The sequence below is a fragment of the Stenotrophomonas sp. AR029 genome (assembly GCF_047520695.2).
GTDB lineage: Bacteria > Pseudomonadota > Gammaproteobacteria > Xanthomonadales > Xanthomonadaceae > Stenotrophomonas > Stenotrophomonas sepilia.
This window is the reverse complement of sequence record NZ_JAXBQQ020000002.1, coordinates 693,627-748,924: the sequence shown is the minus strand read 5'-3', so window position 1 is coordinate 748,924 and position 55,298 is coordinate 693,627. Positions and strand designations below refer to the sequence as shown.

Genomic DNA, 55,298 nt, shown 5'->3' with positions numbered 1-55,298 from the left:
CGCCTTCAAGGCCGCATGGCGTTCCTGCAATGCGGCCAGTGCAGCATCCGGGTCAGTGCTGCCCGCATCGGGGTGCAGCGCGTCGCGTGCGGCCAGCGCGAATGCTTCAAGGGCATCGGGCACCAGCACCTGCGCCTGGTCGATCAGGTACCGGTGCTTGCCACCGGTCACACGCCAGACCAGCGCGCGATCGCGTGAGTCGAACTCTTCCACGCCGCGAACGGTTTCGATCACCTCCGGTCCGGACAGCGACATCCGGCCTTCCTCGGACATGATGACCGTGTTGCAGCAGCGGGCAACGATGCCCATGCCACCGAAGGCGCCGTTGCCGCTGCCGATCAGCGCGATCACCGGCACGCCCGCTGCACGCGCGTCCAGGGTGGCGCGCATGATCTCGGAGATCGCAATCAGGCCCGCATTGGCTTCGTGCAGCCGCACGCCGCCGGTATCGAGCAGCAGCAGCACGCCGTCAGGGCGGGTGTACGCCGCACGGCGCAGCAGCCCGGTCAGCTTGGCGCCATGCACTTCGCCCACGCCGCCGCCCATGAATTCACCCTGTTGTGCGGCCAGCAGCACGTGTTTGCCCTGCATCCTGGCCTCGCCGACGACGATGCCATCGTCGAACGCGGCCGGCTGGTCGAGCTGGGCCAGGTGCGGACTCATCATCCGTCGCGCCGGGCCGAGGAACTCGTGGAACGAGCCGGCGTCGACCAGCCCGGCGATGCGCTCGCGCGCATCGGCTTCGTAATAGCTGTGGCGCTGTACGTGGTTCATGGCGCGCCTCCGGCCAGCAGGGTTTCCACGGCCTGGTCCAGGCGCAGGCTGACCACGGCCGGGGTCGCACCGGCGTCGTTGATCGAGACGCGCACATCGCGCAGCGGATGACGCTGTGCGAAGTCGTTGATCACCGCCTGCCAGATGCTGCCGAAGCCCTGCGCGGCGGTGATGACGCGCACCGTCATCGCGCCCTGCTGCGCCGCCGGTTCCAGCAGGATTTCCAGGTTGCCTGACGCCAGCACGCCCACCAGCACCGCATCGCGCGCGAACGGCACGTCGGTGCGGCCTTCGAATCGATAGTCGAGGGTTTCCATGCTCAGCCCCTTACCAGTTGCGGAAGCGCTTGGGCGGGTCGTACAGACCGCCGGACCAGCGCACCAGGTCCTTCACCGAACGCGCCGCCAGCAAGTCACGGCTGGCATCGCGCACGGAGATGCCGAGGTCACCGGGACGGCGGATCACGCCGCGGTCGCGCAGGTTCTCCACCATCGCGCGGTCGCGCCCGATGCCCACGGCGGTATAGCCGGCCACGCCACGGATCGCCTGTTCGCGCTCCTCGGGGGTGCGGCACAGCAGCAGGTTGGCGATGCCTTCCTCGGTCAGCACATGGCTGACGTCGTCGCCGTAGATCATCACCGGCGGCAGCGGCATGTTCGCGCGTTCGGCCAGTTCCCAGGCGTCGAGGCGGTCAACGAATGCCGGGGCCATGTGCTCGCGGAAGGTTTCCACCATCTGCACCACCAGTTTGCGCCCGCGTGGCATCTCGCCCGGGCGTGCGGCCTGCTGGCCGGCCTTGATCCAGGCCTCGCTGGCATGGCGGCGGCCGCGCGCGTCCGAGCCCATGTTCGGTGCGCCGCCAAAGCCGGCGATGCGGTCGCGGGTGGCAGTGGAGCTGTTGCCCTGCAGGTCGATCTGCAGGGTGGAACCGATGAACATGTCGCAGGCATACAGGCCTGCGGTCTGCGAGAACGCGCGGTTGGAACGCATCGAGCCGTCGGCGCCGGTGAAAAACACGTCGCCCCGCGCGGCAATGTATTTCTCCATGCCCAGTTCCGAACCGAACGAATGCACCGATCTGACGAAGCCCGATTCGATCGCCGGAATCAGTGCCGGGTGTGGGTTCAACGCCCAGTGCTGGCAGATCTTTCCCTTCAGCCCGAGCGATTCTGCGTAGGTGGGGAGCAGCAGTTCGATGGCGGCGGTATCGAAGCCGATGCCGTGATTCAAACGATTCACGCCGTAATCGGCGTAGATGCCCTTGATGGCCATCATTGCCATCAGCACCTGGATCTCGGAGATCTGCGCAGGGTCGCGGGTGAACAGCGGCTCGATATGGTTCGGCTTCGGCGCCTGCACCACGAAGTTGACCCAGTCCGCAGGAATATCGACGCGGGGGAGGCTGTCGACGATCTCGTTGACCTGGGCGATGACGATGCCGCCACCGAAGGCGGTGGCTTCGACGATCACCGGCGTGTCTTCGGTATTCGGCCCGGTATAGAGGTTGCCGTGGCGGTCGGCGGCCTGCGCGGCGACCAGCGCTACGCGCGGCGTAAGGTCGATGAAGTAGCGGCCGAACAGTTCCAGGTAGGTGTGGATGGCACCGATCTGGATGCGCCCTTCGGCCACCAGGTTGGCCAGTCGCACCGATTGCGGGCCGGAGAACGAGAAATCCAGTTTCGAGGCGATGCCACGCTCGAATACGTCCAGGTGCGAGGGCAGTGAGAGGACCGACTGCACCATGTGCAGATCATGCACGCGGGCGGGGTCGAGGTCGGCCAGCGCCTGGGCGAGGAAATCTGCCTGCTTCTGGTTGTTGCCCTCCAGGCAGACCTTGTCGCCTGGCTCCAGCACTGCGTGCAGCAACTCGCCGACGTCGCTGCTGGCGACCTCGCGTCCCCGGGCCCACGGCGCGGCACGTTCCAGGCGGGCCTGGCGACTGCGTTCCAACGTATCCCAGCTCGGGTTCATTGACCGGCTTCCGACGGGTGTTGGGATAATTACGGCATAATTACGAAGTGGGTACAACCTGCATTGCAGCAAAAAGAAGGGCCCGCGCGGAGGCGGGCCCATTCAGGGTGTGGGGTGTGGGGTGTGCCGACCAACGGTCGGCACCCACCGGTTCGCAGGTGGCTCAGAACTTCCAGCGCAGGCTGGCCGACACGAAGCGCGGCTCGCCGTAGTTGTTGTAGTCCAGGTTGGCCCAGTAAGTCTTGTCCAGCGCGTTGCGCACGCTCAGCGTTGCAGTCCAGCTGTCGCTGATGCGGTAGTTGGCATTGAATTGCACCAGCATGTACGCCGGCTGGTTCACGGTCACCGTGCCGCCCAGCGGGTAGGCGATGTTGTAGCCCTGCACCTTGCTCTGCCACTGCAGGCCACCGCCGATGCTCAGGCGTTCCAGCGCACCGCGCAGCTGCAGTTGCGTGTTGAGCTGCAGCAGGTCCTTGGGCGGGTTGGCGTACAGCAGGTCGGTGGCGGCGCGGGTGACCTTGACGTGGGTGTAGCCGGCATTGACCGTCCAGCCCGGCAGGATCTCGCCGTTGATGTCCATCTCCCAGCCACGCGCCTTGGTACCGTCGACGCCGATGTAGGCCGAGCTGCCGTCGCTGAGCGAACCCTCCGGCACACCCATGTCACGCACAGCATAGTTGTCCTGCTTGGCCTCGAACACAGCGGCATTTGCGGTCAGGCGGCCATCGAACCACTGCGTCTTGATGCCCGCTTCCAGGTTCGAGCCCTGCACCGGTGCCAGCAGGTTCTCGTTGCGGTCCTTGTAGTTCTGCGGATTGAAGATCTCGGTGTAGCTGGCATAGGCCGACACGTTCGGGGTGATCTCGTAGACCAGGCCCACGTACGGAGTGACTTCATCGCTCACCTTGTACGCACCGCTGGTGCCGGTATAGGCGCCGGCGGCGTTGTAGGAGCGGGTGAGGGTTTCCCAGCGGCTCAGGCGTGCACCGGCGATCAGCGACAGCGGATCGGCCAGGTGCAGGCGGGTGGCCAGATAGACGCCACTCTGCGTGGTCTTGGCCACGCGGCGCGCGCCGGTGCGGCGGTAGGTCACCTCGGAGATATCGCCGTTCCAGCTGTATACGTTGGGGATGTAGTAGCAGCGCTCGCGTGCACCCGTGGCGCTGACACACGTTGCCCAGTCGCTCGGGAAGTTCAGCGCCACGGTGTTCGTGGTCCCTTCCAGATCCGACCACTGGGCACCGACCGTGAGGTCGTGGTCGCGGCCGAACAGCGGGAAGTTGCCGGTCAGGTAAGCATCGACATTGCGGCGGGTGTCTTTCGAATCACCGGCGGCCGCACGCAGGAAGATGCCCGAGCCGGTCACCGGGTCCGGGTTGCCGGTGCCGTACAGGCGCACGTTCTGCACGTTGCCGCGGGTGTAGGCGGTGTTGATCTTCAGCAGCCAGTTGTCGCCGAAGCGCTGTTCCAGGTTGGCGAAGGCGGTGTTGCTCTCGCGCTTCCAGTAGCTCCACTTCGGCGACAGGTTGGTCGAACGCGGCAGATGGGCGAAATTGCCCTGGCTGTCGAAGAACGGCACGGTGCCCCAGGTCGAACCGGTCGGGTTGTTGTCCTGGGTCTGGTAGCCGAGGGTGAGCGTGGTGCTGTCGGTGACATCGCCTTCCAGCACCGCCATGCCGGCCATCTTGTTCTCGTCGTAACGGTCGTAGTACAGCCCGCGATCGGTGTAAGCGGCGACCACGCGGCTGCGGAAACGGCCGTCATCGGTCAGCGGCGCGGTGACGTCGGCTTCCATGCGGCGGTAGTCCCAGCTACCGGCGCTGACCGCGAACGACGCGTCGAATTCCTTGCCGGGGCGCTTGCGCAGCAGGTTGACCGTGGCCGACGGCACGCCGGCGCCGCTGAGCAGGCCGTTGGCACCGCGGATCACTTCGATGCGGTCGTAGAAGGCGGTGTCGTATTCCTGGTTGGTGGAGCCGCTGTAGGTGGGGATGCCGTCGACCTGGAAGTCGGTGATGGCGAAGCCGCGCGCGTAGTACAGCGGGCGCTGCGTGTCATAGAAGGACACGCTGACGCCGGTCACGTTGCGCATCACATCGTTGATGCTGAACAGTGATTCGTCCTGCAGGCGCTGCAGGCTGATCGCGGTGGCCGACTGCGGGGTTTCCTGCAGGGTGATCGGCAGGCGCGTGGTGCTGGCCGGCGGAGCGGACTGCTCGGCCCGGACGCTGACCCGGTCCAGGGTCTTGGCATCGCCGGCGGCATCGGTGGCGGCGAACGCGGCGGGTGTGGCCAGCAGGGTCAGCGACGAAAGCAGGGCAGCGGGCAGCAGTGCGCGGCGGGGCAGGCGGTTACGGACAGGCAGGGGCATGGTGGGCTCGAGGCTTGGAAACGGGGGAAGGGCGGCAACAGTCGTCCAGCACCCGGGGCGGCGGCTTCGGGCACGGTCAGGTCCATCTGGAGCGGCGCGATCACTGCGCATGGTGCAAATGTAAATAATTCTTAACAACATTACAATTCGCGTCATTGTGCAGGGGCTTCCCGGCGCGGAGCAGTGGCGGGCCGGGGTCGGATCCCGTTGCTGCAGACAATGGGCTCTGACCCCATCATCGACGCCCAATCGCAGGTCAGAGCCCTCCCGTGCGGGAGGGATCCGACCCACCTCGCACAAAAACAAACGGCCACCCGAAGGTGGCCGTCCGTCTGCATCGAAGGAACGCGCGGGCTTACAGCGCCTGCAGTTCCTCATTGGCATTGCGCTTTTCCTTCGCCGGTGCCGGAGCCGCAGCGGCCGGAGCCGGCACCGCCGCGTTCGCATCCACCGGCACCTCCAGGTACGGCAGGTGCAGGGTCTGGCTGGTGAGCGTACGGATCTCGTTGACCAGTGCGGCGCTGTCGTTGAGCTTGCGCCCGTACGACGGCACGATCTCGCGCAGGCGGGTTTCCCAACCGGCCTTCATCTGGTCCGGGAAGGCCTTGGCCATCAGGTCCAGCATGATCGGCGGCGAGGTCGACGCGCCCGGCGATGCGCCGAGCAGCGCGGCGATGGTGTGGTCCTTGTCGGTCACGATCTCGGTACCGAACTGCAGCACCGGGCCCTTCAGCGGATCGCGCTTGATGATCTGCACGCGCTGGCCGGCGGTGACCAGCTTCCAGTCACCCGGCTTGGCATTTGGGAAGTACTTGACCAGTTCGGCCTGGCGGTCGGCATCGTTCAGGCGCGCCTGGCCCATCAGGTACTGCACCAGGTCCAGGTTGTCCTTGCCCACTTCCAGCATCGGGCCAACGTTGTTGTGGGTCACCGAGGAATACAGGTCCCACCACGAGCCGTGCTTGAGGAACTTGGTGCTGTACAGCGCGAAGGGCCCGAACAGGACCACCGGCTTGCCGTCCAGCTTGCGTGCATCCAGGTGCGGCACCGACATCGGCGGCGAACCGGTTTCGGCCATGCCGTAGGCCTTTACGCCATGGCGCGAGGTCACGTCCTGGCCCTGGAAGGCGAGGAACTGGCCACCGACCGGGAAGCCTGCGTAGTCCTTCGATTCCGGAATGCCCGACATCTGCAGCAGCTTCAGCGCGGCGCCGCCGGCACCGATGAACACGAAGCGGGTGTGAGTGGTGGTTTCGGTGCCGGCCTTGAGATCCTTCACCGTCACGTTCCAGCTCTTGTCGGCGTTCTGCCGCAGGGCGGTCACTTCATGGTTCAGGTGCAGGCTGAAGTTCGGGCTGCGCTGCAGGCCGGCGGTCAGCTGGCGGGTGATCACACCGAAGTTGACGTCGGTACCGAGCGGCATCCAGGTCGCGGCAACCTTCTGCTTCGGGTCACGGCCTTCCATCAGCAGCGGGGCCCACTGCTTGATCTGCGCCGGATCCTCGGAGTACTGCATGCCGTAGAACAGCGGGTTCTTCACCAGGGCCTGCTGGCGCTTGTGCAGGTAGGCGATGTTGTCATCGCCCCAGACGAAGCTCATGTGCGGGGTCGGGTTGATGAAGTCGCTGGGCTGGCTCAGCCGGCCTTCCTTCACCTGGTGCGACCAGAACTGGCGCGAGACCTCGAACGATTCGGCGATGCCGACCGCGCGCTTGGTCTCGATGCTGCCGTCGGGCAGTTCCGGGGTGTAGTTCAGTTCGGCGAACGCCGAGTGGCCGGTGCCGGCGTTGTTCCAGCCATCGGAGCTTTCACCGGCGACGCCGTCGAGGCGTTCGTAGACCTGGATGTTCCAGTCCGGCTGCAGTTCCTGCAGGTAGGTGGCCAGGGTGATGCTCATGATGCCGGCGCCGACCAGCACAACATCGACGGGCTTGTCGTTGCTGGCGGCGGGCACGGAGCGCTGGGTCAGTGGCCAGTACAGGAACAGCGCGGCGGCCAGCAACAGCAGCACGAGCAGGGCGAGCAGGGCCTTGCCAAATTTCTTCATGGGGGCGGGATCGTTGGCGGAGGGGAAGGGGTCAGGATGCGCGTGGGGCAGGGAAAGGGCGTGAAGAAACAACGCCTTGCAGCATCCATCCGCGATTCTAACCGGATCCGGTCGTTTTTTGATGCAACGCAGCATCCGACGTTTCGCGACGCTGTCACGTGGGCGGCAGGCGGCGCCCGGCGACGGTGGGGACCAGCTCAAGGATCTCGTCGCCGGCCTCATCGAGCTCGCCGGTCGGGCGCCAGCCCAGGCGGCGGTAGAAGCCATGCGAGCGCGAACGCGGGTCGGCCGAGCAGGCCAGGAACAGCCGCTGGTGGCCGGCATCGCGGGTCAGGCTGACCACGTCCTGCAGCAGCTGGCGGCCGATGCCGCGGCCCTCGTAGTCCGGCAGCAGGGCAAGCACCAGCACCTCGCCGCTGTCACGATCGGCGAAGCAGTAACCGGCCATGCGCTCGCCGTCCCAGGCGACGCGGCCGATCGAATCGCCCTGGGCGATGCCGGCTGCCCAGCTGTCCTCGGTGATGCCCAGTTCTGCCAGCTGGGCCGCACTGAAGGCGTTCTCGCGGGTGCGCCCGCGCAGGTCGATGCAGGCGGCGGCATCTTCGGGGCGGGCGTCGCGGACGAATACAGGCATGCAGGGCATCCTTGCAGTGATCGGCCGACCAGTATCCGCATCACGCATGGACCTGGTGTGGAGCTTACGTGGAGATCCGATGGAGCAAAAAAGGGGACGGAGGGGATTAAGTCGTTTAAGACCCAAACGACATCCGGGGCAAAGACGACTTAATCCCCTCCGTCCCCTTTTTCCCGCTGGGCGTCAGCGCTTGCGCCGGATCAGCGCGGAGGACGCATCCAGTACCGCGCGGGTCAGCAGGGCCATGGTCTGCACGTCGCCCTTCCAGTGCTGCCAGTACAGCGGCACGTCTTCCCACGCGCGCTGGCGCACGTAGACCAGTCGCCCGGCGTCCAGGTGGCGCTTGACCAGCGGCAGGGGGTTCATGGTCCAGCCCATGCCGCCGAGGTTGGCCTGCACGAAGGCCCGGGTGGAGGGAATCCACCAGGTCGGTGCGGTGCTGGGCAGGTCGTCGCCGGCCATGCGCCGGGCGAAGCGCGACTGCATTTCGTCCTTGCGGTTGAACACCAGCACCGGTGCCTGCGCCAGCGCCTGCGCGGTCACGCCCTTGGCAAAGTGGCGTTCGCGGAACTCCGGCGTGCAGGTCGCTGCATAGCGGATGCTGCCCAGCGCATGGATCTGGCAGCCCTGCACCGGCTCGTCCAGCGTGGTCACTGCGCCCAGCACCGTACCCTGGCGCAGCAGCTCCACGGTGTGGTCCTGGTCTTCCACACGCAGGTCCAGGGTGGTGCCGGTGGTCTGCGCGAACTGGTAGGCGGCCTGCGGAAACCAGGTTTCCAGGCTGTCGTGGTTCACCGCCACCGGGATGCTGGCCTGGGGCAGGTCCTCATCGGCCAGGCCCATCCGGTGCAGCGCATCGTGTTCGAGCAGGGCGGTCTGCTCGGCCAGCTGCACCAGCAGCTGCCCCTCGGCGGTGGCGGTGGCCGGGGTGCCGCGCTTGACCAGCAGGCGGCCGATCCGGTCCTCCAGTGCCTTGACCCGCTGCGAGATGGCCGAGGGCGTGACATTCAACGACTGTGCGGCGCGGTCGAAGCTGCCTTCGCGGATCACCGCGGCCAGGGCGCGCAGCTGGGCATGATCGATGCGCATCGAATTAAGCTCCGCTAATGTTGGTTTAGGAAGTTTAGCTCGTCTTTTCCATGTTGCGGCGCGACAATGGCGTCCGTTCCGGTGCTGTCCGCCTTCGCGAGGCACCGTCCCCCCAAGCAATACAAGGCAGTGAATCCCATGTTCTCGGTCATCTCCGCCAGCACCGGCCTCGGTGCCTGGTTCTCTGGTGCAGCCACCGGCATCGGCCTGTTCGCGGTGGTCGGCGCCCAGAGCGCCTTCATTCTGCGCCAGGGCATCCTGCGCAAGCACATCGTGCCGGTGGTCGCCACCTGCGCGGCCATCGATGCCATCTTCATCTTCGCCAGCGTGGCCGGCCTGCGCACGCTCACCTCGGCGCTGCCGTGGCTGACGACCGCCGTGCTGTGGACCGGTGTCGCGTTCCTGGCCTGGTATGCGATGAAGTCGGCACGCCGTGCGATCGCCGGGGGTGGTGGCATGGGCGAGGCCGACAGCGATGACGGCAGCCGCCGCGCGGTGCTGATGGCCGCGGTCGGCTTCTCGCTGATCAACCCGCACTTCTGGCTGGACATGATGGTGATCGGCTCCATCGCCGAGAACTTCGGCAACGCCCGCATGGCCTTCGCTGCCGGCGTGGTCACCGCCAGCTGCCTGTGGCTGACCGCGCAGGGCCTCGGCGCCCGCCTGCTGGCGCCGCTGTTCACCAAGCCCAGCACCTGGCGCGTGCTCGACGGCACCATCGCCGTGATCCTCAGCATCCTGGCCCTCATGTTGGCGGTGCGCGGGGTCCACTGACCCGGCGCACGTCCCCCGAACCCACGTCCTGACTCTCTCTCCAAGGTAGTGGCAACGACGGCACCGGCAACGGTGCCGTCGTCTTTTCCGGCTCTGGCGTCAAACGCTCGGCGCTGCCTAGAATCGGCCACCAGGACAAGGTGTCCACAGGAGCAGGGGAAGGATGCACAAGACCATTCTGGCGGCCGCACTGGCCGTCATCGGGGGCGTTGCCGCAGGCAGCGCGGGGGCGGTGGACCTGACGCAGTACCTGCGCCGGGAGACCTTCACCGATATCAAGATCTCGCCGGGGGGCGAGTACGTAGCGGCAACGGTTCCGAGGGAGGACAGTACCGCGATCGCGATCCTGCGGTTGAAGGACAAGGAGGTGGTCGGCAGTTTCTGGCCGCCCAGCCGCAATCATGCGCAGGAATTCGACTGGGTCAGCAACGAGCGCCTGTTGATCGGCCTGGCCCAGAAGTGGGGCTCGCTCGACCAGCCCAATCCCACCGGCGAACTCTATGCCATCGACGCCAATGGCAACCGTGGCGAGCTGCTGGTCGGCTATCGCGTCGAAAGCAAGGGCCCGGGGACCCGCATCCAGCCGAAGAAAGTCGAAGCCGTGGCCGCCTTCCTGGCCGACGACCTGCCGGGTGACGAGCGCAACGTGCTGGTGACCGTATGGCCGCTGGCCGAGGATCCGTTCACCCGCGTCGATCGCATGGATGTGACCACCGGTCGTCGCTCGCGGGTGGCGTCTTCGCCGGTACGGCGCGGTGAGTTCACCACCGACGGCGCCGGCGAGGTCCGCTTCGTGCACGGCTCGGGCAGCGACAACATCAACAAGCTGTATTTCCGCGAACGCAGTGGCGACAGCTGGAAGCTGATCAATGATGAGGCGGTCAGCAAGCGCATCGAAACCGCCCTCGGCTTCTCGGCCGATGACAGCCTGGCCTACCTCAACGTCGAGCAGGCCCAAGGCCCGGATGCGATCGTCAGCTGGAACCCGCAGACCGGCGAACGCGCGACGCTTCTACGCGACGAGGTAGTCAATCCGTACCGCATCATCCACCGGCCCGGCACTCATGTGCCGGTAGGCGCGCTGTACCTGGGTGACAAACCGCGCACGCGCTTCTTCGATGAAGGCTCGGCCGATGCGCGCCTGTACCGCAGCCTGGAGGCCGCCTTCGGAGGGCCCGTCTACATCACCTCCAGCACCCGCGATGGCCGTGTCGTGCTGGTGGAAACCTGGTCGGGCTCGAATCCAGGCGATTTCTATGTGTACGACACGGTGGCGCGCAAGGCCGATCACCTGATCAGCCGCAGCGACTGGATCGACGTGGACCGTAGCGCCAGCGTGAAGCCGATTGCACTGAAGGCGCGCGACGGGCTGCCGCTGCATGGCTTCCTGACCCTGCCGGCCGGCAGCGACGGGCGCAACCTGCCGATGGTGGTGATGCCGCATGGCGGCCCGTTCGACATCTTCGATTCCGGCCAGTACGACCGCGAAACGCAGATGCTGGCCGCGGCCGGTTATGCCGTGCTGCAGGTCAACTTCCGTGGTTCGGGCAACTACGGCCGGGCCCACACCCAGGCCGGGGCGCAGCAGTGGGGCGCGGCGATGCAGGACGATGTCACCGATGCCACCCGCTGGGCAATCAGCGAAGGCATCGCCGACGGCCGTCGCATCTGTATCTACGGCGCCAGCTACGGGGCCTACTCGGCGATGATGGGTGCCGCCCGCGAACCCGGGTTGTATCAGTGCGCGGCGGGCTATGTCGGGGTCTACGACCTGCCGATGATGTACACCCGCGGCGACATCCAGGACCGGGGTTCAGGCGTGACCTATCTGCGCGAATGGCTGGGGGATCCGGCCAAGCTGGGTGCGGTGTCGCCGGTGAACATGGCCGAACGGATCAAGGTGCCGGTGTTCCTGGCCGCCGGTGGCGAAGACAAGCGCGCGCCGATCCAGCACACCGAGCGCATGGAAGCCGCGCTCAAGCGCGCCGGCACGCCGGTGGAAAGCCTGTACTACAAGACCGAAGGCCACGGCTTCTACACCGAGGCCCATCGCAGCGAGTACTACGACAAGCTGCTGGCCTTCCTGGCGCGCAGCCTGGGCGGCAAGACTGCGACGACCGCGCCCGCGACCGGCAAGGACAAGGCGCCCTGAGCTGACAGGGCGGTGGATGATCATTCCGCCGCCCTGGTTTTCCGCAAGCGCGGGGTTTACTTCACCCCGTGCATCATCTTCTTCAGCAGCGGTGCGGCGATGAAGGCCGCCAGTGCGCAACCCAGGCCGATCCACATCAGCAGCCAGAACAGGTGCGCATAGGCGCCGGCTGCGGCCACCATGTCCAGCGATTCGCCTTCCGGCACCTCGATCGCGGCCAGCTTGCCGAACAGCGCGGCCAGCGTTTCCGAGAACGCGGTGGCCAGGAACCAGGTGCCCATCATCAGGCTCATCACCCGCGGCACGGCCAGCTGGGTCACTGCCGACAGGCCGACCGGCGACAGGCACATCTCGCCGCTGGCCAGCAGGAAGTAGGCCAGCACCAGCCACCACACGCTGGCCATCTCGCCAGTGGCGCCCACCTGCTGCGCCGCCAGTGCCAGCGGTACGAACGACAGTGCGCCAATCACCAGGCCCCAGGCCGACTTCACCGGCTTGCCCGGCTCCCAGCCGCGGCGGTCCATCCACGTCCACAGCGCGGCGAAGGCCGGCGCCAGCAGCACCAGGAACAGGCCGCCGAGGTAGGTGAGCGAACCTGCGGTCTGCGGGATCACCAGGCAGTCGCGCACCAGCAGCACCAGCATCAGCACGACAATGGCGGCGAAGAACGCGCGCGGTGCGGCCGAACCCGGGCGCCGTTCCGACAGGCGCGCGCTGACCACGAAGCCCAGCGGTGCCAGCAGCAGCGAGAGGATGGACCACGGCAGCGGCGTGCCGCCGGTGATCACCAGCGAGGGCACGATGTCCTTGGTCAGCAGGCGGTCGGTGAAGGTCACCCACGAGCCGTAGGACTGCTCGTACATCGTGAAGAACACCAGTGCCATGAAGATCAGCACCATCAGCGCGATCATCTGCTGGCGCTGCACCGGCGTGCATTTCGTGCCGGTGAACCAGGCGAACCAGACCAGCACGCCGCCCAGCACCACCAGCATCAGCATCAGCGCCAGGCTGATTTCTCCGCCCAGCGCGAACGCGCCGTTGCCGGCGGCCCACATCAGCCACGCCACCGGCAGCACACCAAGCACCGCGCACAGGTAGATGAGCCATTCGCGCGGCAGGCCCATCACCTTCTGCTTCAGCGCCGCCGGCTGCGGCGGTTCGGCGTGGCCCTGCAGGTACTTCTGGCCCCACAGGAACATCGCCAGGCCGGCCAGCATGCCGATGCCGGCTGCACCGAAACCGTACTTCCAGCCATAGGCCTCGCCGAGGAAGCCGCACACCAGCGAGGAGAACAGCGCGCCGAGGTTGATGCCGGCGTAGAACAGCGAGAAGCCCGAATCGCGGCGCGGGTCGTCCTTGGCGTACAGCTTGCCGACGATGGTGGAGATGTTCGGCTTCAGGAAGCCGACACCCATGATGATCAGCGCCAGCGACAGGTAGGTCACTGCGAGTGCGGAGGTGTCGCGCACCACTTCGCCATTCACCCGGTACGCGGCGTGGCCCTCGAAGGCCATGCCGAGGTGGCCCAGCACCAGCAGGATGCCGCCGAACAGCACCGCCCGGCGCATGCCCAGCCAGCGGTCGGCCAGCATGCCGCCGAACACCGGGATGCAGTACACCAGGCCGCCGTAGGCGCCGAGCAGGTCCAGGCCGGCCTTGTCGCCGAACAGGTGGTACTTGGTCAGGTACAGCAGCAGCAGCGCCTTCATGCCGTAGAAGGAGAAGCGCTCCCACATTTCGGTGAAGAAGCAGACGTAGACGCCCTTGGGATGGCCCAGGAAGTCGTCGGAAGCGATAGCGGTGGAATTCATCGCGGAATTATAGGCCTGTGACCTGATCCGCTTTCAGTAGATCCACGCCATGCGTGGATTGCCGGACTGGCCTGGGCGATCACAGGTATCGCAACCACGGCAGATCGCGCCTTCGCGCTTTGAACCGCGCGAAGGCCCGCGTCGGCGGGTACAGCACCACCGCCAGCGCACAGGCCACCAGCAGCAGGCCGCTGACCGAATCCAGGGCATACAGCTCGCCATGGGTCGGCCCCCAGGCCGCCAACGCGGCCAGGTACAGCCCCTTCAGTAAGTACAGGTGCAGCAGGTAGAAGAACATCGGCGCAGCGCCGATATCGGCCAGCGGCTGCAGTGCCCGCGCCAGCGGCGGCCATTCGTACAGCCGCAGCAGCAACACTCCCACGCCCAGGGTCAGCAGCAGGAACTGCAAGGACGGCGGGTACTTGGTGACGTTGAAGATGCTCAGCCAGGTACGCAGCGTGGTGGCCTGGTACTGCCACGGTGCATCCCCGTACTGGTTGGCCAACCGCAGCAATGCGAACAGGGCCAGCGCGCTGACGCCTGCCCACAGCAGCCAGCGCTGGCGCTGCTCCGGCGCGCGCGCGCGGCCAAACCAGGGCCCCATCAGATAACCCAGCGCAATCACCCCGATCCACGGCAGTACCGGATAGGAGGTGCGCAGGCGCAGCGTGCCAGCCTCGATCCAGTCGCGCTGGTGCAGTACTTTCCACAGCACCGCCAGCAGGCCATTGCCTTGCACCCGAAGGCCGTCGAACAGGTTGTGCCCGGCCACCACCGCGATTGCCAGCATCAGCAGGGCCGGGCGTGGCAGCCACAGCAGGCCGGCCAGCGCGATCATGCTCAGCCCGATGGCCCAGATCACCTGCAGGTACAGCGTGTGCGGCGGCAGCTGGAAGGTCCAGGCGAAGTTCACCAGGGTCAGTTCCAGCACCACCAGGAACAACCCGCGCTTGAGCAGGAAGGCGGCTGTGGCCCGGCGCGGATCCGGCTGGCGCTGGCCGTACAGCCAGGCCGACAGGCCGGTCAACAGGACGAACACGGGTGCGCACAGGTGGGCCAGCAGACGGCAGGCGAACAGCGCAGGGGAGACCGTGGCTGCGTCCATCGGGTCGCTCACCTGGTGCTGCAGGAAGAAGGTCTCGCGCACGTGGTCCAGCAGCATCAGCAGCATCACGGTGCCGCGCAGCTGGTCGATGGAGGCCAGGCGAGAGGAGGGGGAAGGGGGCATGCGATGCGAAAGCTACAGGGTAGTATTAAGATATAACATATCAATTCAGGTGATCCCAGCCGGACTTTGCCGTGTCTGCCGGTTCCGGCTTCACGCACAGCCTCATTGCGCTGTGGCGGCTGCCCCATCCTTTGGCACGCTGGACTTGATCTGTCCTGAACGCTAGCGTGGCAGGGATTTTTTGCCAGCAGGGGCTTCCATGAACCACGACGCTGCGCCCAAGCAGCTCACCTTCCGCGCAGTGGCCCTGGCCATCGTGCTGGCGGTGGTGCTGTCGGCCGCAAACGCCTACCTCGGCCTGTTCGCAGGCCTGACCATCGCCACCGCCATTCCCGCCGCGGTGATTTCCATGGGCGTGCTGCGCCTGCTGGGCGGTGGTTCCATCCTCGAGAACAACATCGTGCAGACCGGCGCCTCGGCCGGCTCGTCGATCGCCGCCGGTGTGATCTTCACCATCCCCGCGCTGGTGATCATGGGCTACTGGCCGGACTTCAAGTACTGGTGGGTGCTGGGCATCGCCGGCCTGGGCGGCCTGCTGGGCGTGCTGTTCTCGGTGCCGCTGCGCCGTTCGATGATCGTTGAAGACCCGCTGCCGTTCCCGGAAGGCAAGGCGGCGGCGGAAGTGCTCAAGGCCGGTGAGAACCCGGGTCCGGGCCTGAAGATCCTCGGCCTGTCGGCGGTGATCGGCGCCTTCGTCAAGCTGGCTGCGGAAAGCGGCATGCGCCTGATCCCGGACGCCTGGGCCACCTCGGCCTATGTCGGCAGCTCCAAGGTCACCGCCTTCATCGGCACCAACCTGTCGCCTGCACTGCTGGGCGTGGGCTACATCGTCGGCCTCAACGTCGGCATCGTGGTGGTATCCGGCTCGATCCTGACCTGGCACATCGCCATTCCGATCTACCAGGCGTTCTTCATGAACACCGATCCGGCATTGGCCGCGTCGGTTGCTGCGGCTTCCTCCACCGAGGCCGCGTTCGCCATCTGGGGCGCGAAGATGCGCTACCTGGGCGTTGGTGCGATGCTGATCGGTGGCATCTGGACCCTGATCTCGCTGCGCAAGTCGCTGCTCAACGGCGTCAAGAGCGGTTTCGCCGCGGCCCGCAAGAGTGGTGGCCCGGTGCTGGCGCATACCGAGCGCGACCTGCCGATGAAGTGGATGCTGGTCGCCCTGGTGGCGTTCGTGCTGCCGCTGCTGGCCCTGTATCAGGCCATCGTCGGCCAGTGGCACGTGTCGATCCCGATGACCCTCATCATGATCGTCGCCGGCTTCCTGTTCGTCTCGGTCTCGGCCTACCTGGCCGGCCTGATCGGTTCGTCCAACAATCCGGTCTCGGGCATCACCATCTCCACCATCCTGTTCGCCTCGGCCGTGCTGGTCGTGCTGCTGGGCGCTGACGGCCTCAAGCCGGTCGGTGCCGGCGGGGCGCCGCTGGGCGCGGTGGCCGCGATCATGATTGGTGCGGTGGTGTGCTGTGCCGCTGCGGTCGGTGGTGACAACCTGCAGGACCTCAAGGCCGGTTACATCGTCGGTGCCACCCCGTGGAAGCAGCAGCTGATGCTGGGCATCGGTGCGTTCTCGTGCGCACTGATCATGGCCCCGGTACTGAACCTGCTGGCCACTGCCTACGGCATCGGCGTGAAGTCCGAGCTGCACCCGAACGCGCTGGCGGCGCCGCAGGCCAACCTGATGGCCTCGGTGGCCAAGGGCCTGTTCGGTGGTGAACTGCCGTGGACCTTCATCGGCATCGGTGCTGTGGTCGGCGCTGCCATCATCGCCTTCGACAGCTGGCTGAAGTCCCGCAACGCGCGCTTCCGCGTGCCGGTGCTGGCCGCCGCCATCGGCATCTACCTGCCGCTGGAACTGATGGTGCCGATCTTCCTCGGCGGTCTGATCGCCCATCTGGTCGAGCGCTTCCACAAGGTGCGCGCCGATGACGAAGAAGGCCGCGACCGCGTGCACAAGCCGGGCGTGCTGTTTGCCGCCGGCCTGATCACCGGTGAGGCACTGATGGGCATCGCCATCGCGATTCCGATCGTGGTCAGCAGCCGCGCCGACGTGCTGGCGGTGCCGTTCCACCTGCCGGGCGCACAGTGGATCGGCCTGGCCGTGCTGTTCCTGGTCGGCTGGCTGATCTACCGCACCGGCAAGTACGCCAAGGCGTAAGCAATGGGGTCGGACGCCTTCCCGCAGGGAAGGGCTCCGACCCCGCGCTGACGGCGTCTGGGGTCAGAGCCGATTCCGCCGGAATCGGATCCGACCCCGGCGTCCCCACAAACCCCGCTTCGGCGGGGTTTGCTGTTTCTGGCGATTGCCCGCCTGCAGCCATGACCGATGGCCTTGGCAGCCCCGGCCATGCGGGCCTACCATCGGTTTTTTGCCGTCCTGCGGAGACCCCGATGAAACTGCGTCATGCCCTGCTGCCACTGAGCCTGCTGGCCGCCCTGCCCAGCGTCGCCGCTGCCCGTGGCCTGGAAGTCCGCGACATGGTGGCCATGGACCGCGTCTCCGCGCCGGTATTGACCGCTGACGGCGGCACCGTGGTGTTCGCCAAGCGCAGCGTGGATGCCAATCTCAAGGCCTCCACCGCGCTGTACGCGCGCAACCTGCGCACCCGCGACGCAGCGCCGCCGAAGCAGATCACCCCGGCCGGCTGGAACGTCAATTCCGCTTCGCTGTCGGCCGATGGCCAGACCGTGTATTTCCTCAGTGCCAGGAACGGCAGCCAGCAGCTGTACGCGCAGCCGATCAGCGGCGGCACGCCGCGCCAGCTGACCGACTTCCCGGTCGACGTGGACAGCTACCGTGTGTCGCCGCAGGACGACCGTGTGTTGTTCAGCGCCGGCGTGTTCCAGGCGTGCGCCTCGGACCTGGCCTGCACCGAGAAGAAGCTGAAGGAAAAGAAGGACGCCAAAGCCAGCGGCCAGGTGTGGGATTCGCTGTTCGTGCGCCATTGGGACACCTGGAACGACGGTCGCCGCAACACCCTGTTCGTCGCTCCGCTACCGGCAGCCAAGGCCGGTGCAGTCAAGGGCGCTTCGGCGCTGAGCGCGACCATCGATGGTGATGCGCCGTCCAAGCCGTTCGGCGGCAATGACGACTTCGTTTGGTCGCCGGACGGCGCCAGCGTGGTGGCCAGCATCCGCGTGGCCGGCAAGCAGGAGCCGTGGTCGACCAACTTCGACCTGTACCGCTTCGACGCCGCCGGCAAGCAGGCGCCGGTCAACCTGACGGCCTCCAACCCGGCCTGGGATGCCGGCCCGGTGTTCAGTGCCGACGGCAAGACGCTGTTCTACCGCGCGATGAAGCGCCCGGGCTTCGAGGCCGACCGCTTCGGCCTGATGGCGATGGACGTTGCCAGCGGCAAGACCCGCGAGATTGCCCCGCAGTGGGATCGTTCGGCCGGTGGCATCACCCTGTCCGCCGACGGCGCCAGCATCTACACCACCGCCGACGACCTCGGCGAACACCCGCTGTTCCAGATCGACGTGGCCAGCGGCAAGGCCACCAAGCTGATCGGCGACGGCAGCGTGACCGCGGTCGACGTGGCCGGCAACAGCGTGGCGATCACCCGCAACAGCCTGAAGAGCAACGACCAGGTGCTGGTCGGCCTGCTGCCGGCCGCGGGCGAAGCCATCGGCGAACTGCGCGCGCTGACCCCGGCCGCAGGCGAGGTGCTGAAGGACGTGTCCTTCGGCGACTACGAGCAGTTCGAGTTCAAGGGCTGGAACAACGACACCGTGCACGGCTACGTGGTCAAGCCGCACAACTACCAGGAAGGCAAGTCCTACCCGGTGGCGTTCCTGATCCACGGCGGCCCGCAGGGCAGCTTCGGCAATGGCTGGAGCTACCGCTGGAACCCGCAGACCTACGCGGGCCAGGGCTACGCGGTGGTGATGATCGACTTCCACGGCTCCACCGGCTATGGCCAGGCATTCACCGATGCGATCAGCCAGCACTGGGGCGACCGCCCGCTGGAAGACCTGCAGAAGGGCTGGGATGCGGCACTGAAGAAGTATTCCTTCCTCAACGGTGACAAGGCCTGCGCGCTGGGCGCCAGCTACGGCGGCTTCATGGTCAACTGGATCGCCGGCAACTGGAACGGCCCGTTCAAGTGCCTGGTCAACCACGACGGCGTGTTCGACCAGCGCATGATGGGCTACGCCACCGAAGAACTGTGGTTCACCGAGTGGGAGCAGGGCGGCACGCCGTACCAGAAGGCCGCCAACTACGAGAAGTTCAACCCGGTCAACCACGTGGCGGACTGGAAGAAGCCGATCCTGGTCATCCACGGCCAGCAGGACTTCCGCATTCCGGTCGAGCAGGGCCTGGCCGCGTTCACCGCCGCCCAGCGCCAGGGCATCGAATCGAAGTTCCTGTACTTCCCGGATGAAAACCACTGGGTGCTGAAGCCGAACAACAGCATCCTGTGGCATGACACCGTCAATGCCTGGCTGAAGCAGCACATCGGCAATTGATGATTGCAGCGCCGCCCTTCGGGGCGGCGCTTTTGTTTCACCCTCTGCTTTACCGGTGGGTGCCGACCGTTGGTCGGTGCACCTTCCGGATCTGCCGCCAACAGCAGCCGGCCAGCGGCCGGCTCTACCAGAGCGCCTGCATGCCTTCGACTGCCCTGATCCAGAACGACATCGTCGTCTTCGGTTTGATCGCCGCCACCCTTGGCGCCGTGTTCTGGACCGCCTCGCGAGAGCAGGGCCTGTGGAAGCGCGTCTACACCTTCGTGCCGGCCCTGCTGCTGTGTTACCTGATTCCCGGCATCTACAACACCGTGGGCCTGATCGACGGGCAGAACACCCGGCTCTACAACCCGATCGCGCGCGACATCCTGCTGCCGGCGGCGCTGATCCTGCTGACCCTTGCGGTCGACATCAAGGGCATCCTGCGGCTTGGCCCGAAGCTGGTGCTGATGTACCTGGGTGCCTCGGCCAGCATCATGCTCGGTGCGGTGGTGGCGTTCCTGCTGATGCGTGCCGTGCATCCGGAAACCGTGGCCGGAGACACCTGGGCGGGCATGGCCGCGCTGGCGGGCAGCTGGATCGGCGGCGGCGCCAACATGCTGGCGATGCGTGAAGTGTTCGACGTCAATGCGACCACCTTCGGACAGTTCGCGGTGGTCGACGTCGGGGTCGGCTACGTATGGATGGCCGCGCTGATCTTCCTGGCCGGGCGCGCGGCGAAGATCGACGCGCGCAGTGGCGCCGATACCTCGGCCATCGATGAGCTGAAGGAGCGCATCGCGCGCTTCCAGGCCGAACACGAACGCATTCCCAGCCTGACCGACCTGATGCTGATCGTGGCGGTGGCCTTCGGCGGTGTCGGCCTGGCTCACGCCATTGGCGCACCGCTGGCGGCGTGGTTCAAGGCGAATGTCAGCTGGGCTGCGCAGTTCAGCCTGGACGCGCCGTTCGTGTGGGTGGTGGTGCTGTCGACCACGCTCGGCCTCAGCCTGAGTTTCACCCGTGCGCGCAACCTGGAAGGCGCGGGCGCATCGCGCCTGGGCTCGCTGCTGCTGTACTTCCTGATCGCCTGCATCGGCATGCAGATGGATCTGCTGGCGCTGCTGGACCGCCCGTGGCTGTTCCTGCTGGGCATCATCTGGATCAGCGTGCACATCGTGCTGCTGTGGTGCCTGGGCAAGCTGCTGAAGGTACCGTTCTTCTATTTCGCCATCGGTTCGCAGTCGAACATCGGTGGCCCAGCCTCGGCGCCGGTGGTGGCCGCGGCGTTCCATCCGGCCCTGGCGCCGGTCGGCGTGCTGCTGGGGACGATGGGCTATGCCACCGGCACGTACCTGGCCTACATCGTCGGCATCACCCTGCGCGCGCTGGCCGGGCAGGGCTGATACGGTGATGGGGTCAGATCCCTTTTGCGACGCAAAAAGGATCTGACCCCGGTTCCCGGTGAATCACGCCACCGGCAAGCCGCGTTCGATCAACCACGCCTTCGCGTCTTCGGCGTCCTGTTCAAACCACGCCTGGGTAGATCCCAGCCGATACGTATATCCCCACGCATCCATGTCGGCCATCAGCCGCTGGCTGCCGACACCGGGCAGCTGCCCGGCCAGCACGATCTGCAGGTAGCAGGTCGCGTCTTCCTCGGCCACCGAGTCGGTGGCATCGGTGTGCACCTGCGCACGCCGTTCCGGCGGCAGTACGATCAGGTGGCAGGCCTCATGCAGCATCGAGTGCACGGGCGTGTCATCGCGTACGTACACGTTGCTGGCGATGATGCCGGCCTCTGGCTCGCCCCAGTAACTGCCGGGAATCGGTTCGCCGGGCGCCACGTGGTGCAGCCGAAGGCCATGCGCGGCGAGCAGGCGCTGCGCGTCGGCGAAGGCGATGTCGCCCACGCAGGTGATGTCCACGGCGGTTGTCGTATCGGTCATGCGGGTCAGACAGCCCCGCCCATGCAGGCACGGGCGGGGCAGGGGATCAGGGCTTGTCCGGACCTTCGGGCAGCGCCACGGAAATGTCCAGCACGTCGTGCTGGCCATCCTTTACCAGGTCGACCTTCACCGCATCGACGTCGATGTTCACGTACTTCTTGATCACTTCCAGCAGCTCGCGCTGCAGCAGCGGCAGGTAGTCCGGGCCACCACGGTGGCTGCGTTCCTGCGCGATGATGATCTGCAGGCGGTTCTTGGCGGTTTCGGCGGTGGTCTTCTTCGCTTTGAGGAAATCAAACAGGCCCATGCTTACCCTCCGAACAGCTTGCTGAAGAAGCCCTTCTTCTCGACGTTGGTGAAGCGCATCGGGCGTTCTTCGCCGAGGATGCGCGCGACGGCGTCTTCATAGGCCTGGCCGGCAGCGGATTCGACATCCAGGATGACCGGCTCGCCCTTGTTGGAGGCGTTGAGCACGTCGCCCGATTCCGGAATCACGCCGATCGCCTTCAGGCCGAGCACTTCCTCGACGTCGGCGATGCTCAGCATCTCGCCGCTTTCCACGCGCAGCGGGGTGTAGCGGGTCAGCAGCAGGAAGGCCGGCACGTCCTGGCCGGACTCGGCCTTGTGGGTCTTCGAGTCGAGCAGGCCGATGATGCGGTCGGAGTCGCGCACCGACGACACTTCCGGGTTCACCACCACCACCGCACGATCGGCGAAATACATCGCCAGGAAGGCACCCTTCTCGATGCCGGCCGGGGAGTCGCAGATGATGTAGTCGAAACCGTCGGCGGCCAGGTCCTTCAGGACCTTGCCCACGCCTTCCTGGGTCAGTGCGTCCTTGTCGCGGGTCTGCGAGGCGGCCAGCACGTACAGGTTGTCAAAGCGCTTGTCCTTGATCAGGGCCTGCTTGAGGGTGGCTTCGCCGTGCACGACATTGACGAAGTCATACACCACGCGGCGTTCGCAGCCCATGATCAGGTCGAGGTTGCGCAGGCCGACGTCGAAGTCGATCACCGCCACCTTCTTGCCGCGCCGCGCCAGGCCGCAGGCCAGGCTCGCGCTGGAAGTGGTCTTGCCGACGCCGCCCTTGCCGGAGGTGACTACGATGATTTCAGCCAAAGGACTTCTCCTGATGATTCTGTTTGGGGGCTGCGTCAGTCCAGCGCAGCGATCTTGATCTGGTCCTGTTCCAGCCAGACCTGCACGGCCTTGCCGCGCAGGTTGTCCGGGACATCGTCCAGTACCTTGTAATGGCCGGCAATGGCGACCAGTTCCGCATGGAAATCACGGCAGAAAATGCGTGCCGCAGTGTTGCCCTGGGCCCCTGCCAGCGCGCGGCCGCGCAGGGTGCCGTAGATGTGGATGCTGCCATCGGCAATGACCTCGGCGCCGGCGCCGACGGTGGCCATCACGGTCAGGTCGCAGTTCTCCGCGTACAGCTGCTGGCCCGAACGCACGTTGCCCAGCTGCATGCGGCCCGGCTTTGGTGCAGCCGCGTCGGCCACCTTGGCCACCGGCGTTGCCGGGGCCGGCTTCGGTTCGGCACGGGCTGCGCGGCGCGGCTCCGGTGCAGGCGGCGGCGGGGCCGGTTCGGCCTCGGCACGCTCGTACTGCGCTCGGAACTTGGCCAGCAGCGGCAGGCCGAGCTGCTGCGAGAGCAGGTCGATCGCGCTGGTGCCATAGGCAAGCGCCACCGGCAGCACGCCGGCGCTGCGCAGGCCATCGACCAGCGCCTGCGCGGTGGCCACATCCGGCACCTGGCTCAGGCCGCCGAAGTCGAGGATCACCGCGGCGCGGCCGAACAGCTTCGGGGCGCGGGTCACGCGCTCGCGCATTTCCTGCACGAGGCGTTCGACATCAAGGGTACGGATGCGCAGGTTGGCGATGCCCACCTGGCCGATCTTCAGTTCACCGGCCTGTTCGTAATCGAAATTCACCGCCACGCTCAGGTCCCCGTCGGCCGCTGTGCCTGCGCCGGCAGCTGCCGTGCGCGTGTCCATGCCACATCCGGCAGCTTGCCGCCGTAGGTCTCCTTGACCCAGGGGTAGCTGCACAGTTCCTTGGCCAGCATGCTGGCGCGCACATCGACCTGCGGCATCGTGTTCTGGCCCAGCTCGCGGAAGCCGAAGCTGCCGTGGAAGAGCAGGGCGGCATCGGCGCCATGGTCGAGGAAGACTTCGCAGGTCATCTGCGGGTAGCGCAGTTCGGCGAAGCTCTGCGCGTCGGCATAGAACGCACGGCCGACGCCGCCGCCACGACGGCGGCTGGCGACCACGATGCGGTCGATATAGAAGAACGGGGTGTCCAGCTGCTGCTTGAACCAGGCGAAATTGCTGCTGTCGTGCTGGCTGTCGCTGCCAAAGCCGATCAGGAAGCCGGCCAGGTTGCCGTCGCGCTCGGCGACGCGGAAGTATTCAGCGGTTTCATAGAACAGGCGCAGGCGAGCCGCATCCAGGGGAAGGATGGCCAGGCCAGCATTGTTGTTCAAAGCCAGGACGGAATCGAGCTCGTGCTCGCGCACGTCGCGGATGACAATCGACATTGTGACTCCGTGGGGTAACGCGGTTGGTCCATCAAGGGACCCTGCGCACGATTATTGCATGCCCGGGGTGGGCTGCGGCATGAACAGGCGACTGCAGGGGCATGACTTCCGTGGGAGTGCGCGACGCAGGCCGGGCCCGTAGAGTGCTGGCATGTTGGGAGTCCTCAGCCATACCCGCGTCCTCCGCCTGGCCGGCCTGTTCACCTGGGTCATGGTCGGCCTGCCGCTGGCGTACTCGCAGTTCGAGAACCTGCACAGCCGCGCTGACATGGGCGGCTGGGCGATCCTGCTGTTCGTTGCCTACCTGTCCTTCGGCACGGCCTACTACTGGCTGACCCGCATCCTGCGCAGCGACAGCCACACCAGCTGGCTGGACCGCAGCCTGCTGCTGTTGCTGACGGTCTCGGCGCTGGGGGTCAGCTTCCTCAGCGGGTCGGGCCTGGGCAGCATCCTGATGATGGTCGCCGCCGGGGTCATTCCGTGGATGCTGTCGGTACGGCTGGGGGTGCTGTGGCTGCTGGTCAGCCAGCTGGCCGTGGCTCCGGTCTACTACATGCTGCTGCGCTTCCCGCTGTTCGAAGCGGTGATGCAGTCGCTGCTGTACGGCGGCTTCTCCATGTTCATCTTCGTGACCAGCCTGGTTGCGCGTCAGCAGACCGAGGCCCGCGACGAGCAGCGCCGGCTCAATTCAGAGCTGCGCGCCACCCGCGCCCTGCTGGCCGAGAGCGCGCGGGTCAACGAGCGCACCCGCATTTCGCGCGAACTGCATGACCTGCTGGGCCACCAGCTGACCGCGCTGACCCTGAACCTGGAGGTCGCCGGGCACCTGGCCGAGGGCCAGGCCCTGGATCACGTGAAGCGCTCGCACGCGCTGGCCAAGCTGTTGCTGGGCAACGTGCGCGAGGTCGTGAGCCAGCTGCGCGAGACCGGCGCGATCGATCTGGCCGCGGCCCTGCGCCCGCTGACCGAGAACGTGCCCTCGCTGGACATCCAGCTGGAGATCGAGGATCCGCTGAACGTGGAGGACCCGCAGCGGGCCCACGTACTGCTGCGCTGCACCCAGGAGATCATCACCAACGCGGTGCGCCATGCCAGTGCCCGCCACCTGTGGATCAAGGTGTACCGTGAAGCCCCCGATCGGGTGGTGGTCGAGGCCCGCGACGACGGTGTCGGCGCGGATATGGTCAATGTGGGCAATGGCTTGCGCGGCATGCGCGAGCGCCTGCAACAATGTGGTGGCCAGCTGCAGATCGAAACCCGCCCCGGTGAGGGTTTCCGGCTGCGGGCGACGGTGCCGGCAACGGTGCTGGTGGCGGCCCTTACCAAGGTTCCTGAAGGAGTGCGTTGATGATTCGCGTCTGCCTGGTCGACGACCAAACCCTGGTGCGGCAGGGAATCCGCTCCCTGCTGGCGCTCGACGACGGCATCGAGGTGGTGGCCGAGGCCGGCGACGGCCGGCAGGCGGTCGAGCTGATCCCCCAGGTACGCCCCGACGTGGTGCTGATGGACATGCGCATGCCGGTGATGTCGGGGCTGGAGGCCCTGCAGGTGCTGTCGCGGCAGGAACAGCTGCCGCCGACCATCATCCTCACTACCTTCGACGACGATCAGCTGGTGCTGGCCGGGCTCAAGGCCGGTGCCAAGGGCTACCTGCTCAAGGACGTCACCCTGGCACAGCTGGTCGGTGCCATCCGCACCGTGGCCGACGGGGGATCGCTGGTGCAGCCGGCGGTAACCCAGCGCCTGCTGTCCGGCCTGGAGCACATGCGCAATGAATTCGTCAGCCTGGACCGCCCGGACCCGCTGACCGACCGCGAGACCGAGATCCTGCGGCTGATGGCCAGTGGCTTCTCCAACAAGGAGATCGCCAATTCGCTGGGCGTCGCCGAGGGCACCATCAAGAACCACGTGTCCAACATCCTTTCCAAGCTGGGTGTGCGCGACCGTACGCGTGCCGTATTGAAGGCCTTCGAACTCCAGCTGGTATAAGAAAAATCTTTCAAGTACAAAGACTTGGGTCGTGGCCGGGGGGTTCCGCCAGGGTTGACCCCTACTTGCCGGGTAGCGGTATGCGTTACCCTTCGAATCCTTTGTCCATACAAATACGCAGCCGGCAGGGAAACCGGTGCGCCAATCCCGATAAACAATGCCCGCGAAGCCTGCTAGGATTGGCGCTTCGCTTCAATCAACCCGGCCGTGGGATCGGCCCCGGAGACTCTCTGAATGACCCGTATTATCGAGTTCCTGATCGCCTTGGGGATCGTGGCTGGCCTGTTCGTCATCATTGGCGTATGTCTGCCGGGCGAGCGTCACATCACCGAAAGCATCGAGACCAACCGCAAGATGACGATCGTGTACGACACGGTCAGCAGCCTGCGCCGCTTCAAGGACTGGAACCCGCTGGTACTGCGCGATCCCGCCGTTGACCTGAAGCTGTCCGGCCCGGCCTCGGGTGTCGGTGCCACCCTCGACTTCACCTCCAAGGACCTGGGTACCGGTTCCTGGAAGATCACCGAAGCCGAAGAGAACAAGCGTGTTGTGATCGCCATCGAGGACGCCACCAAGGGTCACGACAAGGTCACCACCTTCAACCTGGAGCCGACCGGCAAGGGCGGTCGCAACGTCAAGATCACCCAGGACTACTCGGTGAAGTACGGCTTCGACCTGTTCGGCCGTTACGCCGGCCTGTATGTCAGCCGCCAGATCGGCGACGACATCAAGATGGGTCTGTCGCGCATGGCCAACATGCTCGCAACCGTGCCGAACGTGGACTACCGCACGCCGGAAGCCCCGCTGACCGACCTGGCCATCGTTGAAGTGCCGGCCGAGAACCTGCTGGTGGTCAACGCCGGCAACGTGGACCGCGGTCAGGACACCATCACCAAGTCCATCAAGGACAACCAGGAGTGGATCAAGCGCGTGATGGAGGCCAATGGCCTTGAAGCTGCCGGTCCGTTCCGCATCATCACAACCGACTTCGGCCAGGAGAAGTACGCCTTCGACATTGCCCAGCCGGTGAAGAAGAAGGGTGCCGAAGGTGCTGCTGCCGACGAGCTGACCGTCAAGATCGACGGCGGCGCTCCGGTCAAGTACGTGCACGTTGCTCCGCACCGTTCGGCGCATGCGGCCTACACCGGCCACATGGCGGGTCTGGACGTGGCGCGCAACGGCCTGCGTGCCTGGGCCGTGACCTCGGGCAACGAAGTCATCGACCGTCCGTACGAAACCTGGAAGGACGGCATCGACAAGTCGTTCACCCCGGAAGGTACCTACGACATCTACTGGGCCGTCAAGTAATCCCCGGCTGAGCCATGTAGTGTTGGACACGAAAACGCGCCGCTCATTGCGGCGCGTTTTTTTTTCATCCGGCGCCCGGCAAGGGGCGCTGCGCAAGGAGCCCTCATGTTCAATCTGGAACGTCGCGCACGTAAGCCTTCCCTGCTGGCCTGCCTCGGGGCGCTGTTGGCTGCCGTCTCGATCGGCCTGTCTGCCTATGCATCGCATGGCGTGGCCGACCCGTTGGCGCAGCAGCATCTGAACATGGCGGCGCTGTATGCGTTCGCGCATGGCGCGGTGCTGGTCGCGCTTGGGCCGCGCGCGCAGGGGGTGATCGCACACCTGGCGCTGTACGTGCTGCTGCTGGGGGTCCTGCTGTTTTCCGGCAGCCTGGTGGGTGGGGCGTTGTGGCAGTGGCCGACACGGATGGCGCCGATCGGTGGCACCAGCATGATGGCCGGGTGGGTATTGCTGGCGATCAATGCGTTGAGGCGGTGAGGGTCGCAGGGCTGTCGCTCCGATCCATGCCGATGCGATCGTGATGGTTCATGGGCGTTACTTTTCTTTTCGCGCGAAAAGAAAAGTAACCAAAAGAAACGCGCCGCCGGCCGCGAGCCGGTGCTGTGCACCGGTCCCCTGTGCTCCTCGGCCCGTCGAGGGGCGGTGCGGAGAGCAGCCGAGCATGGCTCGGCTCTACAGAATCGCAAGCACCTCTTCGCCCTCGCCGGACCTGCGGTGCTCGGCTCGCTTGAAGGCGGACCCAACAGCCGCGCGCTGATCCCTTATAGAGACTTCGAGCGAAGCGACCGGCTTCTGTCTTTGCCTTCTTGTTCCATCTCGTGGTGGGCGCGCGCGGAATCCGCCCGGACAGCTCCATGAATTTCGCCCTGCGGCCGTCACGAGGGGCTCAGCCGTTGGCCGGTCTCCAGCACCAGTGCCAGGGTTCGTAGACGATGCCGTGCGGGTTGTCGCGCGGGTAGCTCAACCGGAAGCCGTGCCCAGCGGCATGGGCCTGCAGCCAGGCGAACGCGTCGGTGGCTTCAAATGATTCCTCGGCCGGGGCATCGCCCGGCGTACCGATGTCCAGCGCGTGGCCGCTGTGGTGTTCACTGAACCCCGGCGCGGCATTCACCTTCAGGATCTCCGTCACGCTCAGCCCGCGTGCCAGCTTCCGTTCGAAGATGCCCAACTGGTAGGCATGGCTGCGGAAGCCGGAGATTGCATCCAGTGCGATGCCATCCTGCGCGGCGTGCAGGCGCATCCGTCGCCAGCCCTGCGCGGCGCCACGGCGCAGCCACAACGGGCGGCCGAAGCGGTCGCGGCCAGCGAAGTGCAGCAGGCACGGTTCGGGTTCCAGCGGCAGGCCACTGTCGTCGGCATAGCGCTGGGCATCCAGGCCGAGCTGCTGCAGGCGCTGCTGCAGCCCGGCGAGGGGCAGCCACTGCGCTTCCAGATTTGCACCGAACGGCCGGGCCGCAGCTGCATCCAGCAAGGCCAGTGCTTCCTCGGCCCCGGGCTCGCGCGCCAGGCGCGGCACCATGGCGTGCACGCCGTGTTCCACCACCGCCGCCAGGTAACGGCCATCGCACTTGCGCCGCAGCACCCAGTTCGCTCGTGACAGCAGGCGCGCGTCGAGATTGCTGCGCGCACGCAGCAGGCCGGCCGGCCACAACTCGATGGCTTCGGTATTGATCAGCAGGGGCAGGCGTCGTTGCATCGCCGCAGCTTACTGCCGCGGGCCCGGCACGGCCACCTTGCGCAGTGCTTCCAGCAGCGCCTGTGGCCGATCGAGACTGAGCAGCAGGGTGCTGCCATCGCGGACCGGCAGGGCGAGGACGCTCGCGCGGTTGGTGACCAGGGCGAAACCCTTGCCACCGCCCTGCAGGCGAAAGTGACCGGAATAGAAGCCCGGCATCGCGTAGCCGTTGGTCTTGAAGCGGATGCCATAGCGGGGGTCACGCTGCAGGTCGACCACCTCGGCCTGGTCCAGCCGCAACTGCGCCACCGGAACGCGGCGGCGGTACATCGTCGAACGCACGTCCAGCATGCCATCGGCCAGTTCCACCCGGCGGCGGAAGAATGCTGCGCCCAGCCCGATGCCTAGCGCTGCAATGACCAGCAGGCTCCAGGCGGCGCTGCCGCCCATCCGGAACCAGGGTGGCGACAGCGTTACTTCGATCCAGGGCGCCGTCGCCGGCGCCTTGTACAACTGCGCATACAGGCAGGCCACGAAGGCGGCGAGCAGGGGCAGCACGATCCACAGCACGCGCAACGGCGAGCTCTCGGCCACCTCGTACTGTTTCGGATCGCTGGCGCCCATGGCTCAGGCCTCCTTCTTGAACACCAGCATCGCCGGGCGCATCGGTGCGGGGATGATGATGTTGACCAGTTCCCAGCCCAGTTGGCCCTGGCGGCTCAGCTCGCTCTGGATGTCCTCGGCCTTGAGCAGGCCCATCATGGACGTCTTGACCTCGATCGTCTGGTAGCTCCAACGCTTGCTCATTCCTTGTCCTCCGAAGATGGCGTGGGTTTCGGCAGGCGTCCTGCCTTGCGCAGGGCGTCGCGCAGCACGTATTCGATCTGTGCGTTGAGGCTGCGCAGCTCGTCGTCAGCCCAGCGTTGCGCCGCGGCCAGGACCTCGGCGTTGATGCGCAGCGGATAGGCTTTCTTCTCACTCATGCAAGCTCCTGGCGGGGCGGTGGGGCGCCCCGTTGCGAGGGTGGTTCAGTACAGCGAACCGGCGTTGACGATCGGCTGGGTGCCGCGGTCCGAGCACAGCACGGTCAGCAGGTTGCTGACCATGTGCGCCTTGCGTTCCTCATCCAGCTGCACCACGCCGTTCTTCTGCAGTTCGGCCAGGGCCATTTCAACCATGCCGACCGCACCGGCCACGATGCGCGTGCGTGCAGCGATCACTGCGTTGGCCTGCTGCCGCTGCAGCATCGCCTGGGCGATTTCGGCGGCGTAGGCGAGGTGGCTGATGCGTGCGTCGATCACCTGCACGCCAGCGTCGGCCAGGCGTTCGGCCAGCTCGTTCTTCAGGTGCTGGGAGATCTCGCTGGCATGGCTGCGCAGCGCCAGCTGTCCCTCCTCGTGCTGGTCGTAGGGATAGCTGGTGGCCATCGCGCGCAACGCCGATTCGGACTGGATGTGCACGAAGCTCTCGTAGTCGTCCACGTTGTAGACGGCCTCGGAGGCATCGACCACCTGCCAGACGATGACCGCAGCAATCTCGATCGGGCTGCCGTCCAGCTCGTTGACCTTCAGCTTGCCGCTCTCGAAGTTGCGCACGCGCTGGCTGACCCGGCGCTTGGCATAGAAGGGGTTGTTCCAGCGCAGGCCGTTGTCCTTGACGGTGCCGACGTACTTGCCGAACAGGCTCAGCACCGCCGCCTGGTTGGGCTGGATGGTGTACAGGCCGGCCAGGATGAAGACCGCAGCGAAGATCACCAGCATGCCGGCCAGCATCAGCAGCAGGTTCGGTGAGCCGGAACCGGTCCTGGTCGTCGCCCCGAGTACGAACAGTGCGGTACCCGCCAGCGCGACCAGCAGGGATCCGGCCAGGGTGCCCAGGCCGTTGAGGGAGGCAAGCGACTTCTCTTTCATGGCGGTACGTCCTTGAGGGTTCGAATTGAAGATATCAAATTGATATCACTTGTCGACTACCGTTCGTCGGATGCCATGGTCAGGGTGCGCGGCCAGCTAGAATGCCCACCCGCCTTCACGTCGCTGCTGGAACCGCCATGGCCAAGCTTGGAACTCCGTTGTCCCCCTCCGCCACCCGCGTGCTGCTGCTGGGCTCGGGCGAACTCGGCAAGGAGGTGGCCATCGAGCTGCAGCGGCTGGGCGTGGAAGTGATCGCCGCTGACCGCTACGCCGATGCCCCGGCCATGCAGGTCGCCCACCGCTCGCACGTGATCGACATGCTCGATGCGATGGCGCTGCGCGCCCTGATCGCCCAGGAGCAGCCGCATCTGGTGGTGCCGGAGATCGAGGCCATCCATACCGAGACCCTGGTCCAGCTGGAGCAGGAGCAGGGCCTGCGGGTGATCCCGACTGCGCGCGCCGCACGCCTGACCATGGACCGCGAGGGCATCCGCCGCCTAGCCGCCGAAACCCTGGGCCTGCCGACCTCGCCCTACCGCTTCGTCGATACCGAGGCCGAATACCGCGCTGCCGTGGCTGCCATCGGCCTGCCGTGCGTGGTCAAGCCGGTGATGTCGTCCTCGGGCAAGGGCCAGAGCACCCTGCGCAGCGAAGCGGACATCGCTCCGGCCTGGGAGTACGCACAGACCGGTGGCCGTGCCGGTGCCGGCCGCTGCATCGTCGAAGGTTTCATCGATTTTGATTACGAGATCACCCTGCTGACCGTGCGCCACGCCGGCGGCACCTCATTCTGTGCGCCGATCGGCCACCTGCAGAAGGATGGCGATTACCGCGAAAGCTGGCAGCCGCAGCCGATGTCGAGCGCGGCACTGGCACGTGCCGAGGAGATCTCACGTGCGATCTCCGACGACCTTGGCGGCTGGGGCCTGTTCGGCGTCGAGCTGTTCGTGAAGGGCGACGAAGTGTGGTTCAGCGAAGTGTCGCCGCGCCCGCACGACACCGGCCTGGTGACGCTGGTATCGCAGGAGTTGAGCGAGTTCGCGCTGCATGCGCGCGCCATCCTCGGCCTGCCGATCCCGGTGATCCGCCAGAGCGGCCCGTCGGCGTCGTGCGCGCTGTTGGCACACGGCGAGGGCGTGCCGTACTTCAACAACGTCGCCGCTGCATTGCAGGTGCCGGATACTGCCGTGCGCCTGTTCGGCAAGCCGAGCGTGCATGGCCACCGCCGCGTCGGTGTGACCCTGGCGCGCGCGGAAACCATCGACGAAGCACGCGCCATCGCGCGTGATGCCGCCGACGCCATCGGCGTCGAGCTGCGCCCCTGAAAAAGGAGCGACGACCAACGGTCGTCGCCTACCGAAACCCGGTGGGTACCGACCGTTGGTCGGTACGCTCAACGTGCAGTCGACTCTACCGCACGTCCACCCACACCAGGTGGTGGTCGCTGCCGTCGGCGATCTTCGCTTCCGGGCTTTCATTGGCCGGCCAGAAGATGCCGCTGCCCACGTACTCGAAACCGGTCGAGGGAAGCACGTAGTCCAGGCGCATGGTGCCGGACTTCGGGCCGAAATCGCCGGTGGCGTGGAACGGTGCGCCCTTGCGTTCGATGCCCTTGGCCGCATAGGCCAGGCTGGTCTGCTCGCCGCCGACGCTGCGCGGGGTGGGGTAGCGCAGCACGCGCGCGTTCTCGATCAGCTCGACGATCGCCTCGTGGCGGCCATCGCCATCGACCGGGTCGTTGTTCAGATCGCCGAGGATCACGAAGCGCGCGTCCTCCGCCAAGCCGCCGCACTGGCCCTTGTCGTCGCACAGCCAGGGCTTCTCACCCTTGGACAGGTATTCCTGCCACAGGCGCAGTTCGTCGTGGTTGCGTGCCGCGTTGCGCTTTTCCGGGCCGTCGAACACCGGCGGCGTCGGATGCGAGACCAGCGCGTGCACCACGCCGGCCGGGGTCTTCACCGGCACGTCCCAATGCGACTTCGACGACAGGCGCAGCTGCGACCACACATGGTCGTTGTAGAAGCTCTGGCCGGTACGTGGGTCGACCGGGCGGATCGCGCCGGGCATCGCGCTCCACTTCAGCAGCTGGAAGCTGCGCACCTTGGCTTCGTCGATCGGGTAGCGCGACAGCACCAGCATGCCGTACTGGCCCGGGTGCAGGCCGTAGCCCCAGGCATCGTTGCCGCGGCTGCGGCCTTCGCCGCCGACCACGCCGTTGTTGTCCAGATCCAGGCCGCTGGGCACACCGGTGTTGACCGGCGCCAGGTAGCGGTAGGCAAAGTGCAGCGGCTTGCCGCCGCCGGGCTGGGCGACTTCCAGGTAGCGCTTCTGGAACAGGTCGGCGGCGCGATGGGCATCGTCGAAATCGAATTCATTCAGCAGTACCAGGTCCGGGCGCACCTGCTGCAGCACGGCGGCGATCTTGCGTGCGTGCTCGCTGTCGCCCTCCAGTTCCTTGATCAGGCCACCGGCATCATCGGAGTACAGCGAAGTGTTGTAGGTGGCCAGGCGCAGCGCAGTGGACGGCTTCTCAGTCATCGCGGGGGACGTGGCAAAGGCGGGGGCGGTGGCGCCGCAGAGCAGGGCCAGGGCGAGGATCAGGGGTTTGGCGTTCATCCCCCTATTCTGCACCCGGCCCGGTGTCAGCGGTTTGTCAGCGCCCGTCCAGTTCGTTGTCGAAATCGTGCCAGCAGCGGCCGTCGTAGGCCTCAAGGGGATGGAAGCGGCGCTTGTAGTCCATCTTCTGGTGCCCGCGGATCCAGTAGCCCAGGTACACGTGCGGCAACCCCTCGCGGCGCGCCCACTCGATCTGTTGGAGGATCGCGAAGGTACCCAGCCCGCGCGCGGCGTGGTCCGGGTCGAAGAACGTGTAGACCGCCGACAGGCCATGCTCGGTGACGTCGGTCACCGCCACCCCCAGCAACTGGCTGGGCTGGCCGTCGTGGCCGGGCAGGCGCATCTCCATGAAGCGGGTGTGCGACCAGCTGCCGATCAGGAACTGCTCGAACTCGGGCGGGCCATGGTCGTCCATGCCGCCATTGGCGTGGCGGTGGGTGAGGTAGCGGTGATACAGCGCGAACAGGTCGTCACGGGCGGTGGCGGCGGTGATCCGCACCTCCAGGTCGTCATTGCGGGCGGCACAGCGGCGCTGGCTGCGGTCCGGGGCGAAGCGGGCCACCGGGATGCGCACCGCCACGCAGGCCTGGCAGTGCGCGCAGTGCGGCCGGTAGACCAGATCACCGCTGCGGCGGAAGCCCCAGCTCAGTGCCAGCGGGTACAGGCCACCCAGCCGGCGATCGTGCGGATCCAGCACCAGGTCGCGCGCCACCCGGTCGGACCAGTACCCGCAGGGGTGCTCGCCGGTCTGGAAAAGCCGCAGTTCGTCGTCTCTATCGCCGTGTAGTGCCATGGGCACAGCATAGCCCCAGCCCGTCGCAGTGGCGGCGACTGTCCGGCGGATGAATGGAACCGGCCACGGCGTCAACCGATGTCGCGCCCGGGCGTTGTTGTCACTCGAGGGTGAAGTGATCACCCCGACGCAATTCCCATTCCCAGGAGTGACCCCATGATCCGTACCCCCCTGCTGCTGGCCCTGCTGCTCGGCACTTCCGCCTCCGGCATCGCGCTGGCGGCCGACACCCCGGCCACGTCGGCGCAGCGCCCGGCCAAGCTGGACACCAATGGCGACGGCGTGATCGACCGCAGCGAGGCGGCTGCCAACCCGCGCCTGGCCGCGAAGTTCGACGAGCTGGACAGGAACAAGGACGGCAAGCTCTCGCGCGATGAGATGCCGCGCTGGCAGCATGGCCGCCGTGGCCACGGCGGTGAGCGCTGGGCCAGGCTGGACCTCAACAAGGACGGCCGCATCAGCCGCGACGAGGCCAAGGCCGACCCGCGCCTGGCCGCGCGCTTCGACCAGCTCGACCTCAACAAGGACGGTTACCTGGACAAGGCTGACCGCGAGCTGCGCATGAAGCAGCATCGTGATGCCTGGTTTGCTGCCGCCGACACCAACAAGGATGGCCAGCTGAGCAAGGCCGAGTTCGACGCGGCCAAGGGTCCGATGCACGGTGGCCCGCGCCAAGGCGGTCCGCGCGACGGCGGTGCACCGAAGTCGCAGCGCTGATTCATCGCGCGCTGACCGACCACGACGCCGGCGTACTGCCGGCGTCGTGCGTTGAGGCCCTAGCGGCCGCTGGAATGGGCCATGGCATACAGCACGACGCCCAGCACCACGATGTTCATGGCGATGATCCCGGTACGCCCATACAGCGATTCATACACCCAGTTGGTGCCGGTGCGCCCACGCCGCGACGAATCGCGCGCGATCAGCGGCGCCATGATCTGCTGCAGCGGTCCCAGGCACTGGTAGTTCACCAGACCCATGCCGAGCACCAGCACCAGCAGATGCACCCACGTCGGGGTCTGCAGCAGTACCACCGCCAGCACTGCCAGGCAGCAGGCCATGGCTGTCCAGGTGTTCATGCGCACAAAGCGCCAGACCCGCGCGCGTTCGGCATCGGTCTTGGCATAGGACAGCAGGAATCGACCGCCCAGGTAGCTGCCGATCACGCCGCCGGCAACGCCACCAGCGAACGCGCCCCAAGTGCTGGCCGGAATCATGTGCAGGTAGCCCAGGGTGGCGGTGACCGAGCCCATGGCTGTACCCCCGGCCACGCTGGCCCCGCCCAGGCCCAGCTTGCTGCTGCCCACGCCGACGCCGGCGCTCAGCAGGATCGCGGCACTGGCGGTGCCGGGTGCGGCCACCAGCACCATCGACACCACGGCGGTGGCGAAGGCGGCGCTCGGCGCGCTGCTGCGCGCGAACTCACCGAAGCGCTGCAGCAGGCCGTCGCGCACCAGCGCGCGGGCGCGCGACAGGCGCTTGCGCACCGCAGCGTCGCTGAGCCCGAGCAGGTCGGCCACCTGTTGCGAGCGCTGGCCCTCGCGGTAGTACAGCAGCAGCACTTCGCGGCTGTCTGCGGGCAGGGCAGAGATGATCTCCTCGGCGGCGATCTCCTCTTCCACCCGCTGCAGGCGGTCGGCAGCACCCGGGGCGGGGTCGGCGGCCATGCCCATCGCCACCTCGGCCGCCTCGCCAGTCAGCGGGCGCCCGCGCTGGGCGCGCAGCCAGTCGCGGGCGAGGTTGCGGGTGATCTGCCGCAGCCACGGCAGGAAGCTGGTCGCGCTGCGCAGCTGGTGCAGCTGCTGCCAGCCCTTCACAAAGGCCTCCTGGGCGATGTCTTCGCTGGCCTGGCGGTCCCGGGTGATGGCCAGCGCGATGGCGGTGACCGTGTTCTGGCAGGCCAGCACGATGCGGCCGTAGGCGTGCTGGCAACCGCTGGCGGCGGCGGGCAGTTCACGTTCCAGGGTCTGGTCGATCGATACGGTGAACGTCGTCATGGCGGCGGCTCTCCTGCGGGGATTGTGTCCCATGACGGAGCCGCGCGCGAAGTGTGACCAGCATTCTGTGCGGTAGTGCCGGCCGCTGGCCGGCATCCTCATTCACCCGCGAATCATTTCGAGGGCTGGATGCGGACCCGGACTTCTTCCTCTTCCGGCGCGGCCTGCGGGGCCGGTTGCGCCTGCTGCGGCTGGGCCTGCGGGGCGGGCACCGGGGCGCCGCGATGGCGCAGGCCGATCACCAGCGCCACGCCAGCGATCACCACCAGCAGCGCGATGCGGATGCGCCAGGCCCAGCTGCGGCCGCCGCTGCCCGGTTCCGGCGCGTCGCGGAAGGCGAATTCGGCGGTGGGGTGGTCACGGCGGGTAGTGTCGAGCAGGCGCGCTTCGCGCAGGATTTCGCGCGCGCGCGGCTGGTCGTCGGCACGCACGATCCATACCGCCGGATAGGCGTTGGCGTTGCCCAGGTCGGTATAACTGAACTGGCCGCGGCGACGGGTCTTGTACGAGCGCCCGTTGGTCACCTTGACGTCGATCCCATGCCCGCGCAGGAGCTCGGCCACGCCTTCGACGGTTTCCACGCGCTGGCTGCTGAAGATCTGGCGCATGGGTTACTCCTTGGCCGGCACGGCGGCGGCCGCAGCCTGGTCGGGAACCACGCGGATCAGGCCTTCCTGCGCAGTGCTGGCCACCAGCACGCCGTTGCGGGTGAAGAACTGGCCGCGGGCCAGGCCGCGCGAATCCTGCGCGCTGGGGCTGTCCAGCGAGTACAGCAGCCAGTCGTCGGCGCGGAACGGGCGGTGGAACCAGATTGCGTGGTCGAGCGAGGCCATCTGCACGTGCGGGTGGTAGTAGCTGATGCCGTGCGGGAAGGTCGCCGTGCCCAGCAGGTGGAAGTCGGAGGCATAGGCCAGCAGCGCCTGGTGCAGCTCCGGGGCATCGCCGACCGGCTCGCTCAGGCGCAGCCACACCTGGTGGTAGGGCGGGCGCTTGGGCGGGTTCAACTCGTCGCGCGGGTAGACGTGGCGGAACTCGAACGGGCCGCCACGCGACAGCCAGCGCTGCACCTTGATCGGCAGCCGCTCCAGCACTTCGGCCGGCAGCGGCCGGTTCGGTTCGATGTCTTCCGGCTGCGGCACTTCAGGCATCTTGTGCTGGTGCTCGGCGCCGGTCTCGGCCTGCTGGAACGAGGCCGCGCAGAAGAAGATCACCTTGCCGTGCTGGATCGCGGTGACCCGTCGCACCGAGAAGCTGCCGCCATCGCGGGTGCGGTCCACGTCGTAGACGATCGGGTGGTCGATGTTGCCGGCGCGCAGGAAGTAGGCGTGCAGCGAGTGCACGTGGCGGCCGTTGTCGACCGTGGCCTGCGCCGCAGCCAGGGCCTGGCCCAGCACCTGCCCACCGAACACGTACTTGGTGCCGATGTCGCGGCTCTGCCCGCGGAACAGGTTGTCCTCCAGCCGCTCCAGCGTGAGCAGGTCGATCAGCTCGGAGACGACGGGTTCGGGCGTGTCGTTCAAGGGGGCGGCCACAGCAGTGAAAGAGGGCCTGATTATACCGGTCAGGGGTCAGATCCCTTTCGCCCGGCGAAAGGGATCTGACCCCGGGCGGGGCAGCCGCTACTTGCCCAGGCGCGCCGCCAGGGCCTGCAGGGCGTTCTGCGCGTCCGGGGCGAACCAGGCCTCGACGAAACGGTCCAGCTGGATCAGGTCCGGGTGCAGCGCTTCGTGCAGGTCGGCGCGAGCGATGGCGCGGGTCAGCAGCATCGGCTGCCGAGGCTGCTTGAGCAGGTTCTGCAGCCAGGCCACGGCGCGGGCCACCACCAGGTCACCCTCAGCCAGCTCGTCGACCAGGCCGATCTGCAGCGCCTGTTCGGCCGGCACCAGCGAGCCGGTGGTCAGCAGCACGCCGGCGCGGTGCACGCCCACCGCACGGCGCAGCAGGCGCTGGATGCCCTCCGGCGCGATCAGGCCCACCTGCACCTCGTTCAGGCCGATGGCATACGGCCGCGACGGATCGGCGCTGCGCGCCATTACCCGGTAGTCGCAGCACAGGGCCAGCACGCAGCCGCCGGCCGGCGCGTGGCCGGTGATCGCCGCGACCACCGGGATGCGGCTCTCGGCCAGTGTGCGCACGGCGCCAAAGAAAGCGTTCCAGGTGTCCAGCAGCTTGTGCTTGTCATCGCCATGCGAGAGCAGGTGCGGCACGTCCATTCCACCGGTGAAGATGCGCTCGCTGCCCGACAGCACGATGCCGTGCGCGTCTTCGGCCATGGCCAGTTCGATGGCATGGATCAGCTGCCGGCACAGATCGGTGTCCAGTGCATTGACCGGCGGCCGCGCCAGGCGCAGTTCGCGGATGGGGCCGTGGTTGATCACCTCGATGAGCGTCGTCATGCTGCGGTCTCGTTGCGAAGAAGGAACCTGGGCGATGATAACCAAACCATTCGTTGGCGTACTGTGGGTGCTGTGTGCGGCCGCAGCATCGGCTTCGGCTGCGGAATCACGCTGCGTCACGGTGGAGCAGGGCTGGGCGCGGTTGCCACCGAATCCGGCGATGCCGATGACTGCCGGCTATGGCGTGATACACAACGGCTGCAGCAGGGCGGTGGTGATCACCGGTGCGACCAGCAGTAGTTTCGGCGACGTGTCGCTGCACGAGACCACGATCGTCGATGGCGTCAGCCGGATGCGCGCGATCGAGCGCCTGCCGCTGGCAGCCGGCGCGCGTGCCGAACTCAAGCCCGGTGGCCTGCACCTGATGCTGATGCAGGGCCGGGGGGCGCTGAAGGAGGGGCAGGCGCTGCCGCTGCAGTTGCAGCTGGAAGGTGGTGGTGAAGCGAGCGCGACGTTGACCGTCCGCAAGGCCGCGCCGTAGCGGGATGGTAGTGCCGGCCGCTGGCCGGCAAAAACAGGAAATGCCGGCCAGCGGCCGGCACTGGCGCAGGTCTTACGACCAGTCGTACGAGAACAGCACCGTGCGGCTCACCGGCTCATACAGCATCACGATCGCGTCGGCGCCGGTGGCGCACCAGTTGTAGCCGGCGACTTCGGCGACGGCGAAGAACTTGTGGCCATCGCGGCGGATGATCGCCAGTTCGGCATCATCTGGAGCATGCCGGTCGTTGGCGGCGTCGGTGAATTCCAGGGTGAAGGCGGCAGGAATATCGGCCGTTTCGATCCAGTTGCCACAGGAAATCTGTCCCCCCAGCGTATCCAGATAAGCGCGCTCGCTGGCCTCACCCTTGCCGTAGCGCGAGTAGCAGGCGAGGCGGCCATGCATGGCGTGGTAGTCGCGGGCCTTGGCGTAGCTGTCGCGCATCTGCGCAATGTGTTCCTGCGCGTCCTTGTCCTGTACTGCATCGCCGATGAAATAGCCCTCGTTGCCGAGGAAGCGCATCTGGTTGCCGGCGGTCAGCTCGAAGGCGATCCAGTTGGTGGCGGTGAAATCGTTGTGGTGTTCTTCGGTGGTTTCGCCGATGCAGCCGTCGTACGGCTCGATCGGGCACAGCATCGTCGCCACCTGGCCGGCCAGTTCCGGGCGCAGCACACCGAGGTCGATCTTCAGCAGCGGCAGCAGATGCTGGCCGAGCCAGGCCTGGTCGGCGGGGAAGACGTCGGTGGGGAAGGGGACCATGCCGGGCAGCAGGTCGCTCAGTTCAGTCTGGTGGATCATGTCAGTCCTTTGAATTGGATCGCTAGTGCCGGCCGCTGGCCGGCATGCGCGAAGCGTCTGGAGGTTGCCGGCCAGCGGCCGGCACTACCTTCAGGTGGAAGCGTTGCGGATCGCCTCAGGCAGCGGCGCGCTCTTGCCGGTCTGGGTATCCATCCAGACCACCACCACGTTGCCATCCGAGTACAGCTTCGATGCGTCCTGCTGGTCGACGATGCGGTGGCCGATGGTCACGCTGCTGTTGCCCAGGCGCTCGACGAACAATTCGACCACGATGTCGTTGGGCCACACGATCGGCAGCCGGTAATTGACGTTGGTCGCGGCCACGACCGGGGCGATGCGGTCGGTCATCGACACGCCGTCCACGCCCAGCATCCAGCGCACGCGCGCTTCTTCCAGGTAGGAAATGTACTTGGCGTTGTTGACGTGGCCCATGCTGTCCATGTCACGCCAGCGCACGCTGATCGGGATGCGGGCCAGGATCTTGTGTTCGCTGCTCATCAGGCGTCCTTCTTCTTCGACGTGCTCTTGCTGGCCTTGCCGGTGCTCTTGGCGGCCACGGCCTTCTTCGCCACCTTGGCCGGCTTCTCGGGCTTCACCTTGCGCGGCGGGCGGGCGTCGGGCTTGTTGGCCACGGCGGCCGGCTGCTCGGGGCGCGCGCTGGTGGAGGGCAGCATGCGGGCCAGGAACTGGCCGGTGTACGACTGCGGGCAGGCCGCCACGTCTTCCGGCGTGCCGGTGACCAGGATGGTGCCGCCGCGGTGGCCACCCTCCGGACCCAGATCGACGATCCAGTCGGCGGTCTTGATCACGTCCAGGTTGTGCTCGATCACCACCACCGTGTTGCCTTCGTCGCGCAGCTTGTGCAGCACGCCCAGCAGCGCTTCGATGTCGTGGAAGTGCAGGCCGGTGGTCGGCTCGTCGAGGATGTACAGGGTGCGGCCGGTATCGCGGCGCGACAGTTCCTTGGACAGCTTCACGCGCTGCGCTTCGCCACCGGACAGCGTGGTCGCGCTCTGGCCCAGCTTGATGTAGCTCAGGCCGACGTCGACCAGCGTTTCCAGCTTGCGTGCGATCGACGGCACCGGCTCGAACAGCTTCAGCGCATCCTCGACGGTCATTTCCAGCACGTCGTTGATGTTGAAACCCTTGTACAGGATCTCCAGCGTCTCGCGGTTGTAGCGCTTGCCGTGGCAGACATCGCACGGCACATACACGTCCGGCAGGAAGTGCATCTCGACCTTGATCAGGCCATCGCCCTGGCAGGCCTCGCAGCGGCCACCACGCACGTTGAAGCTGAAGCGGCCCGGCGAGTAGCCGCGTGCACGCGCTTCGGGCACCTGTGCGAACAGTTCGCGCAGGGGAGTGAACAGGCCGGTGTAGGTGGCCGGGTTCGAACGCGGGGTGCGGCCGATCGGCGACTGGTCGATGTCCACCACCTTGTCGAACAGGTCCAGGCCATCGATCTCCCTGTACGGGGCGATCGGGTGCGAGGAACCGTTGATCTCGTTGGCGGCCAGCGAGAACAGGGTGTCGTTGATCAGGGTCGACTTGCCGGAGCCGGACACGCCGGTCACGCAGGTCAGCAGGCCCGACGGAATCGCCAGGTCCACGCCCTTGAGGTTGTTGCCGCTGGCCCCGCGCAGGTGCAGGGTCATCTTCGGGTTCGGCTTGTGCCGGCGCGCCGGGATCTCGATCGCGCGCTTGCCCGACAGGTACTGGCCGGTCAGCGAGCGCGGTGCCTCCAGGATGTCCTGCAGGGTGCCCTGGCCGACGATCTCGCCGCCATGCACGCCTGCGCCCGGGCCGATGTCCAGAACGTAGTCGGCCAGGCGGATCGCGTCCTCGTCATGCTCGACCACGATCACCGTGTTGCCGAGGTCGCGCAGGCGGGTGAGGGTGCCCAGCAGGCGTTCGTTGTCGCGCTGGTGCAGGCCGATCGACGGTTCGTCGAGCACGTACATCACGCCGACCAGGCCGGCACCGATCTGGCTGGCCAGGCGGATGCGCTGCGCCTCGCCACCGGACAGGGTGTCGGCCTTGCGCTCCAGGGTCAGGTAATCCAGGCCCACGTCGACCAGGAAGCCGAGGCGTTCGCCGATTTCCTTGACGATCTTCGCCGCGATCTCGCCACGCCAGCCCGGCAGGCTCAGCTCGCTGAAGAACTTCAGCGCCTCGTCGATCGGAAGCACCACCAGCTCCGGCAGCGGGCGGTCGGCCACGAACACATTGCGTGCAGCCTTGTTCAGGCGCGCGCCATGGCACTCCGGGCAGGGTTGTTCGCTGATGTACTTGGACAGCTCTTCGCGCACCGCCGGCGATTCGGTTTCCTTGTAGCGGCGCTCGAGGTTGGGAATGATGCCCTCGAAGCGATGCTTGCGCTGGGTGCGGCCACCGGCTTCGGTGAAGTAGGTGAAGGTGATCGCTTCATCGCCGCTGCCGTACAGCACGGCCTGCTGCACCTTGTCCGGCAGCGAGTTCCAGGCCGCGTCGACGTCGAACCGGTAGTGCTTGGCCAGCGAAGCGATCAGCTGGAAGTAGTAGGCATTGCGGCGGTCCCAGCCGCGCACCGCACCGGCGGCCAGCGACAGCTCGGGGTGCACCACCACGCGCGAGGGATCGAAGAACTCGGCCATGCCCAGGCCATCGCAGCCGGGGCAGGCGCCCATCGGTGCGTTGAACGAAAACAGGCGCGGCTCCAGCTCCGGCAGCGAGTAATCGCAGACCGGGCAGGAGTATTTGGAGGAGAACAGGGTCGGCGCGGTTTCCGTGTTGTCCAGGCTCTGCACCGAGGCCATGCCGTCGCCCAGCTTCAGCGCGGTCTCGAAGCTCTCGGCCAGGCGCTGCTTGATGTCCTCGCGCGGGCGGAAGCGGTCGATCACCGCCTCGATGGTGTGCTTCTGGCGCAGCGCCAGCGGCGGCACCGCGTCGATCTCATGCAGCTCGCCGTCCACGCGCACGCGCACGAAGCCCTGCGCGCGCAGCTGGTCGAACACCTGGGCATGCTCGCCCTTGCGGTCGCGGATGACCGGCGCCAGCAGCATGTAGCGCTGTTCCGGGTCCAGGGTCAGCACCTGGTCGACCATCTGGCTGACCGTCTGCGCTTCCAGCGGGTAGCCGTGGTCTGGGCAGCGCGGGGTGCCTACGCGGGCGTACAGCAGGCGCAGGTAGTCGTAGATCTCGGTGATCGTGCCGACCGTCGAACGCGGGTTGTGCGAGGTCGACTTCTGCTCGATCGAGATCGCCGGGGACAGGCCCTCGATGTGGTCCAGGTCCGGTTTTTCCATCACGCTCAGGAACTGGCGCGCATAGGCCGACAACGACTCGACATAGCGGCGCTGGCCTTCTGCATAGATGGTGTCGAACGCCAGCGAGGACTTGCCCGAGCCGGACAGGCCGGTGATCACGATCAGCTTGTCGCGGGGCAGGTCGAGGTCGAGGTTCTTCAGGTTGTGCGTCCGCGCGCCGCGGATGCGGATGAAATCCATCGCCATGGGGGATCCGGTTGTGGGGGCGTTGGCTGGGTGCCGGGCCAGCAGGGAACGGCAATCGGTCAGCCTACCGAGGTGACCAGATGGGGGCAATGGGCGACAATGCCAGCCCGGTGTCTCACCTTGTGAGACAGGCCGACAGGCAGGGGTCAGATCCCTTTTCACGGGGTGAAAAGGGATCTGACCCCGTTCCGACGCCGCCCCCTGTGGCGTTCAGGGGTTGACTTGACCCGCGCCCGATGATCTGCGTACAATCCCGCTCCTGTCCGCCCTCGATGGCGGCAGCTCAGACCACAATAACTACAGAGGAAGGCCTGGTCATGTACGCAGTACTGGTCACCGGCGGTAAGCAATACCGCGTGGCGCAGGGCGAAAAGCTCCGCATTGAAAAGCTCGAAGTCGAAGTCGGCAGCGAGATCAAGTTCGACAACATCCTGATGCTGGGTGACAGCGACGGCGTGAAGCTGGGCGATGCGCTGAAGGGCGCTGCCGTCACCGCCAAGGTCCTGTCCCAGGGTCGTGCTGACAAGGTCCGGATCATCAAGTTCCGTCGCCGCAAGCACCACATGAAGCGTCAGGGTCACCGTCAGTACTACACCGAAATCGAGATCACCGGCATCGCCGGCTAAGCATCAGGAGAAGCAGTCATGGCACATAAAAAGGGCGTAGGCTCCTCGCGCAACGGTCGCGACTCCAACCCGAAGTACCTGGGCGTCAAGATCTTCGGCGGCCAGGCCATCGAAGCCGGCAACATCATCGTGCGTCAGCGCGGCACCCAGTTCCACCCGGGTTCGGGCGTTGGCCTGGGCCGTGACCACACCCTGTTCGCCCTCGTGGACGGCAAGGTGGAGTTCTCGGTCAAGGGCGCCAAGAAGCGTCGCACCGTCAGCATCGTCTCGGCCGACGCCTGATCCAGGCATCGCCGGCACCCGTGCCCCCGGCATGGGAGTGCTGCATGAAGAGCCCCGCTTCGGCGGGGCTTTTCGTTAGAGTTGAAGCAAGACCGGCCAGGCCGGGCTGCCGGCCATCGGCAGGCATAACATTCAAGGCGGCGGCCTGCAGGCCACGCCCATCGCAGGCATCGAAACAATGAAACTGGTAGACGAAGCAGAAATCGAAGTGTTCGCCGGCAACGGCGGCAACGGCTGCATTGGCTTCCGTCGCGAGAAGTTCATTCCGCTCGGCGGCCCGGACGGCGGCGACGGCGGTGCGGGCGGCAGCGTGTACATCCGCGCCGACGAAAACCTGAACACCCTGGTGGACTTCCGCCATGAGCGCATCTTCAAGGCGCAGCGCGGCGAGAACGGCATGGGCCGCCAGGCCTATGGCAAGGGGGGCGAAGATCTGACCATCACCGTGCCGGTCGGCACGGTGGTGATCAACGTCGCCACCGATGAAGTCATCGGCGACCTGACCCAGCACGGCGATCGCCTGCTGGTGGCCAAGGGCGGTCGTGGCGGCCTGGGCAACATGCACTTCAAGAGCTCGACCAACCGCTCGCCGCGCCAGGCGTTGCCGGGCGAGCCGGGCGAGGAGCGCACGCTGAAGCTGGAGCTGAAGCTGCTGGCCGATGTCGGCCTGCTGGGCTTCCCCAACGCCGGCAAGAGCACCCTGATCCGCGCCGTTTCGGCGGCGACGCCAAAGGTGGCTGATTACCCGTTCACCACGCTGTACCCGAACTTGGGCGTGGTGAAGGTGGAGAACCACCGCAGCTTCGTGATCGCCGACATTCCGGGCCTGATCGAAGGCGCGGCCGATGGCGCCGGCCTGGGCGCGCAGTTCCTGCGCCATCTGCAGCGCACCCGCCTGCTGCTGCACCTGGTGGACATCTCGCCGATGGAAGGTGGCGTGGACGGCATCTCGCCGGTGGAGCAGGTGCGTGCGATCGAGCGCGAGCTGGAGAAGCACGACCCGGAACTGCTGAAAAAGCCGCGCTGGCTGGTGCTGAACAAGGCCGACCTGATGTTCGAAGACGAGGCGCAGGCCGCGGCCGAGCAGATCGTTGCCGAGCTGGGCTGGAAGGAGCCGTGGTTCCTGGTCTCCGCACTGGGGCGCGAAGGCACCTTCCCGATCATGAGCCGGATCATGGCCTTCTTCGATCGCCAGAAGGAAGAAGAGCAGGAAGCCCGCGACGCGCAGTAATGCTGTTGTGGTTCCATGCGGAAAACCCGGCTTCGGCCGGGTTTTTTGTTGCCGGGGTCAGATCCCTTTTCCGCTGGAAAAGGGATCTGACCCCGGACGTGTCAAAAGTCCCGGATCGCGGGCAACAAAAAACCCGGCCGGGGCCGGGCTTTTGTCTGCAGCCCAACCCCGAAGGGCGGGGCGGCAACGCCGGATCAGGCGGCCTTGAGGGCCTTGATGCGGTCGTTCAGGCGGCTCTTGTGGCGAGCAGCCTTGTTCTTGTGGATCAGGCCACGCGCGCTGAAGCGATCCAGGATCGGCTGGGCAACGGCGAAGGCGGCTTCGGCGCCGGCGGCATCGTTGGCGTCCAGCGCCTTGATCACTTTCTTGACAGCGGTGCGCAGCATCGAGCGCTGAGCCACGTTGCGCGCGTTGCGCACGACGGTCTGCTTGGCGCGCTTCTTGGCGGACTTGATATTGGCCACGGTGGTGGTTTCCTGAAAAAATCGGTGTTATGGGAACAGCAAGCTAGCTAGTATGATGGCGTAAGAAATGCACGTCAAGTCGATTGTCAAGAGGGACGCTGAGTGAGTTCACCCAAGTTGTTGCGGGGCCTGCTGTCGTTCAGCAGCATGACCATGGTCTCGCGCGTTCTCGGACTTGTCCGGGACTTCGTGGTGACCACCACGTTCGGCACCAACGCCATCACTGATGCTTTCTGGGTCGCCTTCAGGGTACCCAATTTCCTGCGCCGGTTGTTCGCCGAAGGGTCATTTGCCACCGCTTTCGTGCCGGTGTTCACGGAAGTGAAGGAAACCCGCAACCACGCCGAGCTGCGCGAACTGATGGCCCGCACCGCCGGCACCCTGGGCGGGGTGCTGATGCTGGTCACCGCACTGGCGCTGATCTTCGCGCCGCAGCTGGCCTCGGTCTTCTCCAGTGGCGTTGATACCGACCCGGTCAAGCAGGGCCTGCTGGTCGACCTGTTCCGCCTGACCTTCCCGTTCCTGCTGTTCGTCTCGCTGACCGCACTGGCCGGTGGTGCGCTGAACAGCTTCCAGCGCTTTGCCATGCCGGCGCTGACCCCGGTCATTCTCAACCTGTGCATGATCGCCGGCGCGCTGTGGCTGGCACCGCGGCTGGGCGGCACGCCGGAAAAGCAGATCCTGGCGCTGGGCTGGGCGGTGCTGGCCGCCGGCATCCTGCAGTTGCTGTTCCAGCTGCCCTCGCTGAAGGGCATCAACCTGCTGACCCTGCCGCGCTGGGGCTGGCGCCACCCGGGTGTGCGCAAGGTGATGACGCTGATGGTGCCGACCCTGTTTGGTTCCTCGGTGGCGCAGATCAACCTGCTGCTGGATACGGTGATCGCGGCCAAGCTGACCGACGGCTCGCAGTCGTGGCTGTCGCTGGCTGACCGCTTCCTGGAGCTGCCGCTGGGCGTGTTCGGCGTGGCGCTGGGCACGGTGATCCTGCCGGCGCTGGCCCGCCACCATGTCAGCACCGACCGCGAGGGCTTCTCGCGCTCGCTGGACTGGGGCCTGCGCATGACCCTGCTGATCTCGGTGCCGGCCATGCTGGGCCTGCTGCTGCTGGCCGAGCCGCTGATCGCGACCATCTTCCAGCACGGCCAGTTCAGCGCCTTCGACACCCGCATGACCGCGCTGTCGGTGTATGGCCTGAGCTTCGGCCTGCCGGCATTCGCCCTGCTGAAGGTGGTGCTGCCGGCCTTCTACGCCCGCCAGGACACCAAGACCCCGGTGCGCGCCGGCGTGGCGGCGCTGGTGGCCAACATGGTGTTCAACTTCGCCCTGCTGGCCGTGCTGTACCAGGTGATGGTGCCCGACGCGCTGAAGGCGCAGGGCGTGATGGCGGCCATCGGCAAGCAGCCGGGCCTGCACCTGGCACTGGGCATCGCCAGCGCGCTGTCCAGTTACCTGAACCTGGGCCTGCTCTGGTACTGGCTGGGCAAGACCGATGTCTACCAGCGCCGGCCGGGTTGGGGCGGCTATCTGCTGCGCCTGGTGCTGGCCTGTGCGGCCATGGTTGGCGTGCTGTTGGCCCTGCTGCACTGGCTGCCGGGTTTCTCCGCGATGCGTGTCTGGGAGCGGATCGGTGCCCTTGCGTTGCTGGTCGGCGGCGGCGGCGCGACCTATGCCGTGGCCATGCTGGCGATGGGCTTCCGTCCGCGCGACCTGCGCGGGCATTGATCGCGGCCCGTGGCGGCTATACTTCAGGGTTACACCATTGAAGCGGCGGCCCGGTCGGGCCGGAACGAGAGTTGATGAGCAGGCTGTTCAGAAGCGTCGAGGGCGGGGAGCTGTTCCCCAACGGAAGCGTGGTCTGTATCGGTGCATTCGACGGCCTCCACCTGGGCCATCGTGCGCTGGTCCGCCACGCGGTCGCCCGCGCGCGCGCCTTGGGCGTGGCCGCAGTGGCCGTGGCATTCGAGCCGCTGCCGCGTGAATTCTTCGCGCAGGGCACGCCGCCGCCGCGGCTGACCCTGGCGCGCAGCAAGGTCGAGATCCTGCGCGAGCTCGGTGTCGATGCGGTCGGCCTGCTGCGCTTCGACGCGGCGATGGCGGCGATGCCGGCCGAGACCTTCGTGCGCCGGTTGCTGGTGCACCGGCTGGGCGCCCGCGAAGTCTGGATCGGGCCGGAGTTCTGCTTCGGCAACCGCCGCCGCGGTGATCTGGCACTGCTGCAGGAGATGGGCGCCGAACTGGGCTTCAGCGCCGGCGAGATTGAAGCGGTGGACCTGCATGGCGAGCGCATCTCCAGCACCCGCATCCGCCAGCTGCTGCAGGGGGGCGATTTCGCCCGCGCCAACGACCTGCTCGGTCGCCCGTATGCGATCAGCGGGCGCGTGGTGCGCGGTCGCCAGCTTGGCCGTACGCTGGGCTTCCCCACCGCCAACCTGCGCTTCCCGAAGACCCCGGCGCTGTCGGGCATCTACGCAACCTGGGTGCACGACGTGTTCGACCAGCCGTGGCCGTCGGTGTCCAGCTTCGGCACTCGGCCGACGGTGGAGGGCGTGGAGCCGCTGCTGGAAGCCCACCTGTTCGATTTCCAGGGCGACCTGTACGGGCGCCACATCGACGTGGAGTTTGTCGCCAAGCTGCGCGACGAAGAGAAATTCAATGATCTGGCGGCACTGACCGACCAGATGCACCGCGACGCCGAACAGGCGCGCGCCCTCCTTTCCGAACATAGATTGCGAGCCACTGCGTGAGCCAGGACTACAAGACCACCCTGAACCTGCCAGCCACCGAATTCCCGATGCGCGGCGACCTGCCCAAGCGCGAGCCGGGCATTCTGGCGCAGTGGGAAGCGCAGGGGCTCTACCAGCAGCTGCGTGACAACGCCGCCGGCCGCCCGCTGTTCGTGCTGCACGACGGCCCGCCCTACGCCAACGGCCGCATCCACCTGGGCCATGCGGTCAACAAGATCCTGAAGGACATCATCGTCAAGTCGCGCTACCTGGCCGGCTTCGATGCGCCCTATGTGCCGGGCTGGGACTGCCATGGCCTGCCGATCGAGATCGCGGTCGAGAAGAAGTGGGGCAAGGTCGGCACCAAGCTCGATGCGGTTGAATTCCGGCAGAAGTGCCGCGAGTTCGCCGAAGAGCAGATCAACATCCAGCGCGTGGACTTCAAGCGCCTGGGCGTGACCGGCGATTGGGACAACCCGTACAAGACCCTGAGTTTCGACTTCGAAGCCAATGAGATCCGTGCGCTGGCCAAGGTCGTCGCCAACGGTCACCTGGTGCGTGGTGCCAAGCCGGTGTACTGGTGCTTCGACTGTGGCTCGGCACTGGCCGAGGCGGAGATCGAGTACCAGGAAAAGGAATCGCCGGCGATCGACGTGGCCTACGCCGCGCGCGATGCCCAGGCCATCGGCAAGGCGTTCGGTGTGAGCGTGCCGGCCGACGTCGAAGTGGCCGTGCCGATCTGGACCACCACCCCGTGGACGCTGCCAGCCTCGCTGGCGGTGTCGCTGGGCGCGGAAATCAACTATGTGCTGGCCGAAGGCCCGGCCCACAACGGCAAGCGCCGTTGGCTGGTGCTGGCCGCCGCGCTGGCCGAGCGCTCGCTGCAGCGCTACGGCGTCGAGAGCGTCGTGCTGCACGGTGAAACCACCGGTGCGGCGCTGGAGAACCAGCTGCTGGCGCATCCGTTCTATCCGGAGCGCGACATCCCGCTGCTCAATGGCGACCACGTCTCCGACGAGGACGGTACCGGTGCGGTGCACACCGCCCCTGGCCACGGCCAGGAAGACTTCGTGGTCAGCCAGAAGTACGGCCTGCTGGACAAGTACAACGCCGGGCAGGTGACCCCGATCGACGGCCGTGGCGTGTACCTGGAATCGACCCCGCCGGCCGGTGAGGTGGTGCTGGCCGGCCAGCACCTGTGGAAGGCGCAGGAGGCCATCGTCGGCGTGCTGCGTGACAATGGTTCGCTGCTGGCCTTCCACCCGATCCGCCACAGCTATCCGCACTGCTGGCGCCACAAGACACCAGTGGTGTTCCGCGCGACTCCGCAGTGGTTCATCTCGATGGACAAGGCCAACCTGCGCAGCGATGCGCTGGCTGCGATCGACACTGTCGGCTGGTTCCCGACCTGGGGCAAGGCGCGCATCCAGAGCATGGTCGACGGTCGCCCGGACTGGACCATCTCGCGCCAGCGCACCTGGGGCGTACCGATCGCACTGTTCACCCATCGCCAGACCGGCGAGATCCACCCGCGCTCGGTGGAGCTGATGCAGCAGGTCGCCGACCGCGTCGAAGCCGAGGGCATCGATGTGTGGTACTCGCTGGACGCCGCCGAACTGCTCGGCGCCGAAGCGGCCGACTACGAGAAAGTCACCGACATCCTCGACGTCTGGTTCGATTCGGGCGTGACCCATGAAGGCGTGCTCGCCGCGCGTGGCTTCGGCAAGCCGGCCGACCTGTACCTGGAAGGCTCCGACCAGCACCGCGGCTGGTTCCAGTCCTCGCTGCTGACCGGCGTGGCGATCGACAAGCGCGCGCCGTACAAGCAGTGCCTCACCCACGGCTTCACCGTGGATGAGCACGGCCGCAAGATGTCCAAGTCGCTGGGCAACGGCATCGAGCCGCAGGACATCATGAACAAGCTGGGCGCGGACATCCTGCGCCTGTGGATCGCCTCGGCCGACTACAGCAACGAGATGTCGCTGTCGCAGGAAATCCTGAAGCGCAATGCTGACGCCTACCGCCGCCTGCGCAACACCGCACGCTTCCTGCTCGGCAACCTGGACGGTTTCGATCCGGCCCGGCACCTGCAACCGCTCGAGCAGATGGTCGCGCTGGACCGCTGGATCGTGCATCGCGCCTGGGAGCTGCAGGAGAAGATCAAGACGGCCTACGACGGCTACAACATGGCCGAGATCGTGCAGCTGCTGCTGAACTTCTGCAGCGTGGATCTGGGCTCGCTGTACCTGGACGTGACCAAGGACCGCCTGTACACCATGCCGACCGATTCGCATGGTCGCCGTTCGGCACAGAGCGCGATGTACCACATCGCCGAAGCGTTCACCCGCTGGGTGGCGCCGATCCTGACCTTCACCGCCGACGAGCTGTGGGGCTACCTGCCGGGCGAACGTGCCGGCCATGTGCTGTTCACCACCTGGTACGACGGCCTGGCGCCGCTGCCGGCCGGTGCCCAGCTCAACGCCGCCGATTTCGACCAGCTGCTGGCTGTGCGCGAGCAGGTGGCCAAGGTGCTCGAGCCGATGCGTGCAAACGGCGCGATCGGTGCCGCGCTGGAAGCGGAAATCACCATCGCCGCCAGCGAAGAGCAGGCCGCGAAGTGGCAGCCGCTGGCCGATGAACTGCGCTTCCTGTTCATCAGCGGCGACGTGCAGGTGCGGCCGGCGACCACCGACGAGGTGTTCGTCAGCGCCCAGCCGACCACCAAGACCAAGTGCGTGCGCTGCTGGCACCATCGCGCCGATGTCGGCAGCAACGCCGACCATCCGGAACTGTGCGGCCGCTGCGTGAGCAACATCACCGGTGCCGGTGAAGTGCGGAGCTGGTTCTGATGGCCGCGTCCCGTCCGCATCCGAACGCCCTGGTCTGGCTGCTGCTGTCGGCCGCCATCATCGGCCTGGACCAGTGGTCCAAGGCCTGGGTGCTGTCGAGCCTGCCGGAGTTCCAGCCGGTGGTGGTCATCGACGGCTTCTGGAACTGGTACCGCACCTACAACACCGGTGCGGCGTTCAGTTTCCTGAGTGACGCCGGTGGTTGGCAGAAGTACTTCTTCACCGCGCTGGCGATCGCCATCAGCGGCCTGATGGCCTGGTGGCTGCGCGGCACCGCCCGTGGCAACTGGAAGGCCGCGGTGCCGTATGCGCTGATCATCGGCGGTGCCATCGGCAACGTGATCGACCGCCAGGTGCACGGCCATGTGGTCGATTTCATCCAGTGGTACGTGGGCAGCTATACCTGGCCCTCGTTCAACATCGCCGATTCGGCCATCGTGGTGGGTGCCATCGGCATCGCCCTGTTTGGCCTGTTCGACGGCAAGTCCGCCAAAAAGGCGGATAATGCCAATCCGAAACCGTAAGCCGGCCGCTGCCGGGAGATTGAACTGATGGATGTGCTGCTCGCCAACCCGCGTGGTTTCTGTGCCGGTGTCGATCGTGCGATCGAGATCGTCAAGCGCGCGATCGAAACGCTGGGCGCGCCCATCTACGTCCGCCATGAAGTGGTGCACAACCGCTTCGTGGTCGACGACCTGAAGCAGCGCGGTGCGATCTTCGTCGAAGAGCTCGACGAGGTTCCGGACAACAACACGGTGATCTTCAGCGCGCATGGCGTCTCCCAGGCCGTGCGCCAGGAAGCCGAGCGCCGTGGCCTGAAGGTGTTCGACGCGACCTGCCCGCTGGTGACCAAGGTCCACTTCGAAGTCGCCCGCCACTGCCGTGCCGGCCGTGACGTGGTGCTGATCGGCCATGCCGGTCACCCGGAAGTGGAAGGCACCATGGGCCAGTGGAACCGCGAAGCCGGTACCGGCCAGATCTACCTGGTCGAGGATGTCGAGCAGGTTGCCACGCTGCACATCAACCAGCCGGACAACTTCGCCTACACCACCCAGACGACGCTGTCGGTGGACGATACGCGCGGCATCATCGATGCGCTGCGCGAGCGTTTCCCGGCGATGCAGGGCCCGAAGAACGACGACATCTGCTACGCCACGCAGAACCGCCAGGACGCCGTGCGCGACCTGGCCAAGCGCTGCGACCTGGTGCTGGTGGTCGGTTCGCCGAACAGCTCCAACTCGAACCGTCTGAGCGAACTGGCCCGCCGTGAAGGTGTGGAGTCGTACCTGATCGACGGTGCGCACGAGATCGACCCGGCGTGGGTGGTGGGCAAGCAGCACATCGGCGTGACCGCTGGCGCCTCGGCGCCGCAGGTACTGGTCGATGGCGTGCTGGCGCGCCTGGCCGAGCTGGGTGCAACCGGCGTGGGCGAGCTGGAAGGCGAACCGGAATCGATGGTGTTCGCGCTGCCGAAGGAACTGCGTCTGCGCCTGGTCGACTGACCGGGAAGCGCCTCATCCACGCATGGCGTGGATCTACTGAAACTGCTCTGGTGGGTGCGAACCTTGGTTCGCACGCTTTTTGTCATGCGCGGATGGCCGGCCCGCCCATGACCTTTGGCCATGGGGCAGGGCACTTTACAGGCCTAGCATCGGAGGATTCTCCGCTGTTGGATGCTGCCCGATGAAGACCCGAGCCCTGGTGATGTCCGTGCTGTTCGCGCTGGCTGCTTCGCCTGCACTGGCGCAGACCTCGCCGCCTGCCGACGCCGCGGCTCCCGGCCTGCTGCGCATCGATGTGGATGCGCGCGATCTCGCTCGCCGCATCTTCAAGGTGACCGCCACCGTACCGGTCAAACCCGGTCCGATGACCCTGCTGTACCCGCAGTGGATTCCCGGCAACCATTCGCCCACCGGCCCGATCGACAAGCTGGCCGGCCTGCGCGTGACCGCCAACGGCAAGCCGTTGGCCTGGCAGCGCGACCAGTACAACGTCTATGCGTTCAAGGTAGACGTGCCCGAGGGCGTCAGCGAGATCGTCGCCCACTTCGACTTCCTGTCCTCGCAGGGCGGCAGCCAAGGCCGGGTGGTGATGACCCCGGAGATGCTCAACCTGCAGTGGAATGCCAACTCGCTGTATCCGGCCGGCGTCGATACACGCGACCTGCAGGCGCAGGCCAGCGTGATCCTACCCAAGGGCTGGTCGTTTGCCACTGCGCTGGAAACCGCGCGCCGCGACGGCGATACCGTGGTGTTCAAGCCGATCTCCTATGACCACCTGGTCGATTCGCCGTTGTTTGCCGGCGAGCACTACCAGCGCATCGATCTCGATCCGGGCGCGAAAGTGCCGGTGCACCTCAATGTGTTTGCCGACGAGGCCAAGTCGCTGAAGCCGAGCGAGGCACAGATCACCCTGCACCGCGCACTGGTGCGGCAGGCCGACAAGCTCTACGGTGCGCGCCACTACAACCACTATGAATTCCTGCTGGCGTTGACCGACCGTCTTGGTGGCATCGGCCTGGAGCATCACCGTTCCAGCGAGAACAGTGCCGACCCGGGTTACTTCACCGAGTGGGACGACAACGCCTGGATGCGCGATCTGCTACCGCACGAGTACACCCATTCCTGGAACGGCAAGTACCGGCGTGGCGCTGACCTGACCACCGCCAACTTCAACACGCCGATGGGCGACAGCCTGCTGTGGGTCTACGAAGGCCAGACCCAGTTCTGGGGACAGGTGCTGGCGGCACGCTCGGGGCTGTGGTCGACGGCGCAGGCGCGCGACATGCTGGCCAATGTGGCCGCGACCTATGATCGCGGCCGCCCGGGCCTGGCCTGGCGCCCGTTGCAGGACACCACCAACGACCCGACCATCGCCCAGCGCCGGACGTTGCCGTACCGCAACTACCAGATGAGCGAAGACTATTACTCCGGTGGCCAGATGCTGTGGCTGGAAGTGGAGGGCAAGCTGCGCGAACTGAGCGGCAACCGCCGCAGCCTGGATGACTTCGCGCGCGCCTTCTTCGGGGTTGGCAACGGTGACTGGGACGTCAACCCCTACACCTTCGACGACGTGGTGGCGACCTTGAACGGCATCGTGCCGTACGACTGGACGACGTTCCTGCGCGGGCGCCTGGACGGCCACGGTTCGTTGACCGGGGGGCTGGAACTGGCGGGCTGGAAGCTGGTCTACCGCGATACCCCGAACGACGCCTACAAGGCGCAGGAAAAGCGTGCCAAGGCCGCACTGCTGGCCTATTCGCTGGGCGCGACCGTGCTCGACAGCGGCGTGGTCGGCGACGTGATCTGGGACAGCCCGGCGTTCAACGCCGGTCTTGCACCCGGCATGAAGGTGATTGCGGTTGGCGGGCGCGAGTACAGCAGCCAGCGCTTGAAGGATGCGGTGGCGACGGCGGCCAAGGACAAGGCGCCGATCGTCCTGCTGGTGAAGCAGTTCGACCGCATCGAGACGATGAACATCGACTACCACGGTGGCCTGCAGTATCCGGTGCTGGAGCGTATCGCCGGCAAGCCTGACCGCCTGGCGGACCTGTGGAAGGCGCGATGAAACCGCGCGCCCGCGATGGCGTGATCCTGTTGATGGCGATCCTCGCCATCGTCGGCGCGTTCTTTCACGGTGACGGGCGCTGGCTGCATTGGCTGGCGAAGCCGGCGACCACGCTGCTGATCGCTGCCATCGCCTGGCGGGTGCGTGATCCTGCGCAGCCGTCCTACCGGCGCGCGGTGCTGGCCGGCATGCTGCTGTCGTGCCTGGGTGACATCGCGCTGATGTTGCCGATGGACGCGTTCGTACCGGGGCTGGTGGCGTTCCTGCTGGCGCACCTCTGCTACATCGTCGCCTTCCGTGAGGGCCTG

The 55,298-nt window shown here is 66.6% G+C and carries 51 protein-coding genes (2 of these 51 cut by a window edge); 22 read left to right on the top strand and 29 right to left on the bottom strand.

What is annotated here, in order from left to right; all coding sequences use genetic code 11:
• From ACM0PB_RS09970 to ACM0PB_RS09940, 7 genes are all read right to left on the bottom strand, one after another.
• Positions 1–774, bottom strand: the 5' portion of a protein-coding gene (locus ACM0PB_RS09970; protein ID WP_065178128.1) for a biotin-independent malonate decarboxylase subunit beta. Its footprint begins 135 nt before the window's first position; only the first 774 of its 909 coding nucleotides appear in the window; the start codon lies at positions 772–774; its stop codon lies beyond the left edge, outside the window.
• Positions 771–1,091 (bottom strand): malonate decarboxylase acyl carrier protein, encoded by a 321-nt coding sequence (gene mdcC / locus ACM0PB_RS09965; RefSeq protein ID WP_065178127.1) that lies wholly within the window; start codon positions 1,089–1,091, stop codon positions 771–773. The genes ACM0PB_RS09970 and mdcC overlap by 4 nt, the downstream gene beginning before the upstream one ends.
• A 10-nt stretch (positions 1,092–1,101) precedes the next feature.
• The gene (gene mdcA, locus ACM0PB_RS09960; RefSeq protein ID WP_164092692.1) at positions 1,102–2,745 is read right to left on the bottom strand and encodes a malonate decarboxylase subunit alpha; all 1,644 of its coding nucleotides are present in this window, start codon (positions 2,743–2,745) and stop codon (positions 1,102–1,104) included.
• A 163-nt stretch (positions 2,746–2,908) separates the two neighbouring features.
• Positions 2,909–5,116, bottom strand: coding sequence for a TonB-dependent siderophore receptor (locus tag ACM0PB_RS09955; protein WP_329888672.1), 2,208 nt, complete (start codon positions 5,114–5,116; stop codon positions 2,909–2,911).
• Positions 5,117–5,471: 355 nt separating this feature from the next.
• Positions 5,472–7,163, bottom strand: a complete 1,692-nt coding sequence (gene mqo / locus ACM0PB_RS09950; RefSeq protein ID WP_005415670.1) for a malate dehydrogenase (quinone) — start codon at positions 7,161–7,163, stop codon at positions 5,472–5,474.
• A 154-nt stretch (positions 7,164–7,317) separates the two neighbouring features.
• Positions 7,318–7,797, bottom strand: a complete 480-nt coding sequence (locus tag ACM0PB_RS09945) for a GNAT family N-acetyltransferase (protein ID WP_053497651.1) — start codon at positions 7,795–7,797, stop codon at positions 7,318–7,320.
• 183 nt (positions 7,798–7,980) lie between these two features.
• A complete protein-coding gene (locus ACM0PB_RS09940; RefSeq protein ID WP_049416399.1) occupies positions 7,981–8,886 on the bottom strand; it encodes a LysR family transcriptional regulator ArgP in 906 nt (301 codons plus the stop codon).
• A gap of 138 nt (positions 8,887–9,024) precedes the next feature.
• Between ACM0PB_RS09940 and ACM0PB_RS09935 the strand changes: the two genes are divergently transcribed.
• Both ACM0PB_RS09935 and ACM0PB_RS09930 read left to right on the top strand, forming a co-directional pair.
• Entirely contained in the window at positions 9,025–9,660 is a 636-nt protein-coding gene (locus tag ACM0PB_RS09935) for a LysE/ArgO family amino acid transporter (protein ID WP_005415673.1), read from the top strand.
• A 163-nt stretch (positions 9,661–9,823) separates the two neighbouring features.
• Positions 9,824–11,812 carry an alpha/beta hydrolase family protein gene (locus ACM0PB_RS09930; RefSeq protein WP_065178122.1) on the top strand — a complete coding sequence of 663 codons (1,989 nt, stop codon included), beginning with the start codon at positions 9,824–9,826 and terminating at the stop codon, positions 11,810–11,812.
• A gap of 56 nt (positions 11,813–11,868) precedes the next feature.
• Here the strand turns inward: ACM0PB_RS09930 and ACM0PB_RS09925 are convergent, their stop codons facing one another.
• Complete coding sequence (locus ACM0PB_RS09925; protein WP_065185996.1) at positions 11,869–13,623, bottom strand: peptide MFS transporter; 1,755 nt, start codon at positions 13,621–13,623, stop codon at positions 11,869–11,871.
• Positions 13,624–13,702: 79 nt separating this feature from the next.
• Positions 13,703–14,851 (bottom strand): acetyltransferase domain-containing protein, encoded by a 1,149-nt coding sequence (locus ACM0PB_RS09920; protein WP_065178120.1) that lies wholly within the window; start codon positions 14,849–14,851, stop codon positions 13,703–13,705.
• Positions 14,852–15,050: 199 nt separating this feature from the next.
• Here ACM0PB_RS09920 and ACM0PB_RS09915 point away from each other — a divergent pair, with 199 nt between their 5' ends.
• From ACM0PB_RS09915 to ACM0PB_RS09905, 3 genes are all read left to right on the top strand, one after another.
• Complete coding sequence (locus tag ACM0PB_RS09915) at positions 15,051–17,015, top strand: OPT family oligopeptide transporter (RefSeq protein WP_049435318.1); 1,965 nt, start codon at positions 15,051–15,053, stop codon at positions 17,013–17,015.
• Positions 17,016–17,248: 233 nt separating this feature from the next.
• Entirely contained in the window at positions 17,249–19,327 is a 2,079-nt protein-coding gene (locus tag ACM0PB_RS09910) for an alpha/beta hydrolase family protein (RefSeq protein ID WP_005415679.1), read from the top strand.
• Between the two features lie 140 nt (positions 19,328–19,467).
• Positions 19,468–20,712 carry a DUF819 family protein gene (locus ACM0PB_RS09905; RefSeq protein ID WP_005415680.1) on the top strand — a complete coding sequence of 415 codons (1,245 nt, stop codon included), beginning with the start codon at positions 19,468–19,470 and terminating at the stop codon, positions 20,710–20,712.
• A 63-nt stretch (positions 20,713–20,775) separates the two neighbouring features.
• Here ACM0PB_RS09905 and ACM0PB_RS09900 read toward each other — a convergent pair whose 3' ends face one another.
• From ACM0PB_RS09900 to ACM0PB_RS09880, 5 genes are read right to left on the bottom strand one after another with little or no spacing between them, the layout of a single operon-like run.
• Positions 20,776–21,255, bottom strand: coding sequence for a hypothetical protein (locus ACM0PB_RS09900; protein ID WP_005415681.1), 480 nt, complete (start codon positions 21,253–21,255; stop codon positions 20,776–20,778).
• Positions 21,256–21,301: 46 nt separating this feature from the next.
• Positions 21,302–21,562, bottom strand: a complete 261-nt coding sequence (gene minE, locus ACM0PB_RS09895) for a cell division topological specificity factor MinE (protein WP_005408532.1) — start codon at positions 21,560–21,562, stop codon at positions 21,302–21,304.
• Between the two features lie 2 nt (positions 21,563–21,564).
• Positions 21,565–22,374 (bottom strand): septum site-determining protein MinD, encoded by an 810-nt coding sequence (minD, locus tag ACM0PB_RS09890; RefSeq protein WP_005415682.1) that lies wholly within the window; start codon positions 22,372–22,374, stop codon positions 21,565–21,567.
• Between the two features lie 35 nt (positions 22,375–22,409).
• Positions 22,410–23,255, bottom strand: a complete 846-nt coding sequence (gene minC / locus ACM0PB_RS09885; RefSeq protein WP_049413254.1) for a septum site-determining protein MinC — start codon at positions 23,253–23,255, stop codon at positions 22,410–22,412.
• Entirely contained in the window at positions 23,201–23,797 is a 597-nt protein-coding gene (locus ACM0PB_RS09880; protein ID WP_005415684.1) for a GNAT family N-acetyltransferase, read from the bottom strand. The genes minC and ACM0PB_RS09880 overlap by 55 nt, the downstream gene beginning before the upstream one ends.
• 151 nt (positions 23,798–23,948) lie before the next feature.
• On the opposite strand from ACM0PB_RS09880, the gene ACM0PB_RS09875 reads away from it, so the two are divergent.
• The 4 genes from ACM0PB_RS09875 (at position 23,949) to ACM0PB_RS09860 (ending at position 27,571) form a co-directional block, all read left to right on the top strand.
• Positions 23,949–25,145, top strand: a complete 1,197-nt coding sequence (locus ACM0PB_RS09875) for a sensor histidine kinase (RefSeq protein ID WP_053497662.1) — start codon at positions 23,949–23,951, stop codon at positions 25,143–25,145.
• A complete protein-coding gene (locus ACM0PB_RS09870) occupies positions 25,145–25,786 on the top strand; it encodes a response regulator (RefSeq protein WP_006424175.1) in 642 nt (213 codons plus the stop codon). Before ACM0PB_RS09875 ends, ACM0PB_RS09870 begins: the two co-directional genes overlap by 1 nt.
• A gap of 234 nt (positions 25,787–26,020) precedes the next feature.
• A complete protein-coding gene (locus ACM0PB_RS09865; protein WP_005415686.1) occupies positions 26,021–27,094 on the top strand; it encodes a polyketide cyclase in 1,074 nt (357 codons plus the stop codon).
• Positions 27,095–27,199: 105 nt separating this feature from the next.
• Positions 27,200–27,571: a DUF423 domain-containing protein gene (locus ACM0PB_RS09860; protein ID WP_005415687.1), complete on the top strand. Its 372-nt coding sequence runs from the start codon at positions 27,200–27,202 to the stop codon at positions 27,569–27,571.
• Positions 27,572–27,980: 409 nt separating this feature from the next.
• Here ACM0PB_RS09860 and ACM0PB_RS09855 read toward each other — a convergent pair whose 3' ends face one another.
• Genes ACM0PB_RS09855 through ACM0PB_RS09835 form a run of 5 tightly spaced genes read right to left on the bottom strand, consistent with a single transcriptional unit; the run spans position 27,981 to position 30,679 of the window.
• Positions 27,981–28,790: a M15 family metallopeptidase gene (locus ACM0PB_RS09855; RefSeq protein WP_065178116.1), complete on the bottom strand. Its 810-nt coding sequence runs from the start codon at positions 28,788–28,790 to the stop codon at positions 27,981–27,983.
• Positions 28,791–28,799: 9 nt separating this feature from the next.
• Positions 28,800–29,393: a PH domain-containing protein gene (locus tag ACM0PB_RS09850; RefSeq protein ID WP_065178115.1), complete on the bottom strand. Its 594-nt coding sequence runs from the start codon at positions 29,391–29,393 to the stop codon at positions 28,800–28,802.
• A 3-nt stretch (positions 29,394–29,396) separates the two neighbouring features.
• Positions 29,397–29,576: a DUF4177 domain-containing protein gene (locus tag ACM0PB_RS09845; RefSeq protein ID WP_005415690.1), complete on the bottom strand. Its 180-nt coding sequence runs from the start codon at positions 29,574–29,576 to the stop codon at positions 29,397–29,399.
• Complete coding sequence (locus ACM0PB_RS09840) at positions 29,573–29,752, bottom strand: type II toxin-antitoxin system antitoxin (protein ID WP_065178114.1); 180 nt, start codon at positions 29,750–29,752, stop codon at positions 29,573–29,575. Before ACM0PB_RS09840 ends, ACM0PB_RS09845 begins: the two co-directional genes overlap by 4 nt.
• Before the next feature lie 45 nt (positions 29,753–29,797).
• The gene (locus ACM0PB_RS09835; protein WP_061480381.1) at positions 29,798–30,679 is read right to left on the bottom strand and encodes an SPFH domain-containing protein; all 882 of its coding nucleotides are present in this window, start codon (positions 30,677–30,679) and stop codon (positions 29,798–29,800) included.
• Positions 30,680–30,816: 137 nt separating this feature from the next.
• Between ACM0PB_RS09835 and purT the strand changes: the two genes are divergently transcribed.
• Positions 30,817–32,004, top strand: coding sequence for a formate-dependent phosphoribosylglycinamide formyltransferase (gene purT, locus ACM0PB_RS09830; protein ID WP_235649517.1), 1,188 nt, complete (start codon positions 30,817–30,819; stop codon positions 32,002–32,004).
• A gap of 85 nt (positions 32,005–32,089) precedes the next feature.
• On the opposite strand, the gene ACM0PB_RS09825 is transcribed toward purT, so the two are convergent.
• Positions 32,090–33,295, bottom strand: a complete 1,206-nt coding sequence (locus ACM0PB_RS09825) for an endonuclease/exonuclease/phosphatase family protein (RefSeq protein ID WP_065185994.1) — start codon at positions 33,293–33,295, stop codon at positions 32,090–32,092.
• Positions 33,296–33,332: 37 nt separating this feature from the next.
• A complete protein-coding gene (locus ACM0PB_RS09820; RefSeq protein WP_414604650.1) occupies positions 33,333–34,088 on the bottom strand; it encodes an arginyltransferase in 756 nt (251 codons plus the stop codon).
• A 156-nt stretch (positions 34,089–34,244) separates the two neighbouring features.
• Here ACM0PB_RS09820 and ACM0PB_RS09815 point away from each other — a divergent pair, with 156 nt between their 5' ends.
• The gene (locus tag ACM0PB_RS09815; RefSeq protein ID WP_065185993.1) at positions 34,245–34,805 is read left to right on the top strand and encodes an EF-hand domain-containing protein; all 561 of its coding nucleotides are present in this window, start codon (positions 34,245–34,247) and stop codon (positions 34,803–34,805) included.
• A gap of 59 nt (positions 34,806–34,864) precedes the next feature.
• On the opposite strand, the gene ACM0PB_RS09810 is transcribed toward ACM0PB_RS09815, so the two are convergent.
• The 4 genes from ACM0PB_RS09810 to ACM0PB_RS09795 all read right to left on the bottom strand — a co-directional run bounded on the left by ACM0PB_RS09810 (position 34,865) and on the right by ACM0PB_RS09795 (position 38,478).
• On the bottom strand, positions 34,865–36,082 hold the full coding sequence (locus ACM0PB_RS09810) for an RNA polymerase sigma factor (protein WP_065185992.1): 1,218 nt from the start codon (positions 36,080–36,082) through the stop codon (positions 34,865–34,867).
• Positions 36,083–36,195: 113 nt separating this feature from the next.
• Positions 36,196–36,690 (bottom strand): pathogenicity-like protein, encoded by a 495-nt coding sequence (locus ACM0PB_RS09805; RefSeq protein WP_065178109.1) that lies wholly within the window; start codon positions 36,688–36,690, stop codon positions 36,196–36,198.
• 3 nt (positions 36,691–36,693) lie between these two features.
• Positions 36,694–37,614 (bottom strand): acyl-CoA thioesterase II, encoded by a 921-nt coding sequence (tesB, locus tag ACM0PB_RS09800; protein WP_005408551.1) that lies wholly within the window; start codon positions 37,612–37,614, stop codon positions 36,694–36,696.
• An 87-nt stretch (positions 37,615–37,701) separates the two neighbouring features.
• Positions 37,702–38,478 carry an enoyl-CoA hydratase/isomerase family protein gene (locus tag ACM0PB_RS09795; RefSeq protein ID WP_005415699.1) on the bottom strand — a complete coding sequence of 259 codons (777 nt, stop codon included), beginning with the start codon at positions 38,476–38,478 and terminating at the stop codon, positions 37,702–37,704.
• Positions 38,479–38,512: 34 nt separating this feature from the next.
• Here ACM0PB_RS09795 and ACM0PB_RS09790 point away from each other — a divergent pair, with 34 nt between their 5' ends.
• Positions 38,513–38,959 carry a copper chaperone PCu(A)C gene (locus ACM0PB_RS09790; RefSeq protein WP_005415700.1) on the top strand — a complete coding sequence of 149 codons (447 nt, stop codon included), beginning with the start codon at positions 38,513–38,515 and terminating at the stop codon, positions 38,957–38,959.
• Positions 38,960–39,031: 72 nt separating this feature from the next.
• On the opposite strand, the gene ACM0PB_RS09785 is transcribed toward ACM0PB_RS09790, so the two are convergent.
• The 3 genes from ACM0PB_RS09785 to uvrA form a co-directional block, all read right to left on the bottom strand.
• Positions 39,032–39,757: an enolase gene (locus tag ACM0PB_RS09785; protein WP_164092684.1), complete on the bottom strand. Its 726-nt coding sequence runs from the start codon at positions 39,755–39,757 to the stop codon at positions 39,032–39,034.
• Between the two features lie 90 nt (positions 39,758–39,847).
• Entirely contained in the window at positions 39,848–40,255 is a 408-nt protein-coding gene (locus tag ACM0PB_RS09780) for an acyl-CoA thioesterase (RefSeq protein WP_065178106.1), read from the bottom strand.
• Positions 40,255–43,248 (bottom strand): excinuclease ABC subunit UvrA, encoded by a 2,994-nt coding sequence (gene uvrA, locus ACM0PB_RS09775; protein WP_065178105.1) that lies wholly within the window; start codon positions 43,246–43,248, stop codon positions 40,255–40,257. Before uvrA ends, ACM0PB_RS09780 begins: the two co-directional genes overlap by 1 nt.
• 317 nt (positions 43,249–43,565) lie before the next feature.
• Between uvrA and rplU the strand changes: the two genes are divergently transcribed.
• The 3 genes from rplU to cgtA all read left to right on the top strand — a co-directional run bounded on the left by rplU (position 43,566) and on the right by cgtA (position 45,387).
• Positions 43,566–43,874: a 50S ribosomal protein L21 gene (rplU, locus tag ACM0PB_RS09770; protein WP_005408557.1), complete on the top strand. Its 309-nt coding sequence runs from the start codon at positions 43,566–43,568 to the stop codon at positions 43,872–43,874.
• A gap of 18 nt (positions 43,875–43,892) precedes the next feature.
• Positions 43,893–44,156 (top strand): 50S ribosomal protein L27, encoded by a 264-nt coding sequence (gene rpmA, locus ACM0PB_RS09765; protein ID WP_005415704.1) that lies wholly within the window; start codon positions 43,893–43,895, stop codon positions 44,154–44,156.
• Positions 44,157–44,334: 178 nt separating this feature from the next.
• Positions 44,335–45,387, top strand: coding sequence for an Obg family GTPase CgtA (cgtA, locus tag ACM0PB_RS09760; protein ID WP_065196548.1), 1,053 nt, complete (start codon positions 44,335–44,337; stop codon positions 45,385–45,387).
• A 194-nt stretch (positions 45,388–45,581) separates the two neighbouring features.
• Here cgtA and rpsT read toward each other — a convergent pair whose 3' ends face one another.
• Positions 45,582–45,851: a 30S ribosomal protein S20 gene (rpsT, locus tag ACM0PB_RS09755; protein WP_005408560.1), complete on the bottom strand. Its 270-nt coding sequence runs from the start codon at positions 45,849–45,851 to the stop codon at positions 45,582–45,584.
• 117 nt (positions 45,852–45,968) lie between these two features.
• Between rpsT and murJ the strand changes: the two genes are divergently transcribed.
• From murJ to ACM0PB_RS09720, 7 genes are all read left to right on the top strand, one after another.
• The gene (murJ, locus tag ACM0PB_RS09750; protein WP_155760284.1) at positions 45,969–47,573 is read left to right on the top strand and encodes a murein biosynthesis integral membrane protein MurJ; all 1,605 of its coding nucleotides are present in this window, start codon (positions 45,969–45,971) and stop codon (positions 47,571–47,573) included.
• 74 nt (positions 47,574–47,647) lie between these two features.
• Positions 47,648–48,595, top strand: a complete 948-nt coding sequence (locus ACM0PB_RS09745; protein WP_414604802.1) for a bifunctional riboflavin kinase/FAD synthetase — start codon at positions 47,648–47,650, stop codon at positions 48,593–48,595.
• Entirely contained in the window at positions 48,592–51,423 is a 2,832-nt protein-coding gene (gene ileS / locus ACM0PB_RS09740) for an isoleucine--tRNA ligase (RefSeq protein ID WP_188248294.1), read from the top strand. The genes ACM0PB_RS09745 and ileS overlap by 4 nt, the downstream gene beginning before the upstream one ends.
• On the top strand, positions 51,423–51,947 hold the full coding sequence (gene lspA, locus ACM0PB_RS09735) for a signal peptidase II (protein WP_005415709.1): 525 nt from the start codon (positions 51,423–51,425) through the stop codon (positions 51,945–51,947). The genes ileS and lspA overlap by 1 nt, the downstream gene beginning before the upstream one ends.
• A 27-nt stretch (positions 51,948–51,974) precedes the next feature.
• A complete protein-coding gene (gene ispH, locus ACM0PB_RS09730) occupies positions 51,975–52,925 on the top strand; it encodes a 4-hydroxy-3-methylbut-2-enyl diphosphate reductase (protein ID WP_005415710.1) in 951 nt (316 codons plus the stop codon).
• Between the two features lie 181 nt (positions 52,926–53,106).
• Positions 53,107–54,990, top strand: a complete 1,884-nt coding sequence (locus ACM0PB_RS09725; RefSeq protein ID WP_065185985.1) for a M61 family metallopeptidase — start codon at positions 53,107–53,109, stop codon at positions 54,988–54,990.
• Positions 54,987–55,298 carry the 5' end (the start) of a lysoplasmalogenase gene (locus tag ACM0PB_RS09720; protein ID WP_065196546.1) on the top strand. It continues 351 nt past the right edge of the window, so 312 of the gene's 663 nt are visible here — the first part of the coding sequence; the start codon lies at positions 54,987–54,989; its stop codon lies beyond the right edge, outside the window. Before ACM0PB_RS09725 ends, ACM0PB_RS09720 begins: the two co-directional genes overlap by 4 nt.

Excerpts from the sequence above, each read along its gene's own strand:
- purT (WP_235649517.1), top strand. The coding sequence starts at position 30,817 with ATGGCCAAGCTTGGAACTCCGTTGTCCCCCTCCGCCACCCGCGTGCTG.
- ACM0PB_RS09850 (WP_065178115.1), bottom strand. The coding sequence starts at position 29,393 with ATGGGCGCCAGCGATCCGAAACAGTACGAGGTGGCCGAGAGCTCGCCG.
- ACM0PB_RS09915 (WP_049435318.1), top strand. The coding sequence starts at position 15,051 with ATGAACCACGACGCTGCGCCCAAGCAGCTCACCTTCCGCGCAGTGGCC.
- ACM0PB_RS09795 (WP_005415699.1), bottom strand. The coding sequence starts at position 38,478 with ATGACGACGCTCATCGAGGTGATCAACCACGGCCCCATCCGCGAACTG.
- ACM0PB_RS09845 (WP_005415690.1), bottom strand. The coding sequence starts at position 29,576 with ATGAGCAAGCGTTGGAGCTACCAGACGATCGAGGTCAAGACGTCCATG.
- ACM0PB_RS09920 (WP_065178120.1), bottom strand. The coding sequence starts at position 14,851 with ATGCCCCCTTCCCCCTCCTCTCGCCTGGCCTCCATCGACCAGCTGCGC.
- ACM0PB_RS09925 (WP_065185996.1), bottom strand. The coding sequence starts at position 13,623 with ATGAATTCCACCGCTATCGCTTCCGACGACTTCCTGGGCCATCCCAAG.
- lspA (WP_005415709.1), top strand. The coding sequence starts at position 51,423 with ATGGCCGCGTCCCGTCCGCATCCGAACGCCCTGGTCTGGCTGCTGCTG.
- ACM0PB_RS09855 (WP_065178116.1), bottom strand. The coding sequence starts at position 28,790 with ATGCAACGACGCCTGCCCCTGCTGATCAATACCGAAGCCATCGAGTTG.
- ACM0PB_RS09910 (WP_005415679.1), top strand. The coding sequence starts at position 17,249 with ATGAAACTGCGTCATGCCCTGCTGCCACTGAGCCTGCTGGCCGCCCTG.
- ACM0PB_RS09815 (WP_065185993.1), top strand. The coding sequence starts at position 34,245 with ATGATCCGTACCCCCCTGCTGCTGGCCCTGCTGCTCGGCACTTCCGCC.
- ACM0PB_RS09880 (WP_005415684.1), bottom strand. The coding sequence starts at position 23,797 with ATGTCGATTGTCATCCGCGACGTGCGCGAGCACGAGCTCGATTCCGTC.
- ACM0PB_RS09945 (WP_053497651.1), bottom strand. The coding sequence starts at position 7,797 with ATGCCTGTATTCGTCCGCGACGCCCGCCCCGAAGATGCCGCCGCCTGC.
- ACM0PB_RS09875 (WP_053497662.1), top strand. The coding sequence starts at position 23,949 with ATGTTGGGAGTCCTCAGCCATACCCGCGTCCTCCGCCTGGCCGGCCTG.
- rpmA (WP_005415704.1), top strand. The coding sequence starts at position 43,893 with ATGGCACATAAAAAGGGCGTAGGCTCCTCGCGCAACGGTCGCGACTCC.
- ACM0PB_RS09825 (WP_065185994.1), bottom strand. The coding sequence starts at position 33,295 with ATGAACGCCAAACCCCTGATCCTCGCCCTGGCCCTGCTCTGCGGCGCC.
- ACM0PB_RS09865 (WP_005415686.1), top strand. The coding sequence starts at position 26,021 with ATGACCCGTATTATCGAGTTCCTGATCGCCTTGGGGATCGTGGCTGGC.
- minE (WP_005408532.1), bottom strand. The coding sequence starts at position 21,562 with ATGGGCCTGTTTGATTTCCTCAAAGCGAAGAAGACCACCGCCGAAACC.
- ACM0PB_RS09900 (WP_005415681.1), bottom strand. The coding sequence starts at position 21,255 with ATGACCGATACGACAACCGCCGTGGACATCACCTGCGTGGGCGACATC.
- ACM0PB_RS09790 (WP_005415700.1), top strand. The coding sequence starts at position 38,513 with ATGATAACCAAACCATTCGTTGGCGTACTGTGGGTGCTGTGTGCGGCC.
- ACM0PB_RS09940 (WP_049416399.1), bottom strand. The coding sequence starts at position 8,886 with ATGCGCATCGATCATGCCCAGCTGCGCGCCCTGGCCGCGGTGATCCGC.
- uvrA (WP_065178105.1), bottom strand. The coding sequence starts at position 43,248 with ATGGCGATGGATTTCATCCGCATCCGCGGCGCGCGGACGCACAACCTG.
- mdcC (WP_065178127.1), bottom strand. The coding sequence starts at position 1,091 with ATGGAAACCCTCGACTATCGATTCGAAGGCCGCACCGACGTGCCGTTC.
- ACM0PB_RS09805 (WP_065178109.1), bottom strand. The coding sequence starts at position 36,690 with ATGCGCCAGATCTTCAGCAGCCAGCGCGTGGAAACCGTCGAAGGCGTG.
- ACM0PB_RS09930 (WP_065178122.1), top strand. The coding sequence starts at position 9,824 with ATGCACAAGACCATTCTGGCGGCCGCACTGGCCGTCATCGGGGGCGTT.
- mqo (WP_005415670.1), bottom strand. The coding sequence starts at position 7,163 with ATGAAGAAATTTGGCAAGGCCCTGCTCGCCCTGCTCGTGCTGCTGTTG.
- rplU (WP_005408557.1), top strand. The coding sequence starts at position 43,566 with ATGTACGCAGTACTGGTCACCGGCGGTAAGCAATACCGCGTGGCGCAG.
- ACM0PB_RS09870 (WP_006424175.1), top strand. The coding sequence starts at position 25,145 with ATGATTCGCGTCTGCCTGGTCGACGACCAAACCCTGGTGCGGCAGGGA.
- ACM0PB_RS09820 (WP_414604650.1), bottom strand. The coding sequence starts at position 34,088 with ATGGCACTACACGGCGATAGAGACGACGAACTGCGGCTTTTCCAGACC.
- mdcA (WP_164092692.1), bottom strand. The coding sequence starts at position 2,745 with ATGAACCCGAGCTGGGATACGTTGGAACGCAGTCGCCAGGCCCGCCTG.
- ACM0PB_RS09810 (WP_065185992.1), bottom strand. The coding sequence starts at position 36,082 with ATGACGACGTTCACCGTATCGATCGACCAGACCCTGGAACGTGAACTG.
- ACM0PB_RS09835 (WP_061480381.1), bottom strand. The coding sequence starts at position 30,679 with ATGAAAGAGAAGTCGCTTGCCTCCCTCAACGGCCTGGGCACCCTGGCC.
- ACM0PB_RS09840 (WP_065178114.1), bottom strand. The coding sequence starts at position 29,752 with ATGAGTGAGAAGAAAGCCTATCCGCTGCGCATCAACGCCGAGGTCCTG.
- ACM0PB_RS09935 (WP_005415673.1), top strand. The coding sequence starts at position 9,025 with ATGTTCTCGGTCATCTCCGCCAGCACCGGCCTCGGTGCCTGGTTCTCT.
- ACM0PB_RS09725 (WP_065185985.1), top strand. The coding sequence starts at position 53,107 with ATGAAGACCCGAGCCCTGGTGATGTCCGTGCTGTTCGCGCTGGCTGCT.
- ACM0PB_RS09745 (WP_414604802.1), top strand. The coding sequence starts at position 47,648 with ATGAGCAGGCTGTTCAGAAGCGTCGAGGGCGGGGAGCTGTTCCCCAAC.
- cgtA (WP_065196548.1), top strand. The coding sequence starts at position 44,335 with ATGAAACTGGTAGACGAAGCAGAAATCGAAGTGTTCGCCGGCAACGGC.
- ACM0PB_RS09860 (WP_005415687.1), top strand. The coding sequence starts at position 27,200 with ATGTTCAATCTGGAACGTCGCGCACGTAAGCCTTCCCTGCTGGCCTGC.
- minC (WP_049413254.1), bottom strand. The coding sequence starts at position 23,255 with ATGGACACGCGCACGGCAGCTGCCGGCGCAGGCACAGCGGCCGACGGG.
- ACM0PB_RS09905 (WP_005415680.1), top strand. The coding sequence starts at position 19,468 with ATGCCTTCGACTGCCCTGATCCAGAACGACATCGTCGTCTTCGGTTTG.
- ACM0PB_RS09955 (WP_329888672.1), bottom strand. The coding sequence starts at position 5,116 with ATGCCCCTGCCTGTCCGTAACCGCCTGCCCCGCCGCGCACTGCTGCCC.
- ispH (WP_005415710.1), top strand. The coding sequence starts at position 51,975 with ATGGATGTGCTGCTCGCCAACCCGCGTGGTTTCTGTGCCGGTGTCGAT.
- ACM0PB_RS09780 (WP_065178106.1), bottom strand. The coding sequence starts at position 40,255 with ATGAGCAGCGAACACAAGATCCTGGCCCGCATCCCGATCAGCGTGCGC.
- ACM0PB_RS09785 (WP_164092684.1), bottom strand. The coding sequence starts at position 39,757 with ATGATCCACCAGACTGAACTGAGCGACCTGCTGCCCGGCATGGTCCCC.